Consider the following 53,805-nt stretch of genomic DNA (forward strand, 5'->3'; position numbering starts at 1 on the left):
CGCGGCCAGTACGAGGCGGCCGAGGCGCTGGGCCTGTCCTACTGGCAGAAGACCGGCTTCATCATCCTGCCCCAGGCGCTGCGGCTGGTGATCCCGCCGCTGGTGAACACCTTCATCGGCTTCTTCAAGGACACCTCGCTGGTGCTGATCATCGGCATCTTCGACCTGCTGACCGCCGGCAAGACCGCCATCGTCGAGCCGGCCTGGCAGGGCTTCGGCATCGAGATCTACGTCACGGTCGGGCTGATCTACTTCGTCTTCTGCTTCGCCATGTCCCGCTACAGCCAGGGCCTGGAGGCGGAGCTGAACCGCCACCGTGTCCGCTGAGGCGCCGTCCATGACCCGCTCCATTCTTTCCCAGGGACCGAACGCATGAGCACCACCATGGACCGCCCAGGGGACCGCCCAGGGGATCGCCCAGGGGATCGCCCAGGGGAACACCCGGGGGACAGCCCCCACCTCGCCTCCGCCGCCCGCACCGACGCGCCGCCGGCCATCGTGCTGGACAAGGTGAACAAGTGGTACGGCGCCATGCACGTCCTGCGCGACGTGACGCTGAGCGTCGCCACCGGCGAGCGCGTGGTGGTCTGCGGCCCCTCCGGCTCCGGCAAGTCCACCATGATCCGCTGCATCAACCGTCTGGAGCAGCACCAGGAGGGGCGGATCATCGTCGACAACATGGAGCTGACGGACGACACGCGCAGCCTCGACGCCATCCGCCGCGAGGTCGGCATGGTGTTCCAGAGCTTCAACCTCTTTCCCCACCTGACGGTGCTGGAGAACTGCACCCTGGCGCCGATCTGGGTGCGGCACATGCCGAAGAAGGAGGCGGAGGCGCTGGCGATGGAATACCTCGCCCGCGTCAAGATCCCGGAGCAGGCGCACAAATACCCCGGCCAGCTCTCGGGCGGGCAGCAGCAGCGCGTGGCCATCGCCCGCGCGCTGTGCATGAAGCCCAAGATCATGCTGTTCGACGAGCCCACCTCGGCGCTCGACCCGGAGATGATCAAGGAGGTGCTGGACACCATGGTGGGCCTGGCCGAGACCGGCATGACCATGGTCTGCGTCACCCACGAGATGGGCTTCGCCCGCCAGGTGGCGGACCGCGTGGTGTTCATGGACCGCGGCGAGATCGTCGAGTCGGGCGTGCCGGAGCAGCTCTTCAACGACCCCAAGACGGACCGGCTGAAGACCTTCCTCAGCCAGATCCTGCGCGGTCACTGAATGCTGCTGGCCGGGCTTCCGGCCAGCAGCATTCAATTTGTTTCTGGTGCCCTCAGGCGCCGGGCGCCGCCTCCGGCGGCTTGGCTTCGCCGCATCGGCGGCGGCGCCCATCCGGGCGCTCGGCCGGCTCCGCCGGCCGCATGTTTGCTCTGGTGCCCTCAGGCGCCGAGCATCTCCGGCGGCTTGGCTCGCCGCATCGGCGGCGGCGCCCATCCAGGCGCTCGGCAGGCTCCGCGGGCCGCATGTTATTCTGGTGCCCTCAAACACCGGGCGCCGCCTCCGGCGGCTTGGCTTCGCCGCATCGGCGGCGGCGCCCATTCGGGCGCTCGGCCGGCTCCGCCAGCCGCATGTTTGCTCTGGTGCCCTCAGGCGCCGGGCGCCGCCTCCGGGGCCGGGCGCCACCTTGACCGCTCACGGAGCTGACTCTTGCGGCGCCGCACCAAGCCGGCCTAGACCTTGCCGCCCGGCATCCTCGCGGCATGGCAGTGTCCCAACACCCCACATCCCCGGCTTCCCGCCCCCTCACCCCCGCGCTGCTGCTCGGCGTGCTGGGGGTGGTCTATGGCGACATCGGCACCAGCCCGCTCTACGCGCTGCGCGCCTCCCTGCTGCACTTCGCGGCGGACGGGCTGGAGGACTGGGAGATCCTCGGCGTCCTCAGCCTGATCTTCTGGTCGCTCATCCTGGTCGTCACGGTGAAGTACGTGCTGCTGGTGCTGCGGGCCGACAACCGCGGCGAGGGCGGCATCCTGGCGCTCATGGCGCTGGCCCAGCGCGTGGCGCGCGGCGAGCGCGGCCGCATGCTGGTGATGCTGGTGGGCATCGCCGGCGCCTCGCTGTTCTTCGGCGACGGCATCATCACCCCCGCCATCTCGGTGCTCTCGGCGGTGGAGGGGCTGAAGATCATCTCGCCGGCCTTCACCGGCGCGGTCATCCCCATCTCGCTCGGCGTGCTGCTGGCGCTGTTCCTGGTGCAGTACAAGGGCACGCACGTCATCGGGAAGGTGTTCGGGCCCATCACCGCGCTGTGGTTCGGCAGCCTCGCCGTGCTCGGCCTCGTCGAGATCCTCGTGCAGCCGCGGGTGCTGCTGGCGCTCTCGCCGCACTACGCCATCGAGTTCTGCCTGAACTACCACCTCGCCGCCTTCATCGCGCTCGGCTCGGTGGTGCTGGCGGTGACGGGGGCGGAGGCGCTCTACGCCGATATGGGCCATTTCGGCGCCCGCCCCATCCGCCTCGTCTGGCTCTGGGCGGTGCTGCCGGCGCTGACGCTGAACTATTTCGGCCAGGGCGCCCTGCTGCTGACCGAGCGCGGTGCGCTGGAGAACCCCTTCTACCTCCTCGCCCCCGCCTGGTTCCGGCTGCCGCTGGTGGTGCTGGCCACCTGCGCCACCATCATCGCCAGCCAGGCCATGATCTCGGGCGCCTATTCCATCGCGCGGCAATGCGTGCAGCTCGGCCTCCTGCCCCGCCTCGTCGTCTGCCACACCTCCGAGACGGAGGAGGGGCAGATCTACATGCCGCAGATCAACCTCGCCCTGCTGACCGGCGTCGTCATCCTGGTGCTGAGCTTCCACGACTCCGACAGCCTGGCGGCGGCCTATGGCATCGCCGTCACCGGCACCTTCCTGTGCACCACCCTGCTGGCCGGGCTGGTGCTGCGGCGGCAGTTCGGCTGGTCGCGCGCCGCCGTCACGGCGATGGTGGTGCCGCTGCTGCTGCTCGATTCCGGCTTCTTCATCTCCAACGTGCTGAAGGTGCCGGATGGCGGCTGGGTGCCGCTGCTGCTGGGCGCCGCGCTGTTCGTGCTGATGCTCACCTGGCGGCGCGGGCGGGAGCTGCTCTTCGCCCGCTTCCGGCAGGACAGCCTGCCGCTGAAGTCCTTCCTGGCGCGGCTGCCGCAGTCCCGCACCATCCGCGTGCCCGGCATCGCCGTGTTCATGACCGGGCAGGCCGACTACGTGCCCGCCGCCCTGCTGCACAACCTCAAGCACAACAAGGTGCTGCACGAGCGGGTGCTGTTCGTGACCGTGGAGAACCTCGACGTCCCCCAGGCCCCGCAGCGGCGGGAGGTGACGGAGCTGGCGCCCGGCATCCACCGCGTCATGCTGCGCTACGGCTTCCAGGAAAGCCCCAACATCCCGCGCGAGCTGGAGGCGCTGCACGAATACGGCGTGCAGTTCGAGGCCATGCAGGCCAGCTACTTCCTCGGCCGCGAGACGCTGGTGGCGGCCTCGGTGCCCAAGATGGCCGCCTGGCGCCAGTGGCTGTTCTCGGCCATGAGCCGCAATGCCATGCCGGCCACCGAGTTCTTCCGCATCCCCTCCGACCGCGTGGTGGAGCTGGGCGTGCGCGTCGCCATCTGACGGCATGGACCTCCTCCCCCGGCTGCTGATCCTGGGCGCGGGGGGCCATGGCCGCGCCGTGCTGGAGGTGCTGCGCGACGCCGGCTTCCCGCCCCCCCTCGGCGTGCTGGACGACAACCCGCACAGCCCCGGCCTGCCCGGCGTGCCGCATCTCGGCCCCTTTTCCCGCATGGCGGCGCTGCGGGCGGAGGGGGCGGCGGCGGCGCATGTGGCGCTCGGCCACAACGCCGCGCGCCGCCGGCTGGGCGAGACGCTGCTGGCCCTGGGCTATGCGTTGCCGGTGCCGCGCCACCCCTCGGCCATCGTCGCCTCCACGGCGAGGCTCGGCGCGGGCAGCGTGCTGATGCCGCGCGCCGTGGTGGGCGCCGCGGCCGAGCTCGGCCCGCACAGCATCCTCAACACCGGCGCCATCCTGGAGCATGACGGGCGCACCGGCCCCGGCTGCCACATCGCCCCCGGCGCGGTGCTGGGCGGCGGCGTCACGCTGGGGGCGGAGGTGCTGGTGGGCATCCTGGCCGGGCTGCGGCCGGGCGTTTCGGTGGGCGACGGCGCCGCCGTGGCGCTGGGCGCGGCGGTGGTGGCGGATGTGCCGCCCCGCGCGTCGGTGGCGGGGGTGCCGGCGCGGCCGCGGTAACGCCCTCCTGTTCCTCGCCAGGGCCTGTTCTCCACCGGCCTGGGTGGTGCCCGGCGCGCGCGGCATGGAATGCTGCCCCTCCCAACCCCGCATCCAGAGCGGGGAAACAGGAGGAACCACCATGAACCGCAGAGAACTGGCGCAAGGATTGATGCTGGCCGGCACCGTTCTGGGCACGGGCGCTCTGGCCGCCCCCGCCCGTGCCCAGCAGGCCGTCACGGGCACGGAAAGCTGGGTGACCGCCTGGACCGGCTCCGCCCAGGGCCCCTACCCCGTGGGCAATCCCTCTGCCCAGCCCAACCAATCCTTCGCCTTTCCCGACGCCGCCGAGGGCGCGCGCGACCAGACCTTCCGGCTGGTGCTGCGGCCGGACCTTTGGGGCCACCGCGCGCGGCTCCGCTTCACCAACGCCTTCGGCACGCGGCCGCTACGCATCGGCGGCGTGCATGCCGGGCTGCAATATGGCGGCGCCGCGCTGCTGCCGGGCAGCAACCGCACCGTGCTGTTCAACGGCGCGGCCGAGGCCACCATCCCGCCCGGCGGGCAGCTCTGGACGGACGCGGTGGAGCTGCCCTTCGCCGCCGAGGCGGACGCCGCCCTGCTGATGGGCCGCAAGCTGGCCGTCTCCTTCCACGTCATGGGCTCCTCCGGCCCGATGACCTGGCACGCCAAGGCGCTGCAGACCTCCTATGTGTCCCCGCCCGGCAGCGGCGCGCACGGCGCGGAGGAGGGCGAGGCGGCCTTTCCCTTCTCCACCGCCTCCTGGTTCTTCCTGGACGCGGTGGACATGGCAGCGCCTCGCGGCACGCCCGTGGTGCTCTGCTTCGGCGACTCGATCACCGACGGCACCGCCTCCACCATGAACGGCGACGACCGCTGGCCGGACGTGCTGTCCCGCCGGCTGCACGCGGCGCTCGGCAACCGGGTGGCGGTGGTCAATGCCGGCATCGGCGGCAACCAGGTGGTGGGCCCGGCCGAATACGGGCCGCAGAAGCCCTTCCCCGGCGGCCCCTCGGCGCTGGCGCGGCTGGAGCGGGACATCATCTCCCTGTCCGGCATCCGCACGGTGGTGTGGCTGGAAGGCACCAACGACTTCAGCCGCAACGGCAATGCCAGCTTCGAGGCGGTGCGCGACGGCATGCGCCAGGGCGTGGAGCGGCTGCGCGCCGCCATCCCCGGCATCCGGGTGGTGGGCGCCACGGTGACGCCGGCGCTCGGCAGCAGCAGCCCCGCCCATGGCCATGCGGAGCAGGACGAGAAGCGCAGGCAGCTTAACGCCTTCATCCGCGAGGGCGGGCTGTTCGACGCGGTGGTGGATTTCGACGCCGCCACGCGCGACCCGGCCACGGGCGGGCTGAAGCCGGAGATGGTGCCCGACTCCACCACCGGCGCCGCCGGCGACAGGCTGCACCCCAACCGCGCCGGCTACCTCGCCATGGGGATGTCGGTGCCGCCCGAGGCGGTGCTGCCGAAGGGCTGAGACGCCCGCCCGGCCCGGTGGCGGCACCAGGCCGGACGCGCCGTCACAGCAGCACGAAGCGCGCGTCGGGCCGCATCGGCTCGGGCAGCTCCGCCTCGCCCAGCGCCTCGCGCAGCTCGATCTCCACCATCCGCGCCAGGGCGTCCAGCGGCAGGTCGTTGGCGGCGCGGCCGAAGGGGTCCTCCAGCTCGTCCGCCAGCTCGTCGAGGCCGAAGAAGGTGTAGGCCAGGATGATCACCACCACCGGCGTGGCCAGCCCCAGCGAGCCGACGAAGCCGAAGGGCAGCAGCAGGCAGAACAGCCAGGCGGTGCGGTTCAGCAGCAGCCAGTAGGCGAAGGGGGTGGGGGTGTTGCGGATGCCCTCGCAGCCGGTCTGCGCCTCGGTCAGGGCGGAAAGGTGGCCGTCCAGCCGGACATAGAGCACCTCGCCGATGCGCCCCTCGGCCCGGCAGGCGGCGAGGTCGGCGGCGCAGGCGCGCAGCGCGGCCTGCAACGGGTTGCGCAGCGTGCCGAGGGCCGCGGCCTCCGGCACGGGCAGCCAGGGGCGCAGGGCGGCGGCCACGTCCTCGCCGCGCAGCTGCGCCGCCAGCCCCTGCGCGAAGCCCGCCACGCGGTAGAGCAGGCGCCGCCGCAGCGCGGCCTCGTTGGGGAACAGGGCGCCGGCATCCCGCGCCAGGTCCCGCGCCGCGGCGATCAGCCGCCCCCAGAGGCGGCGCGCCTCCCACCAGCGGGCGTAGCAGGTGCTGGTGCGGAAGCCGAGGAAGATGGAGAGCGCCAGCCCCATGAAGGTGAAGGGCGCCGCCGGCACCTGCACGAAGAGGTGGGGATGGCTGAGATCCGCCACGGTCAGCAGCGTGGAAAGCGCCGCCACGACGCAGAGCCGCCCGGCGATGCGCGGCACGATGGAGCCGCGCAGGGCGAAGAGCAGGGCGAACGCTCCGGGGCGGGGCCGCAGGATCAAGGCCGTTCAGCGCCCCGCCAGCGCCTTGTTCTCCAGCCGCGAGATCAGCCGCACCAGCGGCCAGAGCAGCAGGAAATAGGCCACCGCCGCCGCCACGATGGGGGTGGCGTTGTAGGTGGCGTTCTGCGCCTGCCGCGCCTGGAACAGCAGCTCCGGCAGCGCCACCACGGAGGCGATGGAGGTGAGCTTCACCACCTCCAGCGTGTTGCTGACGAGGTCCGGCAGCACGTTGCGCACCGCCTGGGGCAGGATGACGTATCGGAGCGCCTGCCCGCGCGACAGGCCGGTGGAGCGCGCCGCCTCCATCTGCCCGCGCGGCACGCTCTCGATGCCGGCGCGCAGCACCTCGCCGTAATAGGCGCCCGTGTTGAGGAAGAAGCCGATGGCCACCGCCCCCCAGGCGCCGACATCGATGCCCGCGAAGGGCAGGCCGGCATAGAGGAACACCAGCAGCACCAGCGGCGGGATGGCGCGGAACAGGTCGGTCCAGCCCGCCGCGGCGAGGCGGATGGCGCGCGGGCCGGAGGTGGAGAGCAGCGCCAGCACCACGCCGCCCACCAGCCCGAGCGGCACGGTGATGGCGGCGAGTGCCAGGGTGTAGAGGAAGCCCTGCCACAGGATGGGCCAGGCTTCCCGCAGGATGTCGCCGTTGAGAAAGGCGAAGGCGAACTCTTCCATTCTGCCGGCTCCCTCAGCGCTTCCAGGCGAAGCGCGTCTCGACCCAGCGGCCGAGCGCGACGACGGGAATGAACAGGACCAGGTAGGCGATGGCGCCCAGCGTCAGCGGCGAGGGGTTGGCCGAGAAGGACATGGCGCTCTGCGAGGCGCCGAGGATCTCGGCGACGCCCACCACCGAGCCCAGCGCCGTGCCCTTGGTGATGGCGATGGTGCGGTTGGTCAGCGGCGGGATGGTGATGCGCAGCGCCTGCGGCAGCACCACCAGCCGCAGCGTCTGGAAGAAGCCGAGGCCGGTGGAGCGCGCCGCCTCCCACTGCCCCTTCGGCACGGCGGTGATGCCGGCCCAGTAGATCTCCTCGGCGAAGGCCATCAGCACCAGGGTCAGCGACAGCCAGGTGGCGGCGAAGCTGGACATGCCGAGCCCCATGGCCGGCAGGCCGAAGAACAGCAGCACGATGATGACCAGCGGCGGCAGGGCGCGGAACAGGTCGACGGTGAAGATGATCAGCCAGTTCAGCGGCCGGATGCCGCAGGCGCGCAGCATCGCCAGCCCCAGCCCGAGCGCCAGCCCCGAGACCACGATCAGCAGCGCCAGCACGATGGTGAGCCCGAGCCCCTGCGCGATCAGCGGCAGGTAGGTGGCCATCACCTTCAGGTTGAAGAAGGAAAAGAGGAAATTCTCGAAGCCGCCCATGGCGCGTGCCCGGCCCCCGCCTTCAGTGCCGGTCGATCTGGCGGATGAAGGCGCGGGTGCGCTCGTGCCGCGGCTCGCCGAAGATCTGGGCGGGCGGGCCCTCCTCCAGCTTCTCCCCGTCCGCCATGAACACCACGCGGTCGGCGGCGGCGCGGGCGAAGGCCATCTCGTGGCTCACCACCACCATGGTCATGCCGTCCTGGCGCAGCTCGCGCATCACGTTGAGCACGCCGCCCACCAGCTCGGGGTCGAGCGCGCTGGTCGGCTCGTCGAACAGCATGACGCGCGGCTCGAGCGCGATGGCGCGGGCGATGGCCACGCGCTGCTGCTGCCCGCCCGAGAGCTGCGCCGGGAAGTGGTCCATCCGCTCGGCCAGCCCGACGCGCTCCAGCGCCCGCGCCGCCACGGCCTCGGCCTGCGCCCTGTCCTGCCTCAGCACCTTGCGCAGCGCCAGCATCACGTTCTGCCGCGCCGTCATGTGCGGGTAGAGGTTGAAGCTCTGGAACACCATGCCGATGCGCCGGCGGGCGGCGTTGATGTCGGTCCGCGGGCTCAGCAGCTCGATGCCGTCCACATGGATGGAGCCGTCATCGGGCTCCTCCAGCCGGTTCAGGCAGCGCAGCAGGGTGGACTTGCCGGAGCCGGAGGGGCCGATGATGAACACCAGCTCGCGCTCCGCCACGCTGAGGTCCACGCCCTTCAGCACCGCGAGCGGGCCGTAGCGCTTCCACAGGCCCCGCGCATCGACGATCGGCCGGCCCAGGCCGGGGGCCGGCGCGCCTCGGCTGGGTGAAGGGGCGGGGCTGGTCATGGCGGCTCCTCGGCTGTTCCGCGGAAGGGCCTCTTAGGGCAGACGCGGAAGCGGGGCAAAATATCGGTATGCAATTTCCATGCCGCCGCTTCCGTCAGCGCAGCGGCTCGACCCCGCCGGGTGCCGCAAGGCCATTGCGCCGCAGGCAGTCACGGAATGCCCGCAATTCGGCCACGCGCAGGTCGTTCTGCACCCGGTCGCGGTTGCCCCAGTTCAGCGGGTTGTCCTGCCGGCCCAGCGCCAGCACGGCCGGGTCGTTCCGCGCCTCGGCGCGGCAGGCGGCATGGCCGGGCGGCTCCTGCGGCGCGGGCGGCGCCGGCGGCCGGCCCGCGCAGGCGGCCAGCAGGGGCAGCAGCAGCAGGGCATGGATCGGGCGCATCATTCGGCCTCCAGCCAGTCCTCGATCAGCCGGCGCGCGATGGAGTCCAGGCGCGGCAGGCTGAAGCCGTGCCGCTCATGCGAGCGGATCTCGGCGCGGGTGAACCAGCGCGCGTCGCGCAGCTCCTCCGGGTCGATGGTGATGGCCTCCGACAGCGCCTCGGCATGGAAGCCCAGCATGATGGAGGCGGGAAAGGGCCAGGGCTGCGAGGAATGGTAGAACACGCCGCCCACCCGGATGCCCACCTCCTCCAGCACCTCGCGGCGCACCGCCTCCTCCAGGCTCTCGCCTGGCTCCACGAAGCCGGCCAGGGTGGAATACATGGTGGTGTTGGGAAAGCGCGTGGAATGGCCGAGCAGGGCGCGCGGCCCGTCCGTCACCAGCATGATCACCGCCGGATCGGTGCGCGGGAAGTGCTGCGCGCCGCAGGCGGTGCAGGCCATGGCGTTGCCGGCCGAGCGCGGCTCGCAGGCGCCGCCGCAGACGCCGCAGAAGCGGTGCCGCACGCGCCAGTGCATCAGCCCGCGGGCATGGGCCAGCACGCTGGCCTCGCCCGGCGGCAGCAGCCCGGCCACGGCGCGGAGGTCGGCGAAGGCGCCGAGATCCCCCGACAGCAGCGGCAGCGGGTCCTCGGCGGCGGAACAGTCCACGCTGAAGACCGGCCGCCCGTCCCACAGGCCGAGAAAGGCCCAGGGGCCGCCGGCCATGCGCAGGGCCTGCGCCGCCTCGGCGGACAGCAGCACGGCCTCGGGCCGGCCCTCCTCCACGCCGCGCATCAGGCTGCGGCTGCGCCAGACCGGCACGAACAGCGCCTGCGGCGAGGCCAGGGCGGTGTCGATGAACTCGGCGTCCTCCCGCCGGCCCGAGGCGCGGTCGAGGGGGCTGCCGGTATAGGCGTTGGGGCGGGAAGCCGGAATGGACAGCATGCGGGCGCGACCCTGCCATGGGCGGGCCGCGACGGCAACTCGGCCGCCTTTCCGGCGCGCCCCCCTTGCCCGGGAGGGGGGGCGGCATGATATTGTTCCCTCGGAAGGTCGGCGGCGGACAGACGCCTTGCCAACCCGGTCAGGTCCGGAAGGAAGCAGCCGCAGCGAGTTCCCGTCTGGGTCGTTCCGCCGGTCTTCCACCCTCTCGCTGAAATGGCCCGCCGCGGCCAGCACCGGATCCGCCGCGCGCCATGCCAAGCGACACCCGCCCCGACGAGCTTGAACAACCGCCCGTGCCCGAAGGCGCCGGCCTGTTCGGCGAGCCGCCGCCACCCGAGGGGCCGGGGCTGTTCGGGGACGCGCCCGCCTCCCCCCCCGCCGCGCCGGCGCCGGACCAGCCCGCCACCCCCTACCGGGTGCTGGCGCGCAAATACCGCCCGCAGAGCTTCGCCGACCTGATCGGCCAGGACGCGCTGGTGCGCACGCTCCGCAACGCCTTCGCGCAGAACCGCGTGGCGCATGCGTTCATGCTCACCGGCGTGCGCGGCGTGGGCAAGACCACCACCGCCCGCATCATCGCCCGCGCGCTGAACTGCGTCGGGCCCGACGGCCAGGACGGCCCGACCGCCGAGCCCTGCGGCGCCTGCGCCGAGTGCCAGGCCATCCTGGCCGACCGCCACCCGGACGTGCTGGAGCTGGACGCCGCCTCCAACAACGGCGTGGACAACATCCGCGAGCTGCGCGAGGCGGTGCGGTATCGCCCGGCGCGCGCGCGCTTCAAGGTCTACATCCTCGACGAGGTCCACATGCTGTCCACGGCGGCGTTCAACGCGCTGCTGAAGACGCTGGAGGAACCCCCGCCGCAGGTGAAGTTCCTCTTCGCCACCACCGAGATCCGCAAGGTCCCGGCCACCATCCTGTCCCGCTGCCAGCGCTTCGACCTCCGGCGCGTGCCGCAGGAAACGTTGCGCGCCCACTTCGCCCGCATCGCGGAGGCCGAGGCCGTGCCCGCCACGCCCGAGGCGCTGGCCATGATCGCCCGCGCGGCGGATGGCTCGGTGCGCGACGGCCTTTCGCTGCTGGACCAGGCGATCGCCCAGGCCGCCGGCAGCGCCGAGGGCGTGCAGGCGGACCTCGTGCGGGACATGCTGGGCCTGGCCGACCGCACCCTGCTGTTCGACCTGCTGGAGGCCGCCTTCCGCGGCGACATCCCGGCCGTGCTGGCGGCGATGGATGCCGGGCATGAGCGCGGCGCCGACCCCGGCGTGGTGCTGGCCGACCTGCTGGAACTGACCCACACCCTGACGCGGCTCCGCGCCGTGCCCGCCCTGCGCCAGGACCCCTCCCTGGCCGAGGCCGAGCGGGTGCGCGGCACGGCGCTGGCCGAGGCGCTGAGCATCCCGGTGCTGGGCCGCGCCTGGCAGGTGCTGCTGAAGGGCATCACCGAGGTCGCCGAGGCGCCGGACCGGCGCGCGGCGGCCGAGATGGTGCTGATCCGCCTCGCCCACCTGGCCGAGATGCCGACGCCGGGCGAACTGGTGCGGCGCCTGACCGAGGGCGGCGCCACCCAGCCGGGTGCGGGCCACGCGGTGAACGGCCCTGGCATGGGCAAGCCGGCAGGCGGCGCCCGCGCCACGGCCAATGGCGCGCCGGCCATGGAGGCGGCGCCCGCCGCCCTTCCCCAGCCGCGCGGCTTCCGCGAGGTGGTGGCGCTGGCCTCGGGCCGGGCGCCGATGCTGCACGCCCACCTGCTGCACAACACGCATCTGGTGGCCTTCGCGCCCGGCCGCATCGAGATCCGCCAGCGGCCCGAGGCGCCGCGCGACCTCGCCGCCCAGCTTTCGGCCCTGCTGCTGGAGCAGACGGGAAAGCGCTGGACCATCACCCTCTCCAATGCCGAGGGCGAGCCCACCATCGCCCAGCAGCGCAGCCACGTGGCCAGCGAGCGGATGGAGATGGCCAGGTCCCACCCGCTGGTGCAGTCCATCCTGCTCGCCTTTCCCGGTGCCCAGGTGGAGGCGCTGCGCGACGACAGCCTGGACGAGTACGGCCTGCCGCCGCTGCCCGACGCGCTCCCCGAGCCGCCCGATGACGGCCCCGAATTCGCGCCGCCCGACGCCGAGCCGGCCGACCTCGACGATTTCCATTCCTCTGATCTCCACGGAGAGGACGCATGAAGAACCTTGCCTCGATGATGAAGCAGGCCCAGCAGATGCAGGCCAAGATGCAGGAGATGCAGGCGCGGCTGGACGCCACCCTGGTGGAAGGCGCCGCCGGCGCCGGCATGGTCAAGGTGACCCTCACCGGCAAGGGCGACCTGAAGCGCCTGGCCATCGACCCCAGCCTGATGGTGGCCGATGAGCGCGAGGTGCTGGAGGACCTGATCGTCGCCGCCCATGCCGACGCCAAGGCGAAGGTGGAGGCGATGATGGCCGAGGAGATGCAGAAGGCCACCTCCGGGCTGAACATCCCCGGCATGGGCGGCGGCGGCCTCGGCGGCTTCAAGCTGCCGTTCTGAGCAGCCCCCCCGGAACGGCGGTGAGCATGCGCGGGCCGGACCAGGTCGAGCGTCTGGTCGCCATGCTGGCGCGGCTGCCGGGGCTTGGCCGCCGCAGCGCCCGCCGCGCCGCGCTGAAGCTGCTGCAGGACCCGGGCGGGCTGATGCTGCCCCTCGCCCAGGCCCTGCGCGAAACGGCGGAAGCCGTCCGCCCCTGCCGTGTCTGCGGCAATCTCGACACCCAGGACCCCTGCCGCATCTGCACCGACCTGGCGCGCGAGCACGACGTGCTCTGCGTGGTGGAGGGCGTCTCGGACCTTTGGGCGCTGGAGCGGGCGCATGTGCATCGCGGCCTCTACCATGTGCTGGGCGGCGTGCTTTCGGCGCTCGCGGGCGTGGGGCCGGACGACCTGCGGGTGGCGGACCTGCTGGCCCGCGTGGCCGAGGGCGAGGCGCGGGAGGTGATCCTGGCCCTGCCCGCCACGGTCGATGGCGCCACCACGGCGCACTACCTGACGGACCGGCTGCGGCCCACAGGGGTAGCCATCACGCAGCTCGCCCAGGGCGTGCCAATGGGCGGGGCGCTGGACGTGATGGATGATGGGACGCTGGCGGCGGCGCTGAAGGCACGGCGGCCGGCTTGAGGCTGGGGGAGAAAGAATTCTCCCCCAGGCCCCCACTTCTTTTTTCTGTCAGTCGGGCAGCGCGCCGTGCTGGCGCAGAAAACCCAGCAAGGGCAGCAGGGGGAGGCCGAGGATGGCGCTGTGCTCGCCCTCCACGGCGCGGAAAAGCTGGATGCCGGGGCCCTCCAGCCGGTAGGCGCCGACGGAATGCGTCACCGCCTCCCCTTCCAGCGCCAGGTAGCGGTCCAGGAAGGCATCCGGGAAGTCACGCATCGTCAGCCGAGGCGTGGCCATGTGCTGCCAGACGCGCCGGCCGTGCCGCCACAGCACGATGGCGGTGAACAGCGTGTGCGTCCGGCCCCGCAATGCCTGGAGCTGGGCGCGCGCCGCCGGCAGGTCCTCCGGCTTGTCGAACCACCGCCCCTCGCACACCAGGAGCTGGTCGGCGCCGATCACCAGCGCCTCCGGCTCCCGCCGCGCCACCCGCGCCGCCTTGGCCTCGGCCAGCAGGATGGCGGCGTCGGCGGGCGGGATCTCCTCGGCTTGCGCGGCCTCCTTCAGGCCCGCCTCGTCCACCGGCGCGGGCTGGATGGTGAAGTCCAGCCCCGCCTCGCGCAGCAGCGCCGCCCGCGTGGCGGAGCCCGAGGCCAGGATCAGCCGGATCATGCGCCGATGCCGCCCGGGCGCGGCGCGCTCCCCTGGTTGCGGCGGGCGTGCCAGGCTTCCATCAGCTGCAGCACGGTGGCGGCCGTTTCCTCGATGGAGCGGCGCGTCACGTCGATCACCGGCCAGCCATGGCTGGTGCAGAGGCGCCGCGCCGCCTGGATCTCGGCCTTCACCGCCTCGTGGTCCACATAGTCGTGGGTGTCCTGCCGCACGCCGCCGGCGCCGATGATCTTCAGCCGGTGGCGACGGATGTCGATCAGCGCCGCCACGTCGATGGTGAGGCCGATCACCGGGCAGGGGGGGTTCTCCAGCTCCTCGGGCAGCGGCGAGGTCGGCACGATCGGCACGTTGGCCGCCTTGATGCCCCTGTTGGCCAGGTAGAAGCAGGTGGGCGTCTTGGAGGAGCGCGAGACGCCCACCAGCACGCAATCCGCCTCCTCGATGCCGGCCACGCCCTGGCCGTCGTCATGCGCCAGCACGTAGTGCATGGCGTCGATCCGGCGGAAATAATCGGCGTCCAGCACGTATTGCGCGGCGCGCTTCTCCCGCGCCTGCTGGCCGAGCTGGGTCTGCAGCAGGTCCATCACCGGGTCCAGCACCGAAAGGCAGGGCACGCCGAGCTGCTGGCACACCTCCTCCAGCGAATGGCGCAGCGAGCGGTCCACCAGGGTGAACATCACCGGCCCCGGCTCCGCCTTGATGCCCTCCAGCACCTGCTCGAGCTGCAGGTGGGAGCGGACCAGCGACCAGCGGTGATGGATCACATGCGGGTCCGCGAAGCGGGCCAGCGTGGCGCGGGCGATCGAGTTCAGCGTCTCGCCCGTGCTGTCGGAGACGAGATGCAGGTTGAAGCTACGGTTTGGCATCGGCTCCGGTCGGCCTCGTGCGGCGTTGTTCCGCCATGGGGAAGAGGGGTGGAGAATAACGGGGATCGCTGTGGAGATTGGGGAAAACCTTGCCCCGCTTGAACCCCCCCTGGGATAAGCGGGGATGGAATCCGCATTTCCGGAGGGTTGTGGTTTGTTGGGCACAGCGCCGCGCGAGACTCTGTGGAAAACGCCGGAAAGCGGCCTTTGAGCTGGTTTTCCGCCCGATTCGCACCTGTGGAGAACTTTGTGGACAGGAATTGCTTCCCCTGCGTCCCCCTTATCCACAGGCCCTACTGGACCCCCATCTTTCTTAAAGACTCTTTTTCATAGAAAGGGGCGCCATGGAAAACGCATCGAAGCCCTTGCTGCGCGCCCTCTCGGGAGAGGCGGTCTGGCCGCCGCCCTTCTGGCTGATGCGCCAGGCCGGGCGGTACCTGCCCGAGTACCGGGAGTTGCGGGCCCAGGCCGGCGACTTCATCCGCCTCTGCACCAACCCCGCCCTGGCCGCGGAGGTGACGCTGCAGCCGCTGCGCCGCTACGGCATGGATGGCGCCATCCTGTTCAGCGACATCCTGATGCTGCCCTGGGCCATGGGGCAGCCGCTCCGCTACGCCGAGGGGGAGGGGCCGCTGCTGGAGCCGATCCGCGACGCCGGGGGGCTGGCGAAGCTGGACCCGCACGGCGCCTCCGCGCGGCTCGCGCCGATCTACGAGACGGTCTCCAGAGTTCGCGCCGGGCTTGGCCAGGAGGCGCCGAAGGCGGCGCTGATCGGCTTCGCGGGCAGCCCCTTCACGGTCGCCTGCTACATGGTGGAAGGCCGGGGAGGGGGGGAGTTCGCCCATGCCCGCCGCATGGCCTATGCCGACCCCGCCCTGTTCGGGAAGCTGATCCGCCTGCTGGTCGACGCGACCACGGAATACCTCCTCGCCCAGGCCGAGGCAGGGGCCGAGGCGCTGATGCTGTTCGACAGCTGGGCCGGCCTGCTTTCCCCCTCGCAGTTCCGCCGCTGGTCGGTCGAGCCCAGCGCCGCCATCGTGCGCAACATCCGGAAGGTCCGGCCCGACATCCCGCTGATCGGCTTCCCCCGCCTGGCGGGGCCGCTGCTGCCGGAATACGCGCAGCGCACCGGCGTCTCCACCGTGGCGATGGACACCGCCATGGACCCGCGCTGGGCGGCGGCCGCGGTGCCCGCCGAGGTGGCGCTGCAGGGCAACCTGGACCCGCAGGCCGTGGTGGCGGGCGGCGCCGCCATGGAGGCGGAGGCACGCTCCATTCTGGCCGCCATGCGCGGCCGGCCCTTCGTGTTCAACCTGGGCCACGGCATCGTGCCGCCCACGCCGCCGGAGCATGTGGCGGCGCTGGCCCGCGTCATCCGCACGGGCTGAGGCCGGCCACCGCAAGGGAAGCCGCCGGAAGGGAAGCCAGGGGGGGCCGCCAGGGCCGCCCCGGGCAACAATGGCCGGGATGCGGCGTTCCCCGGGGCAACCCCCCTGGAGAATGCCCGCATGCCCGTACGCTACGACCCGTCGCTGGAACAGGTGCAGCCCGACGAGGCGGAAACCATCGCCCGCATCGTCGGGAGCCTGCGCAAGATCAGCGAGACCACCTTCGAGGATTACGGCCATGCCGTGCGCAGCGTGCACGCCAAGAGCCATGGCCTGCTGAAGGGCACGCTGCGGGTGCTGGACCACCTGCCCCCCACCCTGGCGCAGGGCCTCTTCGCGCGGCCGGCGGAATACCCGGTGGTGCTGCGCTTCTCCACCAATCCGGGCGACGTGCTGGACGACAGCATCACCGTGCCGCGCGGCCTGGCGGTGAAGGTGATCGGCGTGGAGGGAGAGCGGCTGCCCGGCTCGGAGGCCGACACCACCCAGGACTTCGTCATGGCCAACGCGCCGGTCTTCGCCGCGCCGGACGCCAAGACCTTCGCCGGCAGCCTGAAGCTGCTGGCCCGCACCACCGACACGCCGCAGGCGCTGAAGAAGGTGGTCTCGGCCGTGCTGCGCGGCGCGGAAACGGTGGTGGAGACCTTTGGCGGCGAGAGCGCCACGCTGAAGAGCATGGGTGGCCACCCCAGCACCCACATCCTGGGCGAGACCTTCTGGAGCCAGGCGCCGCTGCGCCATGGCGAGTATGTGGCCAAGTATTCCATCGCCCCGCTCTCCCCCGCGCTCCAGGCGCTGAAGGATGCCAGGGTGGAGACCAGCGGCCGGCCGGACGCGCTGCGCGAGGAGGTGAGGGCCTTCTTCCGCGAGCAGGGCGGCGAGTGGGAACTGCGCGCGCAGCTTCTCACCAACCGCGAGACCATGCCTGTCGAGGACGCCTCCGTGGCCTGGCCGGAGGAGGAGAGCCCCTACATCCCCGTGGCCCGCATCCTCCTGCCGCCGCAATCGGGCTGGGACGCGGAGCGCTCCCGCGAGATCGACGACGCCATGGCCTTCAGCCCCTGGCACGGGCTGGAGGCGCACCGGCCGCTCGGCAACATCATGCGCGCCCGCCGCCCCGCCTATGAGGATTCCGCGCGCTTCCGCGGCACGCGCAATGGCTGCCCGATTCATGAGCCGCGCCATGGCTGAAAGCCGGACAAAAGGTTTCCGTGCCTGACCTGCACGCGAGCGGCTGACGCCGCGATGGCGCCCGGGCGCGGGAAGCCGGCCGTGCCTGTGCGGAAAAACCACCGCGGCCGCCTTGCGCGGCGCGCTCAGGCTGGCATCGTCCGCGCCGCCTGTTGCGCGGAAAGCCAGCTCCCATGCATGTCCTGGTCCTCGAGAACTCCCCCCTCGCTCCCATCGGCCATTTCGGCGACTGGCTGGCGGCGCGCCACGGCGCCTCGCTGGCCATCCTGCCCGGCCCGGCCCTGACGGCGCCCGCGCCCCTGCCGGAGGCCGACCTGCTCGTCACCCTGGGCTCTCCGAAGGCCGCCTATGACGGCGATGGCTGGATCGCCATCCAGCGCGAGCTGCTCGCCCGCTGGATCGGGGAAGGGCGGCCGGTGATCGGCATCTGCTTCGGCGCGCAGATGATCGCCTCCGCCATCGGCGGCAGCGTGGCGCCGAGCGGCACCTTCCACGAGGGCTGGATGGAGACGGCGGAGGCCAGCACGCCCCTTTGGCGCGGCCCCTGGCTGCGCTGGCACGGCGACCACGTGGCCCTGCCGCCGGAAGCCGAGGTCCTGGCGCGCTCCGAGGGCACCATCCAGGCCTTCCGCCACCGGCGGGCGCTGGGGGTGCAGTTCCACCCCGAGGCCCATGCAGGGTGCGTGGCGGACTGGATCGGCTTCACGCCACCCGAAAGGCTGGCGGCGAAGGGGATGGAGCCGGACGCCATCATCGCGCTGACAAGGGAGCGGGATGGCAGCCTGAGGGAGCAGCGGGAGGCGCTGTTCGCGGAGATGCTCAGGCTGGTTCAGAACTAGGAAAAGGCCAGGGGAAGGAATTCCCCTGGGACCGCTTCTCTTTTCTGCAGGTTCAGCCGCGCCTGGACAGGTCCACCAGGCCGGCAAAGCCGGTTTCGGTGCCGAAGGCCAGATGCGTGCCGGTGGCGTTCCAGGCCAGGGCAGACACCGCGCCACGGCCGGGCGCGGCCACGGGGACGATCTTGCCGGAGCCGATCTCGGCCATCAGCACCAGCCCGTCCTGAAAGCCGGCGGCCACCACCTCGTGCTGCGGGTGGCAGGCCACCTGGGTGCAGAGCACGCCATCGCCCCCCGCCAGCTCCACCGGCGGCTTGCCCATCGGCCCGCCGGCGAAGAACGGCCACAGCACCACGCAATCCGCCCCCGCCGTGGCCATCCACCGGCCCTTGCCGGTGAAGGAGAAGGACTTGATCTTGGTGGGGTAGCCGGACATCCGCATGTCCTGCTGGTCGGTCAGGCGCCAGCCATGCAGCGCGTTCTCCTGCATGGTGGAGACCACATGCGTGCCGTCCGGGCTGAACGCCACGAGCTGGTGGCTGCCCTTCCAGGGAAGCACGCGCGGCTTGTCCTCGCGGCTGTTGACGAACCACAGGCTGACGCCGTTGTAGTGCCCGGCCGCGATGCGCTTGCCCTTGGCGTCGAACGCCACGCCGCCCACGGTGGAGGGGTGCGCCAGCGCCTTGAGCTTGGCACTCGCCTTGTCCAGCAGGTGCACCGCCTTGCCCACCGCCACGGCGCGCAGGCCGGAGGGATGGGTCGCGATGTGCTCCACCCACTTCATCATGCCGAAATCGGCCAGCGCCGACACGCCGCCATCGGGCAGGACGCGCAGCAGCTTGCCGTCGTCGCCGCCCGACAGGAAGCCGTCGGCGAAGTCCGGCACCAGCGTCAGGCAGGCGCCGTCATGCGCTTCCAGCCTGCGCCACTCCGCCTCCGGCAGGGCCGGGTCGGCCAGGTGCAGCGTGCCGTCGCCCAGGCCGAAGGCGGCGCCCTTGCCGTCCCGCCCGAAGGCCACGCCCACCACCCAGGCGCCAAGTTCCCGCCCAGCCCCGCGCGTGGAAAGCAGGAAGTCGGCGTCCTCGACGCTTCCGGTCATGCCCTCGCTCATGCGGCCCCCTGGGAGGCGACGCAGCCCTCGAAGCCGCGGCGCAACTGCGGCCGGTTCAGATTGCGGCCGATGAACACGATCTTGGACTTGCGCGGGTCGCCTTCCTTCCACGGCCCGATGAAGTCGCCATCGGCGATCATGTGCACGGCCTGGAAGGCGAAGCGGTTCTCCTCGCCCTGATAGGCCAGGATGCCCTTGGTGCGCAGCAGGTCCTGCCCCTTGGCCTGGAGGAGCTGGCTGATCCAGGCGTTGAACTTCTCGGCGTCGATCGGCTGCGACACCTCGAAGGACATGCTCATCACCTCCTCGTTGTGCTCGTGCTCGTCCGAGGTGAGGAAGTCCGGCTCGCGCTCCAGGATGCGTTCCAGCTTGAAGGCGTCGCGCCCGATCACGCTCTCCACCGGCACGGCCGACCTGGTGGCGCGCCGGATCTCGGCATAGGGGTTGATCGCCTTGATGCGGCGCTCCACCTCGGCGGCCTCGTCCTCGCTCACCAGGTCCATCTTGTTGAGGACGATGAGGTCGGCGAAGGCGATCTGCTCCTCCGCCTCCTTGCTGTCCGCCAGCCGGGCGATGAGGTTCTTGGCGTCCACCACGGTGACGATGGCGTCGAGGCGCGTCGCGCGCTTGACGTCCTCGTCCATGAAGAAGGTCTGCGCCACGGGGGCCGGGTTGGCCAGGCCCGTGGTCTCGACGATGATGCCGTCGAACTTGCCGCGCCGCTTCATCAGCCCGCCCAGGATGCGCACGAGGTCGCCGCGCACGGTGCAGCAGATGCAGCCGTTGTTCATCTCGAACACTTCCTCGTCGGCGTCGATGACGAGGTCGTTGTCCACGCCGAGCTCACCGAACTCGTTGATCACCACGGCGAACTTCTTGCCGTGGTTCTCGGTGAGGATGCGGTTCAGCAGCGTGGTCTTGCCGGCGCCGAGATAGCCGGTCAGCACGGTGACGGGAACGGTGTCGCTGGTCTCGCTCATGGGGGCGATCTCCTGCCGGGGAAACGTCGTCGGGACGTCGCTGGGGCGTCGTTCGGGGAATGTCATATGATACGGTTCCCCCCGAAGGTCACGGGGGGCGGCGGGACAGAGTGGGCATGGCTGCCAGAAGGAAGCGGGGGCCGGCATGCCGGCGGCCCGGCCTGGGGCGGGGCGGATCGGCCGCCCGCGGGTGCCGCGCCGGCCAGGGCCGGGCCTTCGCCCGGCTGCCCATGGTGGAAGGCCCATGGTGGAAGGCCCGTGCGGATGGCCCGTGCGGAAGGCCTGTGTGGAAGGCCGGGGGACGGGCGCCCAGAGCGCGGACCCGGAACGCGGGCCTGGAGCGGGGCAGGGTCCGGGGAAGGGCCTGCCTTCCCCGGAAGCGGTCAGGCCGCCGCCTTGATGGCGTCGGACAGGGTGCCGAAGATGCGGTCGATGTGGTGCTTCTCGGCGATCAGCGGCGGCGAGAGGGCGATGATGTCGCCGGTGGTGCGGATCAGCACGCCCTTGTCGAAGCAGTCGCGGAAGATGTCCACCGCCCGCGCCGTGGGCTTGCCCGGGCGCGAGGACAGCTCGATGCCGGTGACGAGGCCGATGGAGCGGATGTCGATGACATTGGGCAGCCCGCGCAGCGAGTGGGCGGCGTCCTCGAAATAGGGCTCCATGGCGGCGGCGCGGCCGGGCAGGTCCTCCGCCTTGTGCAGCGCCAGGGTGGCGATGGAGGCGGCGCAGGCCAGCGGGTGGCCGGAATAGGTGTAGCCGTGGAACAGCTCGATGCCTTCCGGCGCGCCGTTCACCACCGCGTCGTAGATGGCGTTGCTCACGGCCACCGCGCCCATCGGCACGGCGGCGTTGGAGAGGCCCTTGGCCATGGTCATGATGTCCGGCGTGACACCCAGCCGCTCGGCGCCGAAATTGGTGCCGAGGCGGCCGAAGCCGGTGATCACCTCGTCGAAGATCAGCAGGATGCCGTGCTTGTCGCACAGCTCGCGCAGGCGCTTCAGGTAGCCCTCGGGCGGCACCAGCACGCCGGTGGAGCCGGCCATCGGCTCGACCATCACGGCGGCGATGGTGTCGCCATGCAGGGCGACGAGGTTCTCCAGCGCGTCGGCCAGGTGGGCGCCGTGCTGCGGCAGGCCGCGGGAGAAGGCGTTCTGTTCCGGCAGGTGGGTGTGGGGCAGGTGGTCCACATAGGGCAGCATGGCGCCGAACTGCTTGCGGTTGCCGCCGATGCCGCCCACCGACATGCCGCCGAAGCCCACGCCGTGGTAGCCGCGCTCCCGCCCGACCAGGCGCACGCGCTGGCTCTGGCCGCGCGCCTTCTGGTAGGCGAGCGCGATCTTCAGCGCCGTGTCGGCGCTTTCCGAGCCGGAATTGGTGAAGAACACCCGGTCCAGCCCCGCCGGCGTCATCTCGGCGACGCGCGCGGCCGCCTCGAAGGCGATCGGGTGGCCGAGCTGGAAGGTGGGGGCGAAGTCCATCACCGCCGCCTGCTTCTGGATGGCCTCGGTGATCTCCTTCCGGCCATGGCCCGCATTGCAGCACCAGAGGCCGGCCGTGCCGTCGATGATCTCCCGCCCGTCGGCGGTGAAGTAGGACATGCCCTCGGCGCGGGCGAGCATGCGCGGCTGGGACTTGAAGTAGCGGTTGTCCGAATAGGGCATCCAGAACGCATCGAGGTCGTTCGGGCGCGGCACGTTGATCTGGTTCATGGCCAATCCTGCACAGCCGGGGCGGATGGCGGGAAAGGCTAGGCCGGTTGCGGGCGGAAGGCGAGAGGCTTCCCGCGATCCGCGCGAGACTCGGCGGAATGATGCGCGCGGGGCCGCCGCGCCGGCCTATCCTGCGGCCCGGAAAGCGAAGGGATGGGGCGATGATGCGGCGGATCGAGGCGGGCGTGCTGTCCGTGGCCTACCGGGAAACCGGCCCGGCCGGCGGGCCGGTGGCGATCCTGCTGCACGGCTTCCCCTACGACATCCATGCCTGCGAGGCCGCGGCGGAGATCCTGGCGGAGCAAGGCTGGCGCTGCGTCGTCCCCTTCCTGCGCGGCTATGGCGGCACGCATTTCCTTTCGGACGGGACGCCGCGCTCGGGCCAGCAGGCGGCGCTGGGCGCGGACCTGCTGGCGCTGATGGACGCGCTGCGCATCCCGCGCGCGGTGCTGGCGGGCCATGACTGGGGCGGCCGCGCGGCCTGCGTCGTCGCGGCGCTGTGGCCGGAGCGGGTGCGCGGGCTGGTCAGCTGCGGCACCGGCTACAACATCCAGGACATCGCCCGCGCCGGCGAGCCGGCGCCGCCGGAAAAGGAGCTGCGCTACTGGTACCAGTACTACTTCCACACGGAGCGCGGCCGGGCGGGCCTCACCCGCAACCGGCGGGAGCTGTGCCGGCTCATCTGGCGGCTCTGGTCGCCGGAATGGCGCTTCGACGACGCCACCTTCGGCCGCAGCGCCGCGGCCTTCGACAACCCGGATTTCGTGGAGGTCGTCATCCACTCCTACCGGCACCGCTTCGGCGGCGTCCCGGGCGACCCGGCGCTGGACGGGGTCGAGGCGCGGCTGGCGGCGCGGCCCGCCATCGGCGTGCCCGCCATCGTGCTGCAGGGCGACGCGGACGGGGTGGAGGGGCCGCTCCCGGCGGAGGACAGGGCGGCACCGCATTTCACCGGCCCCTATGCGCGCCACGTCCTGCGGGGGATCGGGCACAACCTGCCGCAGGAAGCGCCGGAGGCCTTCGCGCGGGCGGTAATGGCGGTGGGAAAGGAGGAGGCCGGCTGACCTTCCCCCTCAGCCCTTCAGGCAGGCCTCGGCCAGCATCCGGAACGCGTTGGCGCGGTGGCTGATGGCGTGCTTGCCGGCCTTGTCCATCTCCGCAAAGGTCTGGCCCTGGCCGGCGGGCTGGAACATCGGGTCGTAGCCGAAGCCGCCCGGGCCGCGCGGCGGCCACACCCACTCGCCCATGGCGCGGCCCTCGAAGCCTTCCACATGCCCGTCCGGCCAGGCCAGCACCAGCGCGCAGGTGAACCAGGCGGCGCGGTCGGCATGCGGGGCGGCGAGGGCGTGCACCTTCGCCATGGCGGCGGCGTAGTCGCGCCCGCCGCCGGGAAGCTCGGCCCAGTCGGCGGTGTGGACGCCCGGCGCGCCGTCCAGCGAGGCGACCGAGAAGCCGCTGTCATCGGCCAGCGCCACCAGCCCGGAGGCGCGGGCGGCGGCCAGCGCCTTCAGCGTGGCGTTGCCGAGGAAGGTGGCCTCGGTTTCCTCCGGCACCGGCAGGCCAAGCTCCCTGGCGCTGACGATCCCGATGCCATACTCGGCCAGCAGCGCGGCGTTCTCCGCCACCTTGCCCGCATTGTGGCTGGCCATGACGATGCGCCGCTCCGTCAGGCGGCGGTGCGATGCCCCGCTCACCGGCCGATCGCCCGGCGCTGGGCGGCGAAGAGCGCCTCCGTCCCCGTGCGCGCCAGCCCCAGCATGGCGGCGAGCTGCGCGTCGGAGAAGGGCGCGCCCTCGGCGGTGCCCTGCACCTCGACGATGCCGCCCTTGCCGGTCAGCACGAAATTGGCGTCCGCCTGGGCGTCCTTGTCCTCGGCGTAGTCGAGGTCGAGCACCGGCTCGCCCTTCCACAGGCCGCAGGAGATGGCGGCCACCTGGTCGCGGATCGGGTTGCCGCTGATCAGGTTCTTCAGCACGCAATGCTCGAAGGCCTGGTGCAGCGCCACCCAGGCGCCGGTGATGGCGGCGCAGCGGGTGCCGCCATCGGCCGTCAGCACGTCGCAATCCAGCACCACGGCCAGCTCGCCCATCGCCCGGCGGTCCACCACCGCGCGCAGGCTGCGGGCGATGAGGCGCTGGATTTCCTGCGTGCGGCCGGACTGCCTGCCGCGCGCCGCCTCGCGGTCGCCGCGGCTGTGGGTGGCGCGCGGCAGCATGCCGTACTCGGCCGTCACCCAGCCCTCGCCCTTGCCGCGCATGAAGGAGGGCACGCGCCCTTCCACGCTGGCGGTGCAGAGCACCTCCGTGTGGCCCACCCGGATGCGGCAGGAGCCCTCCGCGTGCCGGGCCACGCCGGTTTCCAGGCTGACGGTGCGCAACGCGTCGGGGGCGCGGCCGGAAGGGCGCATGGGCGTGGGTCTTTCGGTGGTGGGGTGGGCTGGAACGGAATGCGGCGGTGGCCGCGGCCTGTCAATTCGCGGTGCGCTCCACCGCCGGCCCGGCGCCGCCGGCGAGCTGCCGCAGGCAGGCGGCCTCGGTGCGGCGCTCGGTGCCCGAGGCGCGCGCCGCGGCATAGCTGACGCGCAGCGCCGCGCCGGGCGCGTCGTCGCGGTCCAGCACCACGTCGAGATGGCAGAAGGACGTCTGGTAGAGCCAGATCTGCGCCGCGCCCTCGGTGCGGCGCAGGCGCGGCTCGCCCAGCCAGCGGCGCACCGCCTCGGGCGACTGGCCGAGAAGCTGCGCGGCGCGTTCCGGCGTCCCCTCCAGCCGTGGCAGGACGGGGGCGGCGGTCGGCTGCATGCCGGCCAGGTTGGCGCGGTAGCTTTCCAGCACCTCCTGCAGAACCGCGCGCGGATCGGCCGGAGAGGGCTGCGCGGCGCAGGCGCCGAGCAGCAGCAGGGCGGTCAGGAGGAGTGGACGCATGGGCGGTGGGGCGGAAGGCCGGCGGGGGGCGGACCCCCCGCGCCGCCGGTCAGACCTCCGCGGCGGGAATGGCGAGCGGCGAGGGCGCGTAGCTGTGCTGCGGCGCGCTGTCGCTCAGCATCTCCATGCGGCCGGAAAGCTGGCCGCCTTCCTCCACCTGGAGCTTGCGGCAGCGGGCCACGCCCAGCACCCGGCCGGTGCCGCGGATGATCAGGTTGCCGCGCGCCGTCAGCGTACCGTCGAAGGTGCCGGCGATCTCGGCGTCGTCCACCTCGACCTCGCCCTTGAACACGCCGCTCGGGCTGATGAACAGCTCGGCCGCCTGCATCATCTGGCTCTCGATGGTGCCCTCCACCACCAGCCGCTCGGCATCCGTCACGGTGCCCTGCAGGCTGATGCCCTTGCCCACGACCATGGTGCGGCGCTCGGTGGCGGCGGCGGGAAGGGGCGCGCGGGCGGCGGCGGCGGGGGCCTGGGCCTGGCCCTGGGCCGGAACCCCGGCATTCACCGGCGGCCGTGGCGGCATGCCCATTCCGGCGGGGGGCTGGCTGGGCTTCGGCGGCAGGTTCATGGCGGCCTCCTTGCTGGGCGCGGGGCGGAAGGGGGGAACGGCGAGGTCCGGGTCGCGCGCCACCGGAACGGTGGTCGGCGCGCCGGGGCCTTCCTCTGCCCCTCCCGCGCCGGGCGCGGGCTGGATGGGCTCTTCGCGACGGCGGAAGATGGACATACGCTCCCCCTGTGCAACGGCTGGGTATGAAGCCTCGCGCGGGGGCCCTGCGGCGGGCCGGCGCGCTCCTGTCCCCGGCTATCACGCAGGGCCCCGTCCGGACAACGGGGCGGGCGCAACGAATCCCCCTTTTTCCGGAAGCTCGGGCGGGCCGCCCGGGGGCGGTGCCCGTCGGGCGCGGCAGCGGGCGCAACGGAAGGGGCGGCGGGCGGGCGCCGTTCCGCCAGCCAGGACGCCGCGCCCGCGCCGCCAGATGTGAGCGGGAGGGCAGGGCGCGGCGCCCGCCCTATGCCCGGCGGCGCGGGGCTGCTATCGGCGGTGCTGCGCGGCACCGCCGCATCCCCGCAGAGCACAGGGTTCCCCACATGGCCGCCTCCACCCTCGACATCCTCGGCATCGGCAACGCCATCCTGGACGTGCTGGCCCGCGCCGAGGAGGGCTTCCTGGCCGCGCAGGGCATGACCAAGGGCGCGATGGCGCTGATCGACACCGCCCGCGCCGAGGCGATCTACGCCGCCATGGGCCCCGGCATCGAGAGCAGCGGCGGCTCGGCCGGCAACACCTGCGCCGTGGCCGCGGCGCTCGGCGCCCGCGTGGGCTTCCTGGGCAAGGTGGCGGAGGACGCGCTGGGCCAGGTCTTCGCGCACGACATCCGCGCCACCGGCGTCACCTTCCCCACCGCCCCGCTGCGGGGCGGCGACCCCACGGCGCGCTGCCTGATCCTGGTCACGCCGGACGGGCAGCGGACCATGAACACCTATCTCGGCGCCTGCGTGGCCTTTGGCGAGGAGGACGTGGACGCGGCCATGGTGGCCTCCGCCGCCGTCACCTACCTGGAGGGCTACCTGTTCGACCCGCCGGCGGCGCAGGCCGCCTTCCGCCGCGCCGCCGCGCTGGCGCACCAGGCCGGGCGGCAGGTGGCGATCAGCCTGTCCGACCCCTTCTGCGTCGGCCGCCACCGCGAGGCCTTCCGCGCCTTCGTCGCCCGCCAGGCCGACATCGTCTTCGCCAACGAGGCGGAGATCATGAGCCTCTACGAGACGGACAGCCTGGACGCGGCGATCGAGGCGGTGCGGGGCGAGGTGAAGCTCGCCGCCATCACGCGCTCCGAGCGGGGCAGCGTGATCGTGGCGGGCGAGGCGACGCACGAGGTCGCCGCCGAGCCCGCCCGCGTGGTGGACACCACCGGCGCGGGCGACGCCTATGCCGCGGGCTTCCTGGCCGCGCTCACCCGGGGCCGCGCCCTGCCGGAATGCGGCCGCTGGGGCTCGGTGGCGGCGGCCGAGTGCATCGGCCATTTCGGCGCCCGTCCGCAGGCCGAGCTGAAGGCGCTGGTCGGCGCCTGAGGCCGGCGCGGGGGAGGGAGGCCCGATGGGTCCCTGGCTCGACGCCTTCGTCGCCACCTTCGGGCTGATCGGCCTCGGCGCGCTGCTGCGCCGGCGGGTGCTGACCGACGCGGCGGTCTGGGCCGGCATGGAGAAGCTGGTCTTCACCGTGCTGCTGCCGGCCCTGCTGGTCTCCTCCATCGGCGCGGTGAAGCTGGCCGAGCTGCCGCTGGGCGGCATGGCCGGCGCCATCTGGGGCGCGCTGCTGCTGGGCGCGGCGCTTTCCCTGCTGCTGGCGCGCGGGCTGGGGCATGGCCACGCCACCGCCACCTCCGTGCTGCAGGGGGGGATCCGCTTCAACACCCTGCTCGCCTTCGCCGTGGCGGGGTCGGTCTACGGGGCGGCCGGCATCGCCTTCGGCGGCATCGCCACCGGGCTGATCGTGCCCTTTGTGCAGGTCCTCATCACCCTGGCGTTCAGCCTGGGCGGCACGCGCCGGGCGGACCCGCTGCGGGTGCTGCGGCAGATGGTCACCAACCCGCTGCTGCTGGCCTGCGCGGCGGGGCTCGCCCTTTCGCTGGTGGGCGGTGCGCCGCCGGGGCTGGCCGGGCTGCTGCGCAGCCTGGCGCAGGGGTCGCTGGCCATCGGGCTGCTTTGCGTCGGCGCGGCGCTGACGCCAGGGGCACTGGCGGCCAGCCCGCTCACCCAGGGGCTGACGGCAACGCTGAAGCTGTTCGCGGTGCCGGCGATCACCCTGGCGCTCGGCCACGCCCTGGGGCTGGAGGCGCAGGCGCTGGCCGTCGCCGTGCTGTTCATGGCCCAGCCCACCGCCACCACCGCCTATGTGCAGGCCCGCGCCATGGGCGGCGACGCGCCGCTGATGGCGGCGATGACCACGACGCAGCACCTCCTGGCCATGGTGACGCTGCCGCTCTGGGTGGCGCTGCTGGCGCTTTGAGGCGGGCGCGGGAGGCGCGATGTTCCGCCCCCGCGCGCACCCCTGGTATCTTTGTGCGGCGCCAGGACGCGCGTGACGATCGGGAAGGGCATGGAGCAGGCGATGACGGAGCCGGAGCGGCGGGTGGGGCGGCGGGAGGTTGCGCGGGGCCTGGCGGGCATGGCGCTGGCGGGGGCGGCCATCCCGGCGGGGTGGGCCAGGGCGCGGGAGGGCTGGCCGGAGCGCCCGCTGCGCTGGGTGGTGGGCTATCCGGCGGGCGGGCCGTCCGACACCTTCGCCCGCCTCATCGCGGCCGGCATGGGCCCGGCGCTGGGCCAGAACATGGTGGTGGACAACCGCCCCGGCGGCGGCGCCGTGCTGGCCAGCGAGACCGTCGCCCGCAGCGCGCCGGACGGCCACACCCTGCTGCACACCGACAACGGCAACCTCGTCTACAACCCCGCCCTTTATGGCCGCCTGCCCTACGACCCGGACCGGGACCTGACCGGCGTGGGCTTCATCGGCCGCTTCCCGCTCTTCCTGGTGGTGCGGCCCGACAGCCCGGTGCGGAGCCTCGCCGACTACGTGGCGCCCGCGGCGCGGCAGGCCCCGACCTATGGCTCCCCCGCCGTCGCCTCGCCGCACCACCTGGCCATGGAGATGCTGAAGCGCCGCGCCGGCTTCGACGCCACGCACGTGCCCTATCGCGGCGGCCCGGCGGCGATGGCCGACCTGATCGGCGGCGCGGTGGACAGCGTGCTGATCGACTGCGCCACCGGCCTGCCCTTCCTGCGGGACGGCAAGGCGCGGGCGCTGCTGGTGCTGTCCGAGACGCGCTCGGCGCGGATGCCGGAGGTGCCGACGGCGCTGGAGCTCGGCATCGGCCAGGCGGTGGCCTTTGGCTGGCAGGCCATGTCGGCCCCCGCCGGCACGCCGCCCGCCATCCTGGCGCGGCTGAACCGGGAGATGCGCGCCGTCATCGCGGCGCCGGCCATGCAGGAGCGGATGCGCGACCTCGGCGTCGAGACCGCCCCCTGGTCGCCGGAGGAGTTCGATGCCTTCGTCGCGCGCGAGAACGCCGCCTGGCGCCCGCTGATCCGCGAGCTGGGCATCCGCCTGGACAGCTGAAACCGGAAGGCCCGGCGGAATCCCTTCCTCCGGCCTTCCTCTTCGTCAGGCGAGGTCCACCGCCTCGTCGAAGGCCAGGCGCGGCAGGCGCGCCTGCAGCCCCGCCTCGTCGCCATAGCCCAGATTGACCAGCAGGTTGGACTTCCAGCCCGTGTTGGCGAGGAAGGCCTCGTCCACCCTGGCGTTGTCGAAGCCGCTCATCGGGCCCGTATCCAGCCCGAGCGCGCGCGCCGCCATGATCAGGTAGCCCGCCTGCATGGAGGCGTTGCGGAAGGCGGTGGCCTCGGCGAAGGCGGCGTTGCCGGTGAACCAGGACTTGGCGTCGGCATGCGGGAACAGCACGGGCAGCTTGTCGTGGAACCGCTGGTCCCAGGCGACGATCACCGTCACCGGCGCGGTCATCGTCTTGTCGAGGTTGCCGGCGGAAAGGGCGGGGCGCAGCCTCTCCTTGCCCTCGCGGGTGCGGATGAAGACGAAGCGGCCAGGGGAGGAATTGGCGCTGGTCGGCGCCATCTTCACCAGGTCATAGAGCTGGCGCAGCGTCTCGTCGCCGACGGCGCGGTCCTGCCACCTGTTGTGGGTGCGCGCCGCGCGGAACAGCTGGTCGAGCGCGGTGTCGTCGAGAGGGGCGGTCATCGGGTGCTCCTGTGCGGGGCGCACAGGATGAGGCCGGGCAGCGGGCCTGCCAACGCGGCCAAGCCGATGGCCGGTATTCGCCGGGTGAATGGGGCCCGGGCCTTTGGCCGGCCCGGGCCCCTTGGGTCAGGCGTCCACCTGCTCCACCGCCATCACCTCCGGCACGTAGTGGCGGAGCATGTTCTCCACCCCGTGCTTCAGCGTGGCGCGCGACGAGGGGCAGCCCGAGCAGGCGCCCTGCAGGTGCAGCTTGACGATGCCGTCGCGGAAGCCGCGGAAGACGATGTCCCCGCCATCGCCGGCCACGGCCGGGCGCACGCGGGTGTCCAGCAGCTCCTTGATCTGGGCGACGATCTCGGCATCGGCCGGGTCGCTGTCCTCGATCGCCTCCTCGGCGTCGGCGTCCAGCACCACGGGGCGGCCGGCCATGTAGTGCTCCATGATGCCGCCCAGCACCATGGGCTTCAGCGCCTGCCAGTCCACCGCGTCCGTCTTGGTGACGGTGACGAAGTCGGCGCCCAGGAAGACGCGGGCCACGCCGTCCAGCGCGAACAGCCGCTCGGCCAGCGGGCTGCGGCCGGCGCCCTCGGCGCTGGTGAAATCGGCCGTGCCGCGCCCGCCCATCACGTCCTGGCCCGGCAGGAACTTCAGGGTGGCGGGGTTCGGGGTGGCTTCGGTCTCGATGAACATCGTTCTGGGCTTTTCCGTGTGAGGGTCGGCGCGTGTCGTGGACGGGATTTGGGCCGTCGGGCCGCCGCGTGCAACCTTTGCGGTTCCGCGCTGAAGGCGCGGCAGGGTCTCAGGTGACGCGCTCCATGTCCCGGTCGTCCAGCGTGCCGGGCACGATGGTCATGGGCACCCGCAGGCGCGGCGCGTAGCGGCCGGTCAGCGCCGTGATCAGCGGCCCCGGCCCGCTGGCATTGGCGGCGGTGGCCAGGATCAGGATGGACATGCGCGGGTCCTCCTCCAGCAGCGCCAGCAGCTCGTCGCGCGCATTGCCCTCGCGGATCAGCAGGATCGGCATGCCGCCGGTGATCTCCTGCACCTCGGCGGCCAGGGCGGAGAGCAGCTTTTCCGCCTCCTCGCGCCGCTCCTCCTGCAGCATGGCGCCGACGCCGGCCCATTCCACCGTGCCCGCCTCCTCCACCACCCGCAGCAGCGCCACGCGGCCGCCGCCATGCTTGGCGCGCAGGCAGGCATAGCGCAGCGCCACGCGCAGCTCCGGCGTGTCGTCGACCACCACCAGGAAGACACGGTCGCGTCGGGCGGCTTCGGGCATTCATCCCCTCCGGAACAGCACGCTGCCGAGCCAGCCCGCGAGCGCGGCCAGCAGGATGCAGAGCAGGCCGTATACCACCGGCTGGACCTTGGCGACATCGGCGATGCGGGCGGCGGTTCCCGCCCGGCCGACGCGGAAGCTCAGCTCCTGCCGCGCCACCACGCGCCCGTCGCGCACCAGCAGCACCTGCACCAGGTAGTCGCCGGTGGGCACGGTGGCGGGCAGCGGCAGGCTGGCGCGGAACAGCCGGGCGCCGGCGATGTGCATGGTGCCCTCCTCGTGCCACAGCCCGGCATCCTGCTTCAGCTCCAGCAGCGCCTCGCGGAACTCCTGGCTCTGGTTGCCCGCCGCCTCCAGCGGCAGGGCGCCGAGGCCGATGCGCTTGGTGGCCCGCTCCTCCCGGCTCAGCATCTCCGCCAGCGGCCGGGTGCCGGTGAGGAAGTAGTAGCCCGGCACGCGCCAGAAGCGGGCCGAGGCGCCATTGAGCCACAAGCCCAGCACGCGGATCTTGCGGCGCACCACCATGGGCTGGGCCGGCCCCTGGGCGATCACCAGCACCTCGTCCCCGCCGGCGCCGAGCAGCCGCTCCGTGGCGCCGAACACCAGCACCTCGGTGCCGCTGAAGCCGGTGGTGATGGCCACCTGCGCCTGGGAAAGCTCGGCCACCAGGGGCGGGCGGGCGGCGGCGGGCTGGCCGGGCGGCGCGGGCGGCGGTGGCGGCAGCAGCTGCGCCACGGCGGGGGGCCGGCGCGGCGGCGCGGCCGAGGGGGCGGCCGAGGGGGCAGGCGGCGGGGCAACCGGGGCCTGGGCCATGGCGGGCCAGGCCGGCAGCGGGCCGGGAAGCGCGAACAGCAGCGCGCCCAGGAACAGGAGCGGGGCCGGGCGCGGCCACGCCGGCCGCCACGGGCTCATAGCGGCATCGGGCCCACGGCGAACTCGCTTTCCGGCGTCACCACCAGCCCCCAGAGCAGGCTCAGCGCCACGCCCAGCACCAGCAGGCCGAGCAGGGCGCGGGTTTCCTCGCCGCGCAGGCGGCTGCCCATGCTGGCGCCGAACTGCGCGCCGGCCACGCCGCCCACCAGCAGCAGCAGCGTCAGCACGATGTCCACGCTGCCGGTCTGCACCGCCTGCAGCAGCGTGACGTTGGCGGCCACGAACACCACCTGGAACAGCGAGGTGCCGATCACCACGGCGGTGGGCATGCCGAGCAGGTAGATCATCGCCGGCACCAGCATGAAGCCGCCGCCGACCCCCATCATCGCCGACAGCACGCCGATGCCGAAGCCCACCAGCAGCGGCGGGATGACCGAGATGTAGAGGCGCGACTTGCGGAAGCGCAGCTTGAAGGGCAGGCCGTGCATCCAGAGGTGCGCGTGCAGCCGCGCCGGCCCCCCCTGCCGCCGCCGGCGCAGGATGGCGCGCACGCTTTCCCGCACCATCAGCCCGCCCACGCTGCCCAGGATGACGACATAGAAGACCGACACCGCCAGGTCGACCTGCCCCAGCCGCCGCAGCCAGGCGAAGAGCAGCACGCCGAGGCCCGAGCCCAGGAAGCCGCCCGCCAGCAGCACCCCGCCCATGCGCGGATCGACATTGCCCCGCCGCCACTGCGCGATGAGGCCCGACACCGAGGCGCCCAGCGTCTGGTTGGCGCCCGACGCCACCGCCACGGGCGCGGGAATGCCGATCAGGATCAGCAGCGGCGTCAGCAGGAAGCCGCCGCCCACGCCGAACAGCCCGGAAAGCCAGCCCACGCCAAAGCCGATGCCGAGCAGCAGCAGCGCATCCACCGACATCTCGGCGATCGGCAGGTAGACCTGCATCGCGGTTCCAGTCTTCACGCCAGAAGGACAAGGCCATGCGGTTTGGACCCGTCATGCCCGGCAGACAAGGGACATTCCGAATGCGGCGGGACTTGGGCTAAAGCATGGCTCCCCCTGGAGCGCGCGACCATGCCGAAGGACCTCACCCCGCCACTTGGCCTGGCGCGCCGCGCCCTGCTGCGGGCCGCGCCGCTGGGGCTGGCGCTGGCCCTCCCCGCCCTGCGCCGGCCGCGCGCCGAGGCGGCGGCGAGGCTCGACCTGCTGCACCTGAACGACTTCCACGCCCGGCATGACGGGTCGCGGCCGAGCGGCGCCGCCTGCGGGCCGGCCGGGGAATGCCTGGGCGGCAGCGCCCGGCTCGCCACCGCCCTGCGCGAGGCCCGCGGCGAGGCCGCGGCGCAGGGCCGCGCCGTGCTGCAGCTCGATGCGGGCGACCAGTTCACCGGCAGCCTCTACCACGTCGCGCATCACGGCCTGGCCGAGGCGGCGGTGCAGAAGGCCACGGGCTGTGCCGCCATGGCGCTCGGCAACCACGAGTTCGACCGCGGGCCGGAAGGGCTGCTGCGCTATGCCGGGGCGGTGGACTTCCCCCTGCTCTCGGCCAATCTCGACGCGCGCCGGGTGCCGGCGCTGCAGGCGCGCATCCGCCCCCATGCCACGTTCCGGCGCGGCGCCGCGCGCATCGGCGTCATCGGCCTGACGACGGAGGACACGCCGCGCTCCTCCAGCCCCGGCCCGGACCTCGCCTTCACCAGCGCGCAGGAGGCGGCGGCGCGGCAGGTGGCGGCGCTGCGGGCGGAAGGCTTCTCCACCATCGTCGTGCTCTCGCATCTGGGGCTGGCCGAGGACCGCGCCCTGGCCGCGGCGGTGGCGGGCATCGACGTCATCGTGGGCGGCCATTCCCACACCCTGCTGGCCGACGGCCTGCCCGGCGCCGCGGGTCCCCACCCCCTGCTGGCCGACGGGCCGGACCGCCCGGTGCGCATCGTGCAGGCGGGCGCGCATGGCCGCTGGCTCGGCCGACTCTCGCTCGACCTCGCGGCGGATGGGCGGGTGCTGGCGCATGGCGGGGCGGTGCGGCCCGTCACGGCGGCGCTGGCCGAGGACGGGGCGGTGAAGGCGCTGCTGGCCGGCTTCGCCGCGCCGCTGGAGGCGCTGCGCGCCAGCCCCGCCGGCCCCGGCGCGCCCGGCCTGACGCCGGAGGGCTGCCGTGGCGGCGAATGCGCGCTCGGCAACCTGGTGGCGGATGCGATGCTGGCGGCCGAGCCGGAGGCGGAGGTGGCGCTGACCAATGGCGGCGGCCTGCGCGCCGCGCTGCCGGAGGGGATGATCACCCGCGGCGCGGTGCTGGACACCCTGCCCTATGGCAACACCCTCGCGCTGGTGGTGCTGCGCGGCGCCGACCTGCGGGCCGCGCTGGAGATCGGCCTGTCGCGCGCCGGCGTGGGCGGCGGCTTTCCGCAGGTCGCGGGGATGGCGCTGCGCTGGCGCCCCGGCGCCCCGGTGGGCGAGCGCGTGGCGGCGGTGACGGTCGGCGGCCGGCCGCTCGAGCCGGAGCGCGCCTACCGCGTCGTCACCAACGACTTCCTCCGCCGCGGCGGCGATGGCTACCTGCCCCTGCGCGACCGGGCGCTGGCCGCGCGCGACAACGGCCTGCCGATGGACGAGGCGCTGGCCGTCCACATCGCCGCCGGCGGCGCCGCCCGCGCCGCGCCGCGCGGCCGCATCCGGGCGGAATAGGGCGCGGGGGAGACGCGCGCCCCGGCCTGCCTCACCCCCCCTTCACCCCCTGCGCGTTGACATAGATGCTGTAGAGCGAGCGCGAGGCGGCCATGAACAGCCGGTTGCGGTGCCGCCCGCCGAAGCAGACATTGGCGCAGCGCTCCGGCAGGTCGATCTGCCCGAGCGGCCTGCCCTCGGCGGTGAAGACGCGCACCCCGTCGAATTCCGGCCCGCCCATGCCCCAGCCGCACCAGAGGTTGCCCTCGGTGTCCACGCGGAAGCCGTCCGGCGTGTCGCCCGGCGCGCCCTGCACCACGGTGCGGCGGTTGGACAGGCGGCCATCCTCCGCCACGTCGTAGCCCACGATGCGGCGGGGCTCGGCGCGGCTTTCCACCACATAGAGGACGCGCTCGTCGGGGCTGAAGGCGAGGCCGTTCGGCCCGGCCAGCTCGTCGGTGAGGAGGGTGACGGCGCCGCTCTGGCCATCGACGCGGTAGACGCCCTGGGGCAGCTCCGGCTCCGCCTTCTCGCCCTCGACGAAGCCCGCGATGCCGAAGGGCGGGTCGGTGAACCAGATGGAGCCGTCGGAGCGCACCACCACGTCGTTGGGCGAGTTCAGGCGCCTGCCCTCGTAGCGGTCGGCCAGCACGGTGATGGCGCCGTCATGCTCGGTGCGCGTCACGCGCCGCGTCAGGTGCTCGCAGGTGACGAGCCGGCCCTGGCGGTCGCGCGTGTTGCCGTTGGCGAAGTTGGAGGACTGGCGGAAGGTGGCGACCTGCCCGGTGGCCTCGTCCCAGCGCAGGATGCGGTCGTTCGGGATGTCGGACCAGTAGAGGGCGCGCTGGTCGCCGAACCAGACCGGCCCTTCCGCCCAGCGGCAGCCGCCGGCCAGCTTCTCCACCGTGCCGTTCATGGCGCGGAAGCGCAGGAAGGCCGGGTCGAAGGCGCGGAAGCGGGGCTCGGGGTAGCGCTGGCTGGGCTCCCAGGGTGTCTCGTTCGGGCCGGTGGCGCTCTGGTGCATGGCGTTCTCCCTCAGCGTGTCCGGCGGGCAGGCTGGCACGAAGCCGGCCTTGACACTATTCCCCGCCCCCCTTTCCGGTGGCGCGGCGCGTTTCCCACCAGGCGAGGGCGGCGTCATAGGGCAGGGCCAGCGCTTCCCGCCCGCGCCACCACCAGCGCTCCCGCCAGACATGGGCGGCCTCCGGCGGCGGCGCGGCGCGGGCCGGCAGGCCATAAAGCCGCAGCAGCATGACGCAGCGCGGCAGGTGGTAGCCGCTGCTGGCGGCATAGACCGGCCCCTGGTGCCCGCGCAGCAGCGTGGCGCAGGCGCGGGCGGAGGACAGCGTGTCGGTGCCCGTCACCTCCAGCCGGATCGCCGCGGAAGCCACGCCGAGATCCTGCAGCAGGCGGCCCATCACCTCGGCCTCGGCCGGGCCGTGGCGGCCCCTGGCGCCGGTGGGGACATAGAGCGGGCCGGGCAGGGTGGCGCCAAAGGCGGCGGCGGCCATCACGCGGCGGCGCAGCGTCAGGCTCGGCCCGCCATCGGGCCGCACCGCGGCGCCGAAGATGACGATGGCCGGCCGCCCTTCCGCCCGCTCCCCGCCCGCGCCGCTCATCCGGGCGGCGCGGCCAGCAGCAGGCGGTTCAGCGGCTCCATGGCGTCGCGCAGCGCCGCCCAGTCGCGGGCGAAGGCCTCGCGGGAGATGCCGTTGGCGGCGAGCGCGTCGCCGATCTCGCCCAGGCTGCGCTGGCCATCCACCCGCGCCAGGATGGCGGAGGCCAGGCGCGGCAGCGGCACGCCGAGGCGCAGCCCGTCGAAGGCGACGCGCATCACCCCGTCCCGGGGCAGGCCCTTCGCCAGCGCCGCGCCGTCCAGCTCGCGCAGCACGGGGATGGAGGCCGGGTCGTCCCAGGCGGGGGCGGGCGCCTCGTCGCGCGTCACATAGGCGATGTGGATGCCCATGTTGCCGCAGATCGACTCGGCCAGGGCGGCGCGGGCCACCGGGTCCAGCCCCGCGGTGCGGGCGCGCAGGCGGGGGTCGGGCAGGTAGCGGTCCGGGTCGTAGCGCAGCGGCTCGACGAAGCAGCGCAGCCTGAGCCCCGCGCCCCCGATCAGCGCGGCGAGCTGCGGCACGCTGAAGGACACGTCGCGCGGGTTCAGCAGCAGGTCGTAGAGCCCGGCATCGCCGCCATCGAGGTGGTCGGTGATCCAGGGGTTGCGGCGCAGCCAGGCGGTCTCCGGCAGGTGCTTCCACAGGCGGCGCGCGGCTTCCACCCGGGCGGCGGGCGGCTCGCCCTCGGGCGCCAGCAGGCGCAGCGCGTCCTGCAGCATGTAGACGCCGGTGCGGCCGTGCGGCGCATACACCATCAGCCCGATGCCGCCCCCCGGCGCCAGCGCGCCGGCCAGCGCGGCCAGCCCCGCCGCCGGGTCCGGCAGGTGGTGCAGCACGCCGCAGCAGTCGATGTAGTCGAACGCGCCGAGGCCGAGCGCCGGCAGGTCCAGCAGCGAGCCGCCGACGAAGCGGATGTTGGACAGCCCCCGCTGCCGGGCGCGCGCCTCGGCCACCTGGCGGGCCGCCGCCGAGCGGTCGAGCCACACCACCTCGCCGGGCCGGCCGGCCCAGGCCATCTGCTGCGCCAGCATCATCGTGCCGTCGCCGCTGCCGCCCCCCGCCATCAGCGCCCGCAGCGGCCGGCCGGCCGGGCGGCGCGCGCCGAAGATCCAGTGGTCGATCTCCCGCAGGTGGCTCGGGCTGCCGACGATCAGGCGCCTCGCCTCCTCGCGCGGGTCGCGCTGCGGGTAGGGATAGGCCTCGTACTGGGCGGCGAGGTGGGCATCGGTGGCGTCCATGCCCCATCGGATAGGCGATGACGCGGCGCCGCGCCAGCGAGCCTTCCGGACGGGGCGGGGCGGGGCCATCTGGAGGCCATGCCGCCGATCTCCACCCTGTCCCGCGTTGTCCTTATCCTGCTCGTGATCAGCGCCCTGGTGCGGATCGCGATGTTCGCCATCGAGGGGCGATGAAAAAAGCCCAGGAGAATGAAAAAAGCCCGGGGGAATGGCTTTCCCCCGGGCCCGTGCCGCCATCGCCGCGCGCCTGGGCGCGGCGCGGTCAGTTCTCTTCCTCGCGGTCCGTCTCGACCTCGATCTCGCCGTCCAGGTCGTCCTCGGCGTCGTCGAGGTCCTCGCCGTCATCGATCGCGTCGTCGGCGTCCACGTCCTCGATCTCGACATCGTCGCCATCGGCCTCGACGGGAACGGGGCGCTTCTTGACCTTCTCCTCGACCACGGCCGCGGCGCGGCGCAGGCGGGGCTGCTCGGCGGGCTGCTCGGTGCCGCATTTGGGGCACACGGCCGGCTGGCGGGTCAGGTCGTAGAACTTGGCACCGCAGGCGACGCAAGTGCGTTTCAGACCCAGTTCGGGCTTGGCCATCAGCGTGAATATCCCGGGAAAGGCGGGCCAGGGATGGGCCGGCCGAAAAACACGGGGCGCATTGCCACGCACCCTGCCCCCATGTCAAACCCCACCCCCGTGGAACACGGAACGAATGCACGGCCGCTGCGCGCCTCCCGGCCGCTTCAGGGCCTCGCCGGCCGCCTGACGGTCGCCGGCGACAAGTCGATCAGCCACCGGGCGCTGATGTTCGGCGCGCTGGCGGTCGGGCGCACCGAGATCTCCGGCCTGTTGGAAGGCGAGGACGTGCTGCGCACCGCCGCCGCCATGCGCGCCCTCGGCGCCACGGTGGAGCGGCTGGGCGAGGGCCGGTGGCAGGTCTCGGGCCGCGGCGTCGGCGGGCTGCTGGAGCCGGAGGACGTGCTGGACATGGGCAATTCCGGCACCGCCGCGCGGCTGATCTGCGGGCTGATCGCGGGCCATCCCATCTTTGCCGTGCTGACCGGCGACGGCTCGCTGCGCAGGCGCCCGATGAAGCGGGTGACCGACCCGCTCTCGGCCGGCGGCGCGCGCTTCACCGGCCGCGCCGGCGGCCGCCTGCCGCTGGCCATCGAGGGCGCGGCGGAGCCGATGCCGCTCGACTACACCCTGCCCATGGCCTCCGCGCAGGTGAAGTCGGCGGTGATGCTGGCCGGCCTCTGCGCCCGCGGCACGACGCGCGTGGTGGAGCCCGAGGCGACGCGCGACCACACCGAGAACATGCTGCGCCACTTCGGCGCCACCGTGCGGGTGGAGGCCGATGGCCACCGCCGCGTCATCGAGCTGGACGGCCAGCCGGAGCTGGTCGCCGCCCCCGTGGCGGTGCCGGGCGACCCCTCCTCGGCCGCCTTCCCGCTGGTGGCGGCGCTGCTGGTGCCGGGCTCGGCGGTGACGGTGGCGCATGTGGGGCTGAACCCGCTGCGCACCGGCCTGTTCACCACGCTGCGCGAGATGGGCGCCGACCTTTCCGTGGAGAACGCCCGCACCGAGGGTGGCGAGAAGGTGGGCGACCTGACCGCCCGCTTCGGCCCGCTCAGCGCCGTGGACGTGCCGGCCGAGCGCGTGCCCTCCATGGTGGACGAGTACCCGATCCTGGCGGTCGCCGCCGCCTGCGCCAGCGGCACCAGCCGCTTCCGGGGCCTGGCCGAGCTGCGGGTGAAGGAGAGCGACCGCGTGGCCGCCACCGCAGCCCTGCTGGAGGCCAACGGCATCCGCGTGGAGATCGAGGGCGACGACATGCTGGTGCACGGCACCGGCGCGCCCCCGCCGGGCGGCGGCACCGTCGTCACCCACATGGACCACCGCATCGCCATGAGCGCGCTGGTGCTGGGCCTGGCCACCGGGGCTCCGGTGGCGGTGGACGACGCCAGCTTCATCGACACCTCCTTTCCCGGCTTCGCCGCCCTCATCAACCGCGCGGCCGGCGGCGAGGTGCTGTGCCCGCTGAACCATCCGGCGGTGGCGTGACGGCGGCGGAGCAGCCCCTGGCGCGGGCGCGCGCCGGGCTGGTGATCGCGGTGGACGGGCCGGCGGCGGCGGGCAAGGGCACGCTGGCGCGGCGCCTGGCCGAGTCGCTGGGCCTGCCCTACCTGGACACCGGCCTGCTGTACCGCGCCGTCGGCCGCCGCCTGCTGGACCAGGGGGCGGACCCTGCCGACCCCGTCCGCGCCGAGGCCGCCGCCCGCGCGCTGCGCCCCGAGGATCTGCGCCGCGCCGACCTGCGCGGCCCGGCCGCCGACCACGCCGCCAGCGCGGTGGCGGCGCTTCCCGCCGTGCGCGCGGCGCTGCTGGACTGGCAGCGCGATTTCGGCCGCGCCCATGGCGCGGTGCTGGACGGGCGGGACATCGGCACCGTGGTCTTTCCGGAAGCGCCGGTGAAGCTGTTCGTCACCGCCAGCGACGAGGAGCGGGCCCGCCGCCGCTGGCTGGAGCTGCGCGGCCGCGGCGTGGCGGCCGAGCTGGCGGAGGTGCTGGCCGAGCTGCGCGCGCGCGACGCGCGGGATGCGGGCCGCGCCGCCGCGCCGATGAGGCCTGCGGGGGATGCCCTGCTGCTCGACACCACCGCGCTGGATGCCGAGGCGGCCTTCGCGGCGGCCTGGTCGCTGGTGCGCGGCAAGCTGGGGCGGGACCGCGAGGACTTGCGGGGAAAAGAAGAGGAGGGCGGGGCGGGAGAATTCGCCGCTTCCTCCTGAAATCCTTCCCCGCCGAATTGTTGCGCCCCTGAGAGAATCCCCTTGACGCTCGCGGCCCAACTGGCCTAGGCGAGTCCCCCATTCCCTTCGCCCACGGGCGGCGGGAAGTCCGGACCCTGGCGGGCGGCCCTGCGGCTTCCCACCTTCCCGGACCGGAATAGGCGGGCCGACACTCCGCCTGTCATGATCTGGACCGAAGGGCGTTCCTCCACCCGGAGCGGGCGCTCGGTCAAGCCGTGCCCGCGCGAGCGGGGGCGCAGGAATCCTCCCGTGGCGCTGTCGCGGGGCGGATCAGGAACACTCTGCTTCATGGCTAATGCCAACAGCCCGTCCATGACCGAAGACTTCGCTGCCCTGCTCGACGAGACGCTGGGCGCCGATACCGGCTTCGCCGGTTCCGTCGTCACCGGCAAGGTGATCCGGGTGGACGATGACTACGCGGTCGTGGATGTCGGGCTGAAGTCCGAGGGGCGCGTGCCCCTCAAGGAATTCGCGCCGCAGGGCCAGAAGGCCGAGGTGCAGCCCGGCGACGTGATCGAGCTGTTCGTCGAGCGCTACGAGGACCGCGACGGCTCCATCGTGCTCTCGCGTGAGAAGGCCCGCCGCGAGGAGGCCTGGACCAACCTGGAGAAGGCGTTCAACGCGCAGCAGCGCGTCAACGGCGTCATCTTCGGCCGCGTGAAGGGCGGCTTCACCGTCGACCTCGGCGGCGCCGTGGCCTTCCTGCCCGGCTCCCAGGTCGATATCCGCCCCGTGCGCGACGTCGGGCCCCTGATGGGCAGCCCGCAGCCCTTCCAGATCCTGAAGATGGACCGCGCCCGCGGCAACATCGTGGTGTCGCGCCGCGCCGTGCTCGAAGAGACGCGCGCCGAGCAGCGCTCCGAGCTGATCCAGGGCCTGAAGGAGGGCATGATCCTCGACGGCGTGGTCAAGAACATCACCGACTACGGTGCGTTCGTGGACCTCGGCGGCGTGGACGGCCTGCTGCACGTCACCGACATCGCGTGGCGCCGCATCAACCACCCCTCCGAGGCCCTGACCATCGGTCAGCAGGTCCGCGTGCAGGTCATCCGCTTCAACCCCGAGACGCAGCGCATCTCGCTCGGCATGAAGCAGCTGATGTCCGACCCGTGGGAGGGCGTGGCCATCAAGTACCCGGTGGGTGCGAAGTTCAGCGGCCGCGTGACCAACATCACCGACTACGGCGCCTTCGTGGAGCTGGAGCCGGGCGTCGAGGGCCTGGTCCACGTCTCCGAGATGAGCTGGACCAAGAAGAACGTCCATCCGGGCAAGATCGTCGCCACTTCGCAGGAAGTGGACGTGATGATCCTGGACGTGGACGAGCCGAAGCGCCGCATCTCGCTCGGCCTGAAGCAGGCCCAGGGCAACCCCTGGGAGCTGTTCCTGGAGAGCCACGGCCCCGGCTCGATCGTCGAGGGCGAGATCCGCAACATCACCGAGTTCGGTCTGTTCGTGGGCCTGGCGCCCGAGATCGACGGCATGGTGCACATGTCCGACCTCTCCTGGGAGATCCCGGGCGAGCAGGCGATGGCCGCCTACAAGAAGGGCGACGTCGTCAAGGCCAAGGTGCTGGACGTTGACGTCGAGAAGGAGCGCATCTCCCTCGGCATCAAGCAGCTCCAGGCCGACCCGGCCGCCGAGGTGCTGGACCGCGTCCGCAAGGGCGATGTCGTCACCTGCGTGGTCACCAAGGTCGAGCAGAACGGCATCGAGGTGAAGGTCGACGAGGTCCTGACGGGCTTCATCCGCCGCGCCGAGCTGGCCCGCGACCGCGGCGACCAGCGCCCCGACAAGTTCGCCGTCGGCGAGAAGGTCGATGCCAAGGTGACCGCCGTGGACCGCGCCGCCCGCCGCCTGGCCCTGACCATCAAGGGCAAGGAAGTGGAGGAGGAGCGCGAGGCGATGAAGGAGTACGGCACCGCCGATTCCGGCGCCTCGCTGGGCGACATCCTGGGCGCGGCCATCCGCCGCCGCAACCAGATGGCCTCCGAGGACTGATCTCGGCATTGTTCCGTCCGGCTCCGGCCGGGCGGTCCGCATGGCGCCCCGGGTGGTCCTCCACCCGGGGCGTTTCTGCTTCCGGGGCGGGGCAGCACCCCATCCCCTGCCTTCCGCCGGAGCAATGGGCCGATGAAATCCGCCCCTCCCGCGCCGTGGCGGCCGCTCGCGCGCTTGACCCGCCGCCCCGTGCCCCGGCATTGATGCCGGCAGCATGAGCGCCTCCCTCGAACACGACCTGCTGGTGGACCGCCGCCGCCTGAAGCGCCGCCTGGCGCTGTGGCGGGTGCTCGCCGTGCTGGCCGTGCTGGCGGCGCTGTTCGCCGCCTTCGCGCCCGGCCTCGGCGATGGCGTGGCGGGGCTGCGCGGCCATGTGCTGCGCCTGTCCATCGAGGGCACCATCACCGACGACCCCAGGGTGACCGAGGCGGTCGCCCGGGCGGCCAAGGACACGGCGGTGCGCGGCATGATCCTGTCGATCGACAGCCCGGGCGGCACCGTGGCGGGGGGCGAGGGGCTGCACGCCGCGCTGCGCCGCTTCCGGGAGAGCGGCAAGCCGCTGGTGGCGGTGATGCGCGGCACCGCCGCCTCGGCCGGCTACATGATCGCCATGCCGGCGCAGCGCGTCTTCGCCCGCGAATCCACCCTCACCGGCTCGATCGGCGTCATCCTGCAATCCTTCGACGTGGGCGAGCTGATGCGCAGCCTCGGCATCCGCGCCGAGCAGATCGCCTCCGGCCCGCTGAAGGGCGAGCCGAACCCGTTCCGCCCGCTCAGCCCCGAGGGCCGTGCCGCGCTGGAGGCGGTGCTGCGCGACATGCACGCGCAGTTCGTGGCCATGGTGGCGGCCGGCCGCGGCATGCCGGCCGAGGCGGTGGAAAAGCTGGCCGATGGCCGGGTCTACACCGGGCGGCAGGCGCTGGCGCTGCGGCTGGTGGACGCCATCGGCGGCGAGCCCGAGGCGCGCGCCTGGCTGGAGGCGGAGGCGAAGCTGCCGGCGGGCCTGCCGGTGCGCGACCTCGACCCGCGCAACCCGGCCGAGCGGGCGCTCGGCTTCTCGCTGCGCGCCCTGGCGCGGGGCATCGCCTCGGAATGGCGTGCGATTGACGGCGCCCGGGCCGTTTGGCAGCTTCCGCGATGACCGGCGCCGGCGAGATCCGGGCCGGAGACAGGGGCATGGACCCCGGCCTTTACCCGGGCCGGGACCGGTGGCAGGAAACAGGGGCGCCATGACCAAATCCGAACTGATCGCGCAGCTGGCGGCGGCCAACCCGCATCTGCGCCAGCCCGATGTGGAGCTGATCGTCGGCACCATCTTCGACGAGATCACCAACGCCCTGGCGCGTGGCGACCGTGTCGAGCTGCGCGGCTTCGGGGCCTTCTCCGCCAAGCAGCGCGACCCGCGCACCGGCCGCAACCCCCGCACGGGGGAAGCGGTTGAGGTGACCGGCAAGTCCGTCCCCTATTTCAAGCCTGGCAAGGAGCTGCGCGAGCGTGTCAATGGCGGCCCCCTGCAGGCGCCGAAACGCAGCCCGCGCGGCACGGTGACCCCTTCATGAGAATTCTCGGCTTCCTGCTGACCGCGCTGCTGCTGCTGGTGCTGGTCCTGTTCACCATCTCCAACACCGACCCCGTGTCGCTGCAGCTCTGGCCGTTCGACCTGAGCTGGGAGGTGCCGCTGGCGGGCGCGGTGCTCGGCGCCGCCGCGCTGTTCTTCCTGCTCGGCGCGCTGGTGGCCTGGGGCGGTGCGCTGCGCTACCGCCGCCGCGCCAGCAGGATGCAGCGCGCCGCCCAGCTGCTCGAGGCCGAGCTGGCCGAGCTGCGCGGCCAGCACGAGGCCGGCGCGGGCGCCGCGCCGGGCCACGCCGCCGCCCCGCCCGCCACCACGCCCTCCACGGCCGTGGCCACGCGCTGACGATGCGGCAGAAGCCGAACGCGGCGGGGCTCATCGCCGCGCTGGACACGCCGGACGCGGCGCGCGCCGAGGGCTGGGCCGCCGCCGTGGCGCCGCATGTCGGGCTGGTGAAGGTGGGGCTGGAGCTGTTCTGCGCCGCCGGACCCGGGGTGGTGGGGCGCATCGCGCGGCACCGGCCCGTCTTCCTCGACCTGAAGTTCCACGACATCCCCAACACCGTGGCGGGCGCCGTGCGCTCCGTCTGCGCCGACCGCGCCGCCGCGCCGGCGATGCTGACGCTGCATGGCGGCGGCGGGGCCGCGATGATCGAGGCCGCGCGCCGCGCCGCCGAGGACACGCTGGGCGCGGCGCGCCCGGCCATCCTGGCGGTCACGGTGCTGACCAGCTTCACCGCCGCCGCCCTGGCCGAGACGGGCGTGGCCGGCGGCCCGGCGCAGCAGGTGCTGCGGCTGGCCCGGCTGGCGCTGGCCGCCGGCGCCGACGGGCTGGTGTGCAGCCCGCAGGAGGTGTCCCGCCTGCGCGATGCCTTTGGCGGCGCGCCGCTGCTGGTGGTGCCCGGCATCCGCCCGGCCGGCAGTGCGGCGGGCGACCAGGCGCGCATCGCGACGCCTGAGGAGACCGCCGCCATGGGGGCGGACTGGCTGGTGGTCGGCCGGCCCATCACGGGGGCGGACGACCCCGCGGCGGCGGCGGCGGCCATCGCCGCCAGCCTGCCGCGCTGAGGCCCGGCATGCTGCCCGCCACCCAGGTGAAGATCTGCGGCATCAACGATGCCGGAGCCTATGACGCCGCCTGCTATGCCGGGGCGGAGTGGGTGGGGTTCGTGTTCTACCCGCCCTCGCCGCGCGCCGTTTCGCCGGAGCAGGCGGCGGCGCTGGCGGCGCGCGGCGGCACGGGCCGGCGGCCGGTGAATGTGGGCCTGCTGGTCGATGCCGACGACGCGATGATCGAGGCGGTGCTGGCCGAGGTGTCGCTCGGCCTGCTGCAGCTGCACGGCATGGAAAGCCCGGAGCGCTGCGCCGCCATCCGCCGGCGCTTCGGCCTGCCGGTGATGAAGGCGCTCGGCATCGGGGGAGAGGAGGATCTCGCCCGGCTGGCCGAATACGCCCCGGCGGTGGACCGCTTCCTGCTGGACGCCAAGCCGCCGCGCGGCGCCGCCCTGCCCGGCGGCAACGCGGTGAGCTTCGACTGGTCGCTGCTGGCGGGCCGCGAGATCCCGCGCCCCTGGATGCTGGCCGGCGGCCTCACGCCGGTGAACGTGGCCGCGGCCATCCGCGCCGCCGGCGCCCCGGCGGTGGATGTCTCCTCCGGCGTGGAGCGGGTGCGGGGCGTGAAGGACCCCGTGCTGATCGCCGCCTTCGTCGCCGCCGCCCACGCGGCCTGAGGGGCGGAAAAAAGAAGGGGAGGCGAGGGGGAATTCGTTTCCCCGGCCCTTCATTCATTTACAACTGCGGCCCGGCCCCTGGGTGGCGCGGCGCGCCCTGGCCCCATATGACAGCGCATGCGTGACGATGCGCGGCCTGGAGGGATGAGTGAACAAGCCTCTGCCAAATTCTCTGCGTCAGGGCCCGGATGGGCGCGGTCGCTTCGGTCAGTTCGGTGGGCGCTACGTCGCCGAGACGCTGATGCCCGTCATCCAGGAGGTCGAGCAGGCCTATAACGCGGCCCGCAACGATCCGGCCTTCATGGCGGAGTGGCGGCGCTTGCTGAAGGACTATGTCGGCCGCCCCAGCCCGCTCTGGCTGTGCGAGCGGCTGACTGCCCATCTCGGCGGGGCCAAGGTCTACTTCAAGCGCGAGGAGCTGAACCACACCGGCGCGCACAAGATCAACGCCGTGCTGGGCCAGATCATGCTGGCCAAGCGGATGGGCAAGCCGCGCATCATCGCCGAAACCGGTGCCGGGCAGCATGGCGTCGCCACCGCCACGGCCTGCGCGCTGTTCGGGCTGAAATGCGTCGTCTACATGGGCGCCACCGACGTCGAGCGGCAGCAGCCCAACGTGTTCCGCATGAAGCTGCTGGGCGCCGAGGTGGTGCCCGTCACCGCCGGCGCCGGCACGCTCAAGGACGCGATGAACGAGGCGCTGCGCGACTGGGTGGCCAATGTGGCGGACACCTATTACTGCATCGGCACCGTGGCCGGCCCCGCGCCCTTCCCGCAGATGGTGCGGGACTTCCAGTGCGTGATCGGCGAGGAAACCCGGCAGCAGATCATGCTCGCGGAAGGCCGGCTGCCGGACGCGCTGGTCTGCGCCGTGGGCGGCGGCTCCTCCGCCATGGGGCTGTTCCACCCCTTCCTCGACGACGAGGATGTCGCGATCTACGGTGTCGAGGCCGCGGGGCGGGGGCTGGAGACGGGCGAGCACGCGGCGGCCATCGCCGGCGGGCGCCCGGGCGTGCTGCACGGCAACAAGACCTACCTGCTGCAGGACGACCACGGCCAGATCCACGAGGCGCACTCCATCTCGGCCGGGCTCGACTATCCCGGCATCGGGCCGGAGCATTCCTGGCTGCACGAGATCGGCCGCGTCACCTATGTCAGCGTGACGGACCAGGAGGCGCTGGAGGCCTTCCAGCTCTGCTCGCGGCTGGAGGGCATCATCCCGGCGCTGGAGTCCGCGCATGGCCTCGCGCATGTGCTGAAGCTCGCCCCCACCATGGACAAGGACCAGATCATCGTCCTCAACCTGTCCGGCCGGGGCGACAAGGACATCTTCACCGTGGCCAAGCACCTGGGAGAGACGCTGTGAGCCGCATCGCCGCCCGCTTCGCGCAGCTCCGGGCGGAGGGGCGCGGCGCCCTGATGCCCTTCATCGAGGCCTACGACCCGGACCCGGCCACCAGCATGTCGCTGCTGCGCTGCCTGCCGGGCGCGGGCGCCGACCTGATCGAGCTCGGCGTCCCCTTCACCGACCCGATGGCGGACGGCCCCACCGTGCAGCTGGCCGGGCAGCGCGCGCTGAAGGCCGGCGGCACGCTGGCCGGCGCGCTCGCCATGGTGCGGGACTTCCGGCGGGAGGATGACGAGACGCCCGTGGTGCTGATGGGCTATCTCAACCCCATCCTCTCCTATGGCGAGGAGCGCTTCTGCCGCGATGCCGGCGCCTCGGGCGTCGATGGCCTGATCGTGGTGGACATGCCGCCCGAGGAGGCCGACGCGCTGGCCCCGCACGCCGCGGCCGAGGGGCTGGACCTGATCCGCCTCATCGCGCCCACCACGGATGACGAGCGCCTGCCCAGGGTGCTCGCCGGCACCAGCGGCTTCATCTACTACGTCTCCATCGCGGGCGTCACCGGCACGCGCAGCGCCTCGCGCGACGCGCTGGCCGAGGCCATCCCGCGCGTGCGGCGCCACACCGACCTGCCCATCGCCATCGGCTTCGGCATCCGCACGCCGCAGCAGGCGGCCGAGGCGGTGCAGGTCGCCGACGGCGCGGTGGTGGCCTCGGCGCTGATCGACACGCTGGCGAAGTCGCTGGACGAGAAGGGGCGCGCCCGTCCCGACACGGTGCGCAAGGTGCTGGACCAGGTGCGCGAGCTGGCGGAATCCGTGCGCGGCGCCCGCGTGCCGGCCTGAAGCGACTACTGGCCTGAAGCACGGGCCCGCCCCGTGCCGGCCTGGGGCACCACGGGACGGGCTGCGGCGCAACCCTGCCGGCCCGGCGCGGGTTCATGCCCCGGCCCGTCGGCAAGGGGAGGGGGGAGATGAGCCGCTGGCGCTGGCTCCTGCGCAGGCTGACACGGCGGCTGTGGTTCCGTGCCGCCTTCTTCGCCCTGCTGGCGGCGGTGACGGCGCTGCTTTCCGCCGTGGCCGCCCCCTTCATCCCCTACGAGATCACCGCCAGCATCGGCGCCGAGGCGGTGGACAACATCCTGTCCATCCTGGCCAGCAGCATGCTGGCGGTGACCACCTTCTCCCTCACCACCATGGTCTCGGCCTTCTCGGCCGCCACCAGCAACGCCACGCCGCGGGCGACGAAGCTGCTGATCGAGGACCGGACGGCGCAGAACGCCATCTCCACCTTTCTCGGCAGCTTCCTCTACGCGGTGGTCGGCATCATTGCCCTCAGCACCGGGATGTATGGCCAGAGCGGGCGGGTCATCCTGTTCGGCGTGACGGTGCTGGTCATCCTGTGGATCGTGGTGACGCTGGTGCGCTGGATGGAGCACCTCTCCCGCCTCGGCCGCGTGGGGGAGACGACGCAGCGCATCGAGACGGCGGCGCGCGCGGCGCTGCGCGAGGCGGCGAGGCTGCCGCATCTGGGGGGCCTGCCGCCGGTGGCGCCGCCCGCCAGCGCCCGTGCCGTGGAGCCGGGGCGGATCGGCTATGTGCAGCACATCGACATGGGGGCGCTCTCGGGCCTGGCGGAGGCGCTGGGTGTGGCGCTGCACGTCGCGGTGCGGCCCGGCACCTATGTGCATCCCGGCCGCCCGCTGCTCTGGATCAACACGCCGCCCGACGGGGAACAGGATGACCGCCTGCGCGCGGCCTTCACCCTGGGCGAGGAGCGCTCCTACGACCAGGACCCGCGCTTCGGGCTGATCGTGCTGTCCGAGATCGGCTCGCGCGCCTTGTCGGCGGCGGTGAACGACCCCGGCACGGCGATCAGCGTCATCGGTGCCGGCGGCCGGCTGCTGGCGGAATGGGCGGCGGCGGAGGAGCCGTCCGGGGAGGCGTGCCGCTACCGCAACCTGCACGCGCCCGGCCTCGCGGCCGAGGACATGTTCGACGACTTCTTCCGCCCCCTGGCGCGGGACGGCGCCGGCGTGCTGGAGGTGGGCATCCGGTTGCAGCGGACGCTGCACATGCTGGGCGGTGCCGGGCAGGGTCGGCTCGCCGCGCCGGCGGCGCGCCATGCGCGGGAGGCGCTGGAGCGGGCCGAGGCGGCGCTGGTGCTGGAAACCGAGAAGGAGACGCTGCGCCGCCTGGTGGCGGCGGGCGGGACGGCGCCTCAGCCGCGCGCGGCGGCCATGGCCTCCTCCGCCGTCAGCCGCCCGTCATAGAGGGCGCGGCCGATGATGGTGCCGGCCACCTTTCCGGTGGCGCGGAGCGCGCGGATGTCCTCCACCCCCGCCACGCCGCCCGAGGCGATGACCGGCGTGGAAAGCCGCGCCGCCAGCGCCGCCGTGGCCTCCACGTTGACGCCGCCCAGCATGCCGTCCCGCTCGATGTCGGTGTGGATGATGGCGGCCGCGCCCGCATCCTCGAAGGACAGGGCGAGGTCGAGGGCGGAGATGCCGCTCACCTCGGCCCAGCCCTCGGTGGCCACCATGCCGTCCTTCGCGTCGATCCCCACGGCCACCTGGCCGGGGAAGGCGCGGCACGCCTCGCGCGCGAAGGCCGGGTCCTTCACCGCCGCCGAGCCCAGGATGACGCGGGCGATGCCGCGCGAGAGCCAGGCTTCCACCGTCGCCATGTCGCGAATACCGCCGCCGAGCTGCACGGGGCGGGTGGTGGCGCGCAGGATGGCGTCCACCGCCTCCGCATTGGCGGGGCGGCCGGCGAAGGCGCCATCGAGGTCCACCACATGCAGCCAGGCGAAGCCCGCCGCGTCAAAGGCGGTGGCCTGGGTGGCGGGGTCGCCATAGAGGGTGGCCTGCGCCATGTCGCCGCGCTTCAGGCGCACCACCTGGCCGGCCTTGAGGTCGATGGCGGGATAGAGCGTGAAGAGCATGGAGGCGGTCCGCGGCTGCTGGCAGGGGGGCCGGCATAGCCCGGGCCGGCCGGGCGGTCCAGCGCGCCGCCCCCGCCTCCCGCCCGGCTTCCCTCCCCTGCTTCCGGGGGGCTTTCCACCCTTGGCCTGCGCGCGCCGAGGCCGCATCCTGCCACGATGAAGTTCCGCATCGGAATTGATCTCGGCGGCACCAAGACCGAGATCGTGGCGCTCGACGAGGCCGGCACGGCGCGGCTGCGCCGCCGCGCCTCCACCCCGCAGGATTATGACGGCATCCTTGGCCTGATGGCCGGGCTGGTGGAGGCGGCGGAGGTGGAGCTGGGGACGCGGGGCGCCAGCGTGGGCGTGGGCATCCCCGGCAGCCTCAGCCCGGCCACGGGGCTGGTGCGCAACGCCAACACCCAGTGCCTGAACGGCCGGCCCCTGGACCGCGACCTGCGGGAAGCGCTGGGCCGCCCGGTGCGCGTCTCGAACGACGCCAACTGCCTGGCGCTGAGCGAGGCGGCGGACGGCGCGGGGGCGGGCTTCGGCGTGGTGTTCGCCGTCATCCTCGGCACGGGCGTGGGCGGCGGGCTGGTGGTGGATGGCCGGCTGATCGAGGGGCCGAACCGCGTGGCCGGCGAATGGGGCCACACCCCGCTGCCCTGGTCCGCGCCGGAGGAGCATCCCGGCCCCGCCTGCTGGTGCGGCCAGCGCGGCTGCCTGGAGACGCTGCTCTGCGGCCCCGCCCTCGCCGCCGACTGGAAGGGGCGGGGGGAGCGCGACGCCACCGGCATCGCCGAGGCCGCGGCGGCGGGAGATGCCGCCGCCGGCGCGGCGCTGGCCCGCCATGCCAGCCGCCTCGCCCGCGCCCTGGCGGCGGTGACCAACCTGATCGACCCGGATGTGGTGGTGCTGGGCGGCGGGCTGTCCAACCTGGCGCATCTCTATGAGGAGGTGCCGCGCCTCATGGCGCCCCATGTGTTCGGCGACGTGGCGCAGTGCCGCCTGCGCCCGGCGCGGCACGGCGATTCCTCCGGCGTGTTCGGCGCGGCGCGGCTCTGGGACAGCCCGGGGCAGGCCTGAGAAAGGCGGATTGGCTTCCTGGCACCAGGATGTATGATGACCTGACAAATCAATCCAGGAGCCGCCCATGTCCCGCATGACCCCCGCCGAGATGGCCCGGCAGATCGGCAGCGGCCTGCTGTCCTTTCCCGTCACCCATTTCCGCGCCGACCATGGCTTCGACGCCGCGCCCTACCGCGCGCACGTGTCCTGGCTGCTGGAGCACGGCCCGGCCGGGCTGTTCGCCGCCGGCGGCACGGGCGAGTTCTTCTCGCTCTCGCCCGCCGAGGTGGAGGCGGTGGTGCGCGCCGCGGTGGAGGAGACGGCCGGCCGCGTGCCGGTGATCGCCCCCTGCGGCATGGCGACGCCGATCGCCATCGACCTCGCCCGCTCCGCCGAGGCGGCGGGGGCCGACGGCCTGCTGTTGCTGCCCAACTATCTGGTGAACGCCGAGCAGGAGGGCCTCGCCGCCCATGTCGAGGCGGTGTGCCGCAGCACCCGCCTCGGCGTCATCGTCTACAACCGCGACAACGCCATCCTGAACGAGGACACGCTCGCCCGGCTGTGCGAGCGCAACCCGAACCTCGTGGGCTTCAAGGACGGCGTGGGCGACATCGAGCTGATGACGCGCGTCTATGCCCGGATGGGCGAGCGCCTGACCTATGTGGGCGGCCTGCCCACCGCCGAGACCTTCGCGCTGCCTTATCTGGAGATGGGCGTCACCACCTATTCCTCCGCCATCTTCAACTTCGTGCCGGAGTTCGCGCAGGCCTTCTATGCCGCCGTGCGCCGGCGGGACCGCGAGGCCGTGTTCCAGGGGCTGCGGGACTTCGTGCTGCCCTACATCGCCATCCGCAACCGCCGGAAGGGCTACGCGGTCTCCATCGTGAAGGCGGGCTGCGCGGCGGTGGGCCGCCCGGCGGGCCCGGTGCGCGCGCCGCTGACCGATCTGGAGCCGGCCGAGATGGAGATGCTGAAGGCGCTGATCGCGAGGCTGCCGAAGCAGCTCGCGGCGGCCGCGTAGCCGGAAGAGACGGGGATGGGACCGGGAAAATCGCTTCCCCCGGCCCTTGCCGCTTTCAGCCGCGCAGGGCGGCGATCTGCGCCTTGGCGCCCTGCAGCATCAGGCCGCTGTCGTTGAGGATGGTGGTGAGCTTGAAGCCCATGCCGATCATCTTCTTGGCATAGGCGCCGCTGGCATTGTGCAGGCCCACCGCGATGTCGCGCTTGCCGCACTCCTTCAGCAGCCGCTCGTAGATCTTCAGGATCTCCGGCTCCTCCCGGTCCAGCTTCGGCGCCATGCCGAGCGACAGGCCGAGGTCGGAGGGGCCGACATAGATGCCGTCGATCCCCGGCACGTCGAGGATGGCCTCCAGGTTGTCGAGCGCCTGCTTGGTCTCGATCATCGGGATGACGGCGATGTCGCGGTTGGCCGTCTCGAAGTAGCTGCCCGCCTCGCCATAGATGCCGGCGCGGATGGGACCGAAGGAGCGGGTGCCCTCCGGCGGGTAGCGGCAGGCGGAGACGAGCTGCTGCGCCTGCTCGGCCGTGTTCACCATCGGGCAGATCACGCCCATGGCGCCGGCGTCGAGCACCTTGCCGATGATGCCCGGCTCGTTCCACGGCACGCGCACCATGGGCGTCACGCCATGCGGCTGCATGCCCTGGAAGCAGCTCACGGCGGACAGGTAGTCCTGCACGCCGTGCTGCATGTCGACGGTCAGGCTGTCGAAGCCAGCCTGCGCCATGACCTCGGCGCTGTAGCCATTCGGGATGGCCAGCCAGCCATTGACCACGGCGCGGCCCTGCGCCCAGGCGTCCTTGACCTTGTTCGGCATGTAATTCCGTTTCCTCTCGATCGCCGGAAGGGAAACGCTATGCCCCTGCCGGGGGGGCGTCAACGCGCCGCCGCACTGCACAGGGCGCTTTGGCACCCCACATGCGGCGGCGTAATCGTGGCAGGAGTGATCGACCGGCATGGACAGCGTGACCCAGGCCCTTTTCGGCGCGGCGGTGGCGGCGGCGGGCTTCCGGCGCAGCCTCGGGCGGCGCGTGGTGCTGGCGGGCGCCGTGCTCGGCACCGTGCCGGACCTCGACGTGGCGGTGGGCTGGGTGGCCGACGGCTTCGCCACCTGGCGCCACCACCGGGGGCTGACCCACTCCATCTTCTTCGGGCCGGTGGTCGGGCCGCTGATCGGGCTGGGCCTGGCGAGGTGGGAAGCGCGCCGCCGCTCCACGCCCGCCGCGCCGCCCGACCCCGAGCGGCTGCGCGCCTGGATCTGGCTGTCCGTGCTGGTGCTGGTGACGCACCCGCTGATCGACCTGTTCACCAGCTATGGCACGCAGCTGCTGGCGCCCTTCTCCGACCACCGCTTCGCCATCAACGCCATGCCGATCATCGACCCCGTCTACAGCCTCGCGCTGCTGGCGGCGGTGCTGGTGGCGGGGCTTTCGCGCCGGGCGGGGCGGGGGGCGGTGGCGGCCGCCTGCGCGCTGTTCTTCGTCGCCGCCTACACGCTGTTCGCCTGGAGCCTCGACGACCGCACGCGCGACGCCGCCCGCGCGCAGCTCGCCGAGCGCGGCATCGTGGCCACCGATGTCCGCAGCTACCCGCTGCTGTTCCAGCCCTGGTACCGGCGCGTGGTGGCGGACACGCCGGACAGCATCCGCATCGGCCACCACAGCATGTGGGCGCCCGGCCCGATCGCCTGGACCGAGGTGCCGCGCCAGCGCGACCCGCGCATCGACGCGGTGGCGGCGACACGGGAGGGGCGGCTGCTGGACTGGTTCGCCATGGGCCATGTCGCCTGGCGCGTGCTGCCCGACACGGGGGGCGGCAGCGTGGTGGAGGGCGCCGACACGCGCTACGGCACGCGGGGCGAGAGCCTGCTGGGCTTCTGGGGCATCAGCGTGCCGGTGGATGCCGCCGGCCGGCCGGGCGAGGCGCGCATCTTCACCCGCCGCCCCGCCGCCGATGCGCGCTCCCTGGGCGAGCTGTGGCGCGGCAT

Annotated in this window: 56 protein-coding genes and 1 other RNA gene (1 of these 57 only partly in view); 31 read left to right on the plus strand and 26 right to left on the minus strand. The window is 73.1% G+C overall.

What is annotated here, in order from left to right; all coding sequences use genetic code 11:
* The 5 genes from CR162_RS09615 to CR162_RS09635 all read left to right on the plus strand — a co-directional run.
* Window positions 1–327: ABC transporter permease subunit (locus tag CR162_RS09615; protein ID WP_141563123.1), on the plus strand; the 327-nt coding region annotated here is incomplete at its 5' end.
* A 45-nt stretch (window positions 328–372) separates the two neighbouring features.
* A complete protein-coding gene (locus CR162_RS09620) occupies window positions 373–1,224 on the plus strand; it encodes an amino acid ABC transporter ATP-binding protein (RefSeq protein ID WP_456316209.1) in 852 nt (283 codons plus the stop codon).
* 479 nt (window positions 1,225–1,703) lie between these two features.
* Complete coding sequence (locus tag CR162_RS09625; RefSeq protein ID WP_099095337.1) at window positions 1,704–3,590, plus strand: potassium transporter Kup; 1,887 nt, start codon at window positions 1,704–1,706, stop codon at window positions 3,588–3,590.
* Between the two features lie 4 nt (window positions 3,591–3,594).
* Entirely contained in the window at window positions 3,595–4,224 is a 630-nt protein-coding gene (locus CR162_RS09630) for a NeuD/PglB/VioB family sugar acetyltransferase (RefSeq protein ID WP_176559800.1), read from the plus strand.
* Window positions 4,225–4,345: 121 nt separating this feature from the next.
* On the plus strand, window positions 4,346–5,704 hold the full coding sequence (locus CR162_RS09635) for a GDSL-type esterase/lipase family protein (RefSeq protein WP_218014869.1): 1,359 nt from the start codon (window positions 4,346–4,348) through the stop codon (window positions 5,702–5,704).
* 43 nt (window positions 5,705–5,747) lie between these two features.
* Here CR162_RS09635 and CR162_RS09640 read toward each other — a convergent pair whose 3' ends face one another.
* The 6 genes from CR162_RS09640 to nudC form a co-directional block, all read right to left on the minus strand.
* Window positions 5,748–6,665, minus strand: a complete 918-nt coding sequence (locus CR162_RS09640) for a bestrophin family protein (protein WP_099095339.1) — start codon at window positions 6,663–6,665, stop codon at window positions 5,748–5,750.
* Between the two features lie 6 nt (window positions 6,666–6,671).
* On the minus strand, window positions 6,672–7,343 hold the full coding sequence (locus tag CR162_RS09645) for an amino acid ABC transporter permease (protein WP_099095340.1): 672 nt from the start codon (window positions 7,341–7,343) through the stop codon (window positions 6,672–6,674).
* 13 nt (window positions 7,344–7,356) lie between these two features.
* Window positions 7,357–8,037, minus strand: a complete 681-nt coding sequence (locus CR162_RS09650) for an amino acid ABC transporter permease (protein WP_099095341.1) — start codon at window positions 8,035–8,037, stop codon at window positions 7,357–7,359.
* Window positions 8,038–8,059: 22 nt separating this feature from the next.
* The gene (locus CR162_RS09655; RefSeq protein WP_099095342.1) at window positions 8,060–8,848 is read right to left on the minus strand and encodes an amino acid ABC transporter ATP-binding protein; all 789 of its coding nucleotides are present in this window, start codon (window positions 8,846–8,848) and stop codon (window positions 8,060–8,062) included.
* Window positions 8,849–8,942: 94 nt separating this feature from the next.
* Entirely contained in the window at window positions 8,943–9,230 is a 288-nt protein-coding gene (locus CR162_RS09660; protein WP_099095343.1) for a phosphoribosylamine--glycine ligase, read from the minus strand.
* Window positions 9,227–10,153 (minus strand): NAD(+) diphosphatase, encoded by a 927-nt coding sequence (gene nudC, locus CR162_RS09665; RefSeq protein WP_099095344.1) that lies wholly within the window; start codon window positions 10,151–10,153, stop codon window positions 9,227–9,229. Before nudC ends, CR162_RS09660 begins: the two co-directional genes overlap by 4 nt.
* A 106-nt stretch (window positions 10,154–10,259) precedes the next feature.
* On the opposite strand from nudC, the gene ffs reads away from it, so the two are divergent.
* The 4 genes from ffs (at window position 10,260) to recR (ending at window position 13,294) form a co-directional block, all read left to right on the plus strand.
* Window positions 10,260–10,351: signal recognition particle sRNA small type (ffs, locus tag CR162_RS09670), an RNA gene on the plus strand.
* 53 nt (window positions 10,352–10,404) lie between these two features.
* On the plus strand, window positions 10,405–12,330 hold the full coding sequence (locus tag CR162_RS09675; RefSeq protein WP_099095345.1) for a DNA polymerase III subunit gamma/tau: 1,926 nt from the start codon (window positions 10,405–10,407) through the stop codon (window positions 12,328–12,330).
* The gene (locus CR162_RS09680) at window positions 12,327–12,671 is read left to right on the plus strand and encodes a YbaB/EbfC family nucleoid-associated protein (protein WP_099095346.1); all 345 of its coding nucleotides are present in this window, start codon (window positions 12,327–12,329) and stop codon (window positions 12,669–12,671) included. The genes CR162_RS09675 and CR162_RS09680 overlap by 4 nt, the downstream gene beginning before the upstream one ends.
* Window positions 12,672–12,697: 26 nt before the next feature.
* Window positions 12,698–13,294 carry a recombination mediator RecR gene (recR, locus tag CR162_RS09685; RefSeq protein WP_099095347.1) on the plus strand — a complete coding sequence of 199 codons (597 nt, stop codon included), beginning with the start codon at window positions 12,698–12,700 and terminating at the stop codon, window positions 13,292–13,294.
* A 48-nt stretch (window positions 13,295–13,342) separates the two neighbouring features.
* Here recR and CR162_RS09690 read toward each other — a convergent pair whose 3' ends face one another.
* Together CR162_RS09690 and CR162_RS09695 are read right to left on the minus strand one after the other, a co-directional pair.
* Window positions 13,343–13,939 (minus strand): Maf family protein, encoded by a 597-nt coding sequence (locus CR162_RS09690; protein ID WP_099095348.1) that lies wholly within the window; start codon window positions 13,937–13,939, stop codon window positions 13,343–13,345.
* A complete protein-coding gene (locus CR162_RS09695; RefSeq protein WP_099095349.1) occupies window positions 13,936–14,805 on the minus strand; it encodes a pyruvate, water dikinase regulatory protein in 870 nt (289 codons plus the stop codon). The genes CR162_RS09690 and CR162_RS09695 overlap by 4 nt, the downstream gene beginning before the upstream one ends.
* Window positions 14,806–15,149: 344 nt before the next feature.
* Here CR162_RS09695 and hemE point away from each other — a divergent pair, with 344 nt between their 5' ends.
* The 3 genes from hemE to CR162_RS09710 all read left to right on the plus strand — a co-directional run bounded on the left by hemE (window position 15,150) and on the right by CR162_RS09710 (window position 18,223).
* Window positions 15,150–16,193 carry a uroporphyrinogen decarboxylase gene (gene hemE / locus CR162_RS09700; protein ID WP_099095350.1) on the plus strand — a complete coding sequence of 348 codons (1,044 nt, stop codon included), beginning with the start codon at window positions 15,150–15,152 and terminating at the stop codon, window positions 16,191–16,193.
* A 120-nt stretch (window positions 16,194–16,313) separates the two neighbouring features.
* Window positions 16,314–17,384: a catalase family protein gene (locus tag CR162_RS09705; protein ID WP_099095351.1), complete on the plus strand. Its 1,071-nt coding sequence runs from the start codon at window positions 16,314–16,316 to the stop codon at window positions 17,382–17,384.
* A 173-nt stretch (window positions 17,385–17,557) separates the two neighbouring features.
* Window positions 17,558–18,223, plus strand: coding sequence for a type 1 glutamine amidotransferase (locus CR162_RS09710; RefSeq protein ID WP_099095352.1), 666 nt, complete (start codon window positions 17,558–17,560; stop codon window positions 18,221–18,223).
* Between the two features lie 52 nt (window positions 18,224–18,275).
* Here CR162_RS09710 and CR162_RS09715 read toward each other — a convergent pair whose 3' ends face one another.
* From CR162_RS09715 to CR162_RS09725, 3 genes are all read right to left on the minus strand, one after another.
* Window positions 18,276–19,319 carry a WD40 repeat domain-containing protein gene (locus CR162_RS09715; protein ID WP_099095353.1) on the minus strand — a complete coding sequence of 348 codons (1,044 nt, stop codon included), beginning with the start codon at window positions 19,317–19,319 and terminating at the stop codon, window positions 18,276–18,278.
* 8 nt (window positions 19,320–19,327) lie between these two features.
* Window positions 19,328–20,311 (minus strand): CobW family GTP-binding protein, encoded by a 984-nt coding sequence (locus CR162_RS09720; RefSeq protein WP_099095354.1) that lies wholly within the window; start codon window positions 20,309–20,311, stop codon window positions 19,328–19,330.
* Window positions 20,312–20,694: 383 nt separating this feature from the next.
* Window positions 20,695–22,020 carry an aspartate aminotransferase family protein gene (locus CR162_RS09725; protein WP_099095355.1) on the minus strand — a complete coding sequence of 442 codons (1,326 nt, stop codon included), beginning with the start codon at window positions 22,018–22,020 and terminating at the stop codon, window positions 20,695–20,697.
* Between the two features lie 161 nt (window positions 22,021–22,181).
* Between CR162_RS09725 and CR162_RS09730 the strand changes: the two genes are divergently transcribed.
* Entirely contained in the window at window positions 22,182–23,084 is a 903-nt protein-coding gene (locus CR162_RS09730; RefSeq protein ID WP_218014870.1) for an alpha/beta fold hydrolase, read from the plus strand.
* 9 nt (window positions 23,085–23,093) lie between these two features.
* Here CR162_RS09730 and CR162_RS09735 read toward each other — a convergent pair whose 3' ends face one another.
* From CR162_RS09735 to CR162_RS09750, 4 genes are all read right to left on the minus strand, one after another.
* Window positions 23,094–23,669, minus strand: coding sequence for a non-canonical purine NTP pyrophosphatase (locus CR162_RS09735; protein WP_099095356.1), 576 nt, complete (start codon window positions 23,667–23,669; stop codon window positions 23,094–23,096).
* A 41-nt stretch (window positions 23,670–23,710) separates the two neighbouring features.
* Entirely contained in the window at window positions 23,711–24,427 is a 717-nt protein-coding gene (rph, locus tag CR162_RS09740; protein ID WP_099095357.1) for a ribonuclease PH, read from the minus strand.
* A gap of 61 nt (window positions 24,428–24,488) precedes the next feature.
* Window positions 24,489–24,941 carry a hypothetical protein gene (locus CR162_RS09745; RefSeq protein WP_099095358.1) on the minus strand — a complete coding sequence of 151 codons (453 nt, stop codon included), beginning with the start codon at window positions 24,939–24,941 and terminating at the stop codon, window positions 24,489–24,491.
* Window positions 24,942–24,990: 49 nt separating this feature from the next.
* Entirely contained in the window at window positions 24,991–25,668 is a 678-nt protein-coding gene (locus CR162_RS09750; RefSeq protein ID WP_099095359.1) for a bactofilin family protein, read from the minus strand.
* 365 nt (window positions 25,669–26,033) lie between these two features.
* On the opposite strand from CR162_RS09750, the gene CR162_RS09755 reads away from it, so the two are divergent.
* The 3 genes from CR162_RS09755 to CR162_RS09765 all read left to right on the plus strand — a co-directional run bounded on the left by CR162_RS09755 (window position 26,034) and on the right by CR162_RS09765 (window position 29,058).
* Window positions 26,034–27,014: an adenosine kinase gene (locus CR162_RS09755; RefSeq protein ID WP_099095360.1), complete on the plus strand. Its 981-nt coding sequence runs from the start codon at window positions 26,034–26,036 to the stop codon at window positions 27,012–27,014.
* A 25-nt stretch (window positions 27,015–27,039) separates the two neighbouring features.
* Window positions 27,040–27,951 carry an AEC family transporter gene (locus CR162_RS09760; protein WP_099095361.1) on the plus strand — a complete coding sequence of 304 codons (912 nt, stop codon included), beginning with the start codon at window positions 27,040–27,042 and terminating at the stop codon, window positions 27,949–27,951.
* Window positions 27,952–28,023: 72 nt separating this feature from the next.
* Window positions 28,024–29,058 (plus strand): Bug family tripartite tricarboxylate transporter substrate binding protein, encoded by a 1,035-nt coding sequence (locus tag CR162_RS09765; protein ID WP_245870234.1) that lies wholly within the window; start codon window positions 28,024–28,026, stop codon window positions 29,056–29,058.
* 45 nt (window positions 29,059–29,103) lie between these two features.
* Here CR162_RS09765 and CR162_RS09770 read toward each other — a convergent pair whose 3' ends face one another.
* The 5 genes from CR162_RS09770 to CR162_RS09790 all read right to left on the minus strand — a co-directional run bounded on the left by CR162_RS09770 (window position 29,104) and on the right by CR162_RS09790 (window position 32,796).
* The gene (locus tag CR162_RS09770) at window positions 29,104–29,694 is read right to left on the minus strand and encodes a malonic semialdehyde reductase (protein ID WP_099095362.1); all 591 of its coding nucleotides are present in this window, start codon (window positions 29,692–29,694) and stop codon (window positions 29,104–29,106) included.
* Between the two features lie 126 nt (window positions 29,695–29,820).
* The gene (locus tag CR162_RS09775; protein ID WP_099095363.1) at window positions 29,821–30,384 is read right to left on the minus strand and encodes a NifU family protein; all 564 of its coding nucleotides are present in this window, start codon (window positions 30,382–30,384) and stop codon (window positions 29,821–29,823) included.
* A 109-nt stretch (window positions 30,385–30,493) separates the two neighbouring features.
* Window positions 30,494–30,973 carry a universal stress protein gene (locus CR162_RS09780; RefSeq protein ID WP_099095364.1) on the minus strand — a complete coding sequence of 160 codons (480 nt, stop codon included), beginning with the start codon at window positions 30,971–30,973 and terminating at the stop codon, window positions 30,494–30,496.
* Window positions 30,974–31,885 carry a TIGR02186 family protein gene (locus CR162_RS09785; RefSeq protein ID WP_099095365.1) on the minus strand — a complete coding sequence of 304 codons (912 nt, stop codon included), beginning with the start codon at window positions 31,883–31,885 and terminating at the stop codon, window positions 30,974–30,976.
* Window positions 31,882–32,796, minus strand: a complete 915-nt coding sequence (locus CR162_RS09790; RefSeq protein ID WP_099095366.1) for a sulfite exporter TauE/SafE family protein — start codon at window positions 32,794–32,796, stop codon at window positions 31,882–31,884. The genes CR162_RS09785 and CR162_RS09790 overlap by 4 nt, the downstream gene beginning before the upstream one ends.
* A gap of 129 nt (window positions 32,797–32,925) precedes the next feature.
* On the opposite strand from CR162_RS09790, the gene CR162_RS09795 reads away from it, so the two are divergent.
* A complete protein-coding gene (locus CR162_RS09795; RefSeq protein WP_099095367.1) occupies window positions 32,926–34,536 on the plus strand; it encodes a bifunctional metallophosphatase/5'-nucleotidase in 1,611 nt (536 codons plus the stop codon).
* Between the two features lie 31 nt (window positions 34,537–34,567).
* Here CR162_RS09795 and CR162_RS09800 read toward each other — a convergent pair whose 3' ends face one another.
* The 4 genes from CR162_RS09800 to CR162_RS09815 form a co-directional block, all read right to left on the minus strand.
* Window positions 34,568–35,539 carry an SMP-30/gluconolactonase/LRE family protein gene (locus tag CR162_RS09800; RefSeq protein ID WP_099095368.1) on the minus strand — a complete coding sequence of 324 codons (972 nt, stop codon included), beginning with the start codon at window positions 35,537–35,539 and terminating at the stop codon, window positions 34,568–34,570.
* A 55-nt stretch (window positions 35,540–35,594) separates the two neighbouring features.
* Window positions 35,595–36,134, minus strand: coding sequence for a YdcF family protein (locus tag CR162_RS09805; RefSeq protein WP_099095369.1), 540 nt, complete (start codon window positions 36,132–36,134; stop codon window positions 35,595–35,597).
* Window positions 36,131–37,369 carry a class I SAM-dependent methyltransferase gene (locus tag CR162_RS09810; RefSeq protein WP_099095370.1) on the minus strand — a complete coding sequence of 413 codons (1,239 nt, stop codon included), beginning with the start codon at window positions 37,367–37,369 and terminating at the stop codon, window positions 36,131–36,133. Before CR162_RS09810 ends, CR162_RS09805 begins: the two co-directional genes overlap by 4 nt.
* A 262-nt stretch (window positions 37,370–37,631) precedes the next feature.
* Window positions 37,632–37,952, minus strand: coding sequence for a TIGR02300 family protein (locus CR162_RS09815; RefSeq protein WP_099095371.1), 321 nt, complete (start codon window positions 37,950–37,952; stop codon window positions 37,632–37,634).
* 99 nt (window positions 37,953–38,051) lie between these two features.
* Between CR162_RS09815 and aroA the strand changes: the two genes are divergently transcribed.
* The 11 genes from aroA (at window position 38,052) to CR162_RS09870 (ending at window position 49,082) form a co-directional block, all read left to right on the plus strand.
* Window positions 38,052–39,419, plus strand: coding sequence for a 3-phosphoshikimate 1-carboxyvinyltransferase (aroA, locus tag CR162_RS09820; protein ID WP_245870235.1), 1,368 nt, complete (start codon window positions 38,052–38,054; stop codon window positions 39,417–39,419).
* On the plus strand, window positions 39,416–40,144 hold the full coding sequence (gene cmk, locus CR162_RS09825; RefSeq protein WP_408887455.1) for a (d)CMP kinase: 729 nt from the start codon (window positions 39,416–39,418) through the stop codon (window positions 40,142–40,144). The genes aroA and cmk overlap by 4 nt, the downstream gene beginning before the upstream one ends.
* 309 nt (window positions 40,145–40,453) lie before the next feature.
* Entirely contained in the window at window positions 40,454–42,163 is a 1,710-nt protein-coding gene (gene rpsA / locus CR162_RS09830) for a 30S ribosomal protein S1 (RefSeq protein WP_099095373.1), read from the plus strand.
* A gap of 214 nt (window positions 42,164–42,377) precedes the next feature.
* Window positions 42,378–43,304, plus strand: a complete 927-nt coding sequence (gene sppA, locus CR162_RS09835) for a signal peptide peptidase SppA (RefSeq protein WP_099095374.1) — start codon at window positions 42,378–42,380, stop codon at window positions 43,302–43,304.
* An 88-nt stretch (window positions 43,305–43,392) separates the two neighbouring features.
* A complete protein-coding gene (ihfB, locus tag CR162_RS09840; protein WP_099095375.1) occupies window positions 43,393–43,722 on the plus strand; it encodes an integration host factor subunit beta in 330 nt (109 codons plus the stop codon).
* A complete protein-coding gene (locus CR162_RS09845; RefSeq protein WP_099095376.1) occupies window positions 43,719–44,078 on the plus strand; it encodes a LapA family protein in 360 nt (119 codons plus the stop codon). The genes ihfB and CR162_RS09845 overlap by 4 nt, the downstream gene beginning before the upstream one ends.
* A gap of 2 nt (window positions 44,079–44,080) precedes the next feature.
* The gene (gene pyrF, locus CR162_RS09850) at window positions 44,081–44,800 is read left to right on the plus strand and encodes an orotidine-5'-phosphate decarboxylase (protein ID WP_099095377.1); all 720 of its coding nucleotides are present in this window, start codon (window positions 44,081–44,083) and stop codon (window positions 44,798–44,800) included.
* 8 nt (window positions 44,801–44,808) lie between these two features.
* On the plus strand, window positions 44,809–45,462 hold the full coding sequence (locus CR162_RS09855; RefSeq protein WP_099095378.1) for a phosphoribosylanthranilate isomerase: 654 nt from the start codon (window positions 44,809–44,811) through the stop codon (window positions 45,460–45,462).
* 148 nt (window positions 45,463–45,610) lie between these two features.
* On the plus strand, window positions 45,611–46,828 hold the full coding sequence (trpB, locus tag CR162_RS09860; RefSeq protein WP_099095379.1) for a tryptophan synthase subunit beta: 1,218 nt from the start codon (window positions 45,611–45,613) through the stop codon (window positions 46,826–46,828).
* Window positions 46,825–47,655, plus strand: coding sequence for a tryptophan synthase subunit alpha (gene trpA / locus CR162_RS09865; RefSeq protein ID WP_099095380.1), 831 nt, complete (start codon window positions 46,825–46,827; stop codon window positions 47,653–47,655). The genes trpB and trpA overlap by 4 nt, the downstream gene beginning before the upstream one ends.
* 128 nt (window positions 47,656–47,783) lie before the next feature.
* A complete protein-coding gene (locus CR162_RS09870; protein ID WP_099095381.1) occupies window positions 47,784–49,082 on the plus strand; it encodes a DUF2254 domain-containing protein in 1,299 nt (432 codons plus the stop codon).
* On the opposite strand, the gene hisA is transcribed toward CR162_RS09870, so the two are convergent.
* Window positions 49,031–49,753, minus strand: coding sequence for a 1-(5-phosphoribosyl)-5-[(5-phosphoribosylamino)methylideneamino]imidazole-4-carboxamide isomerase (gene hisA / locus CR162_RS09875; RefSeq protein ID WP_099095382.1), 723 nt, complete (start codon window positions 49,751–49,753; stop codon window positions 49,031–49,033). The two genes, CR162_RS09870 and hisA, sit on opposite strands and share 52 nt — an antisense overlap.
* Before the next feature lie 156 nt (window positions 49,754–49,909).
* On the opposite strand from hisA, the gene CR162_RS09880 reads away from it, so the two are divergent.
* Window positions 49,910–50,818, plus strand: coding sequence for an ROK family protein (locus CR162_RS09880; protein WP_099095383.1), 909 nt, complete (start codon window positions 49,910–49,912; stop codon window positions 50,816–50,818).
* A gap of 67 nt (window positions 50,819–50,885) precedes the next feature.
* The gene (gene kdgD, locus CR162_RS09885; RefSeq protein WP_099095384.1) at window positions 50,886–51,821 is read left to right on the plus strand and encodes a 5-dehydro-4-deoxyglucarate dehydratase; all 936 of its coding nucleotides are present in this window, start codon (window positions 50,886–50,888) and stop codon (window positions 51,819–51,821) included.
* A gap of 55 nt (window positions 51,822–51,876) precedes the next feature.
* Here the strand turns inward: kdgD and CR162_RS09890 are convergent, their stop codons facing one another.
* On the minus strand, window positions 51,877–52,635 hold the full coding sequence (locus CR162_RS09890; RefSeq protein ID WP_099095385.1) for an HpcH/HpaI aldolase family protein: 759 nt from the start codon (window positions 52,633–52,635) through the stop codon (window positions 51,877–51,879).
* 139 nt (window positions 52,636–52,774) lie between these two features.
* Here CR162_RS09890 and CR162_RS09895 point away from each other — a divergent pair, with 139 nt between their 5' ends.
* On the plus strand, window positions 52,775–53,805 hold the 5' portion of the coding sequence (locus tag CR162_RS09895; protein ID WP_099095386.1) for a metal-dependent hydrolase. It continues 34 nt past the right edge of the window; only the first 1,031 of its 1,065 coding nucleotides appear in the window; it begins with the start codon at window positions 52,775–52,777; its stop codon lies off the right edge, out of view.

The sequence above is a fragment of the Teichococcus rhizosphaerae genome (genome assembly GCF_002631185.1).
In the GTDB taxonomy this organism is placed as follows: Bacteria; Pseudomonadota; Alphaproteobacteria; order Acetobacterales; family Acetobacteraceae; genus Pseudoroseomonas; species Pseudoroseomonas rhizosphaerae.

Coding starts and splice junctions, on each gene's coding strand:
- CR162_RS09690 (WP_099095348.1), bottom strand. CDS start 13,939: ATGATCCGGCTGATCCTGGCCTCGGGCTCCGCCACGCGGGCGGCGCTG.
- CR162_RS09725 (WP_099095355.1), bottom strand. CDS start 22,020: ATGAACCAGATCAACGTGCCGCGCCCGAACGACCTCGATGCGTTCTGG.
- CR162_RS09715 (WP_099095353.1), bottom strand. CDS start 19,319: ATGACCGGAAGCGTCGAGGACGCCGACTTCCTGCTTTCCACGCGCGGG.
- CR162_RS09660 (WP_099095343.1), bottom strand. CDS start 9,230: ATGATGCGCCCGATCCATGCCCTGCTGCTGCTGCCCCTGCTGGCCGCC.
- CR162_RS09880 (WP_099095383.1), top strand. CDS start 49,910: ATGAAGTTCCGCATCGGAATTGATCTCGGCGGCACCAAGACCGAGATC.
- CR162_RS09760 (WP_099095361.1), top strand. CDS start 27,040: ATGGGTCCCTGGCTCGACGCCTTCGTCGCCACCTTCGGGCTGATCGGC.
- CR162_RS09870 (WP_099095381.1), top strand. CDS start 47,784: ATGAGCCGCTGGCGCTGGCTCCTGCGCAGGCTGACACGGCGGCTGTGG.
- pyrF (WP_099095377.1), top strand. CDS start 44,081: ATGCGGCAGAAGCCGAACGCGGCGGGGCTCATCGCCGCGCTGGACACG.
- CR162_RS09650 (WP_099095341.1), bottom strand. CDS start 8,037: ATGGGCGGCTTCGAGAATTTCCTCTTTTCCTTCTTCAACCTGAAGGTG.
- recR (WP_099095347.1), top strand. CDS start 12,698: ATGCGCGGGCCGGACCAGGTCGAGCGTCTGGTCGCCATGCTGGCGCGG.
- CR162_RS09750 (WP_099095359.1), bottom strand. CDS start 25,668: ATGTCCATCTTCCGCCGTCGCGAAGAGCCCATCCAGCCCGCGCCCGGC.
- CR162_RS09855 (WP_099095378.1), top strand. CDS start 44,809: ATGCTGCCCGCCACCCAGGTGAAGATCTGCGGCATCAACGATGCCGGA.
- CR162_RS09730 (WP_218014870.1), top strand. CDS start 22,182: ATGATGCGGCGGATCGAGGCGGGCGTGCTGTCCGTGGCCTACCGGGAA.
- rph (WP_099095357.1), bottom strand. CDS start 24,427: ATGCGCCCTTCCGGCCGCGCCCCCGACGCGTTGCGCACCGTCAGCCTG.
- CR162_RS09620 (WP_456316209.1), top strand. CDS start 373: ATGAGCACCACCATGGACCGCCCAGGGGACCGCCCAGGGGATCGCCCA.
- CR162_RS09630 (WP_176559800.1), top strand. CDS start 3,595: ATGGACCTCCTCCCCCGGCTGCTGATCCTGGGCGCGGGGGGCCATGGC.
- hisA (WP_099095382.1), bottom strand. CDS start 49,753: ATGCTCTTCACGCTCTATCCCGCCATCGACCTCAAGGCCGGCCAGGTG.
- CR162_RS09680 (WP_099095346.1), top strand. CDS start 12,327: ATGAAGAACCTTGCCTCGATGATGAAGCAGGCCCAGCAGATGCAGGCC.
- CR162_RS09745 (WP_099095358.1), bottom strand. CDS start 24,941: ATGCGTCCACTCCTCCTGACCGCCCTGCTGCTGCTCGGCGCCTGCGCC.
- hemE (WP_099095350.1), top strand. CDS start 15,150: ATGGAAAACGCATCGAAGCCCTTGCTGCGCGCCCTCTCGGGAGAGGCG.
- CR162_RS09735 (WP_099095356.1), bottom strand. CDS start 23,669: ATGGCCAGCCACAATGCGGGCAAGGTGGCGGAGAACGCCGCGCTGCTG.
- rpsA (WP_099095373.1), top strand. CDS start 40,454: ATGGCTAATGCCAACAGCCCGTCCATGACCGAAGACTTCGCTGCCCTG.
- CR162_RS09780 (WP_099095364.1), bottom strand. CDS start 30,973: ATGCCCGAAGCCGCCCGACGCGACCGTGTCTTCCTGGTGGTGGTCGAC.
- CR162_RS09795 (WP_099095367.1), top strand. CDS start 32,926: ATGCCGAAGGACCTCACCCCGCCACTTGGCCTGGCGCGCCGCGCCCTG.
- CR162_RS09770 (WP_099095362.1), bottom strand. CDS start 29,694: ATGACCGCCCCTCTCGACGACACCGCGCTCGACCAGCTGTTCCGCGCG.
- ihfB (WP_099095375.1), top strand. CDS start 43,393: ATGACCAAATCCGAACTGATCGCGCAGCTGGCGGCGGCCAACCCGCAT.
- CR162_RS09695 (WP_099095349.1), bottom strand. CDS start 14,805: ATGCCAAACCGTAGCTTCAACCTGCATCTCGTCTCCGACAGCACGGGC.
- CR162_RS09705 (WP_099095351.1), top strand. CDS start 16,314: ATGCCCGTACGCTACGACCCGTCGCTGGAACAGGTGCAGCCCGACGAG.
- CR162_RS09755 (WP_099095360.1), top strand. CDS start 26,034: ATGGCCGCCTCCACCCTCGACATCCTCGGCATCGGCAACGCCATCCTG.
- sppA (WP_099095374.1), top strand. CDS start 42,378: ATGAGCGCCTCCCTCGAACACGACCTGCTGGTGGACCGCCGCCGCCTG.
- CR162_RS09845 (WP_099095376.1), top strand. CDS start 43,719: ATGAGAATTCTCGGCTTCCTGCTGACCGCGCTGCTGCTGCTGGTGCTG.
- CR162_RS09785 (WP_099095365.1), bottom strand. CDS start 31,885: ATGAGCCCGTGGCGGCCGGCGTGGCCGCGCCCGGCCCCGCTCCTGTTC.
- CR162_RS09800 (WP_099095368.1), bottom strand. CDS start 35,539: ATGCACCAGAGCGCCACCGGCCCGAACGAGACACCCTGGGAGCCCAGC.
- CR162_RS09805 (WP_099095369.1), bottom strand. CDS start 36,134: ATGAGCGGCGCGGGCGGGGAGCGGGCGGAAGGGCGGCCGGCCATCGTC.
- kdgD (WP_099095384.1), top strand. CDS start 50,886: ATGTCCCGCATGACCCCCGCCGAGATGGCCCGGCAGATCGGCAGCGGC.
- CR162_RS09790 (WP_099095366.1), bottom strand. CDS start 32,796: ATGCAGGTCTACCTGCCGATCGCCGAGATGTCGGTGGATGCGCTGCTG.
- CR162_RS09775 (WP_099095363.1), bottom strand. CDS start 30,384: ATGTTCATCGAGACCGAAGCCACCCCGAACCCCGCCACCCTGAAGTTC.
- CR162_RS09720 (WP_099095354.1), bottom strand. CDS start 20,311: ATGAGCGAGACCAGCGACACCGTTCCCGTCACCGTGCTGACCGGCTAT.
- CR162_RS09710 (WP_099095352.1), top strand. CDS start 17,558: ATGCATGTCCTGGTCCTCGAGAACTCCCCCCTCGCTCCCATCGGCCAT.
- CR162_RS09890 (WP_099095385.1), bottom strand. CDS start 52,635: ATGCCGAACAAGGTCAAGGACGCCTGGGCGCAGGGCCGCGCCGTGGTC.
- CR162_RS09625 (WP_099095337.1), top strand. CDS start 1,704: ATGGCAGTGTCCCAACACCCCACATCCCCGGCTTCCCGCCCCCTCACC.
- CR162_RS09645 (WP_099095340.1), bottom strand. CDS start 7,343: ATGGAAGAGTTCGCCTTCGCCTTTCTCAACGGCGACATCCTGCGGGAA.
- CR162_RS09655 (WP_099095342.1), bottom strand. CDS start 8,848: ATGACCAGCCCCGCCCCTTCACCCAGCCGAGGCGCGCCGGCCCCCGGC.
- nudC (WP_099095344.1), bottom strand. CDS start 10,153: ATGCTGTCCATTCCGGCTTCCCGCCCCAACGCCTATACCGGCAGCCCC.
- CR162_RS09635 (WP_218014869.1), top strand. CDS start 4,346: ATGAACCGCAGAGAACTGGCGCAAGGATTGATGCTGGCCGGCACCGTT.
- CR162_RS09675 (WP_099095345.1), top strand. CDS start 10,405: ATGCCAAGCGACACCCGCCCCGACGAGCTTGAACAACCGCCCGTGCCC.
- CR162_RS09810 (WP_099095370.1), bottom strand. CDS start 37,369: ATGGACGCCACCGATGCCCACCTCGCCGCCCAGTACGAGGCCTATCCC.
- CR162_RS09815 (WP_099095371.1), bottom strand. CDS start 37,952: ATGGCCAAGCCCGAACTGGGTCTGAAACGCACTTGCGTCGCCTGCGGT.